Consider the following 44686-nt stretch of genomic DNA (forward strand, 5'->3'; position numbering starts at 1 on the left):
CCGCCGCGGTCAAAGAGGCCACCGGGCGCAAGGGGCGTGGGTTGTTCCGGCCCCTGCGTTTGGCGCTGACGGGGCAGGAACACGGGCCAGAGATGGCGCAGGTTCTGCCGTTGCTCCAGACCGTCAAAGCACGCGGTTGAGGCGGGCCGAGGGCATTCGGGGGCGCTGCCCCCGGACCCCCGCGGGTATTTGAAAAAGGATGAACTGGAGCGGTTAGAAGTTCTTCTTTGTGAAGGGGACTTCGTCGCGTGATTTCACCTGTAGCGACAAGCGGTCGATGTGGTGATCGACCACGGCCGTTTCTTCTGGCGTTAGGGTCTGGTGGCGCGGGTAAAGGGGGGCTGCGCGGTCGTTCAGGATAGGTGTGTCCCAGCCTTCGGTGGTGTCGAAGAAGCGCGCCGCGCCATCGGTGCCGAACTCGTGCAGGAAGCCTTGGACCACAACATCAAGATAGCTTAGCAGGATCACGTGATCGCCGTGGTCGATCGCGATTTCGAGCGGGATGGCGTAATGGGCGATATCGGGTGCGGGGACCAGATCATGGACCACGGCACCGCCTGAGGCGTGGCGTTCGTAGCTGTATTCACGCTGGTCCAGCGCCGCCCAATCCGCACCCGGCACGGCGGCGATGAGCCCGTCGATGCGGGTGCTTTGATCTTGCACCACAGAGAGGTAGACGATGTCGCGCCCTTCGGCGCGGACCCATTTGCGCCGCCAGCCATCGAGCCGGGCGGGCCGGGCATCGGGGTAGCTGTGGGTGTTGCGATTCACGAGGCTACCGTAGCCAAAAAAATAGGGGGTCATGCGCGAAAGGTCCTGTATTTGTCGCGCGCACCAAAACATGTGTCGTATCCGGCCACAAGCATGCTTGACGCAGAGGTATGCGGCGGCATACGAAAGGCCCAATCGTCACGGGAGAATCGGTTAACGCCGATGCCGAAGGAGCAACCGCCCCGGAAACTCTCAGGCCCCAGGACCGTGACGTGACCAAGACTCTGGAGAGATGCGCGGATGCGCACGCCGAAGGGATAACGATCTCAGGCGGAAGGACAGAGGGGGCATCATGCGCAGCGTTAGCGGCGCTAAGGTGCCGGCATGGTCAAAAGGTCATCCGGAAGGGACAGGAAAGGCGAACCGGATGAGCGATCTCAAGCAGACGGCATTGCATGATTTGCATGTGGAACTGGGGGCCAAGATGGTGCCCTTTGCGGGCTATTCAATGCCCGTGCAATACCCCCTTGGCGTGATGAAAGAACATCTGCACACCCGCGCCGCCGCTGGGTTGTTCGATGTGGGCCACATGGGGCAGGTCGTCCTGCGGGCCAAGTCTGGCAGCTATGATGATGCGGCCTTGGCGATGGAGAGCCTCGTGCCGGTTGATGTGTTGGGGCTTGCCGAGATGCGCCAGCGTTATGCGATGTTCACGGACGCCACGGGTGGTATCTTGGACGATCTGATGTTGGCCAATCTGGGTGATCATCTGTTCGTTGTTGTGAATGCCGGGTGCAAGGATGATGACATTGCTCTGATGAAAGAGGCGCTGTCGGACCGTTGTGACATCGAGGTCTTGGATGACCGTGCGTTGCTGGCCCTTCAAGGGCCGCAGGCCGAAGCGGCGCTGGCCCGCTTGCAGCCCTTGGTGGCGGATATGAAATTTATGGATGTTGCCAAGGATGTCGACATTGACGGGATCACCGTCACCCTGTCGCGCTCGGGCTATACGGGAGAGGACGGCTACGAGATTTCGGTCGCTAATGATGATGCCGTGGCCTTGGCGCGCAAGCTTTTGGCGCTGGAAGAGGTCGAGCCCATTGGTCTGGGCGCGCGTGACAGTCTGCGGTTAGAGGGCGGGTTGTGCCTTTATGGTCATGACATCGACACCACCACCACGCCGGTTGAGGCGGCGCTGAACTGGGCGATCCAGAAGGTACGGCGCAACGATGGCGAGCGTGCGGGCGGTTTCCCCGGTGCCGGTGTGATCTTGCAACAACTGGCCGATGGTGCGCCACGCAAACGGGTGGGGCTGCTGCCCGAGGGCCGGGCGCCGATGCGTGAAGGTGTGGCGATTTTCGATGCAGCCGAGGGCGGCAATGAGGTTGGCACAGTGACCTCTGGCGGCTTTGGGCCGACGGTTGGCGGCCCCGTTGCCATGGGCTATGTCACCGCCGAGCATGCGAAGGTCGACTCGCCGCTTTGGGGCGAGGTGCGCGGCAAGCGCTTGCCACTGACTGTCACGAAAATGCCGTTCGTCGCGGCGAACTTCAAACGCTGAATCTACACAGGGAAATCCGATATGAAATTTACCGAAGAACATGAATGGCTGCGCGTCGAGGGTGACGAAGTGGTCGTAGGCATCACCACACACGCCGCCGAGCAGTTGGGCGATGTGGTATTCGTGGAACTGCCCGAGGAAGGCACCGTCGTTAGCAAGGATGACGAGGTGGTCGTGATCGAATCCGTCAAGGCGGCGTCGGACATTCTGGCCCCCATTGACGGTGAAATCACCGAGGTGAACTCTGCGCTGACCGACAACCCCAGCATGGTGAATGATGATCCGCAGGGCGATGCGTGGTTCTTTAAGATGAAGTTCACCGATGCCAGCCAGATGGACGACTTCATGGACGAAGCAACCTATCAAAAATTTATCGGCTAAACGGCTTTGATGTCGGCAGGTCCGGCATCTTGAACTGATCTATTGCGTCGCCTTTGGGCGGCGCACCACAAACAGGGGGCGCCGCTGCCGCGCCGTGACGAGGAACCCGATATGAGCTTTAAGCCCACCGACTATTTGCCATATGACTTCGCCAACCGGCGTCACATTGGCCCGTCCCCTTCCGAAATGTCGCAGATGCTCGACACCGTGGGCGCCGAAAGCCTCGACGCGCTGATCGATGACACGCTGCCCAAGGCGATCCGTGCGAAACAGCCGCTTGATTTCGGCAAGGCGATGAGCGAGCGTGAGGTGCTTGAGCACATGCGCAAGGTTGCGGGCAAGAACAAGGTGCTCACCAGCCTGATCGGGCAGGGCTATCACGGCACCGTCACGCCTCCGGCGATCCAGCGCAACATTCTAGAGAACCCCGCGTGGTACACCGCCTACACGCCCTATCAGCCCGAGATTTCGCAGGGCCGCCTGGAAGCGTTGCTCAATTTCCAGACCATGGTGAGCGACCTTACCGGGTTGGAAATCGCCAATGCGTCGCTTCTGGATGAGGCCACGGCCTGCGCCGAGGCGATGACCATGGCGCTGCGCAGTTCGAAATCCAAGGCCAAGGGCTTCTTTATCGACAGCAATTGCCACCCGCAGAACATCGCAGTGATGAAGACCCGGGCCGAGCCTTTGGGCATTGAGGTCATCGTCGGTGAACCCGAAGAAATGGACGCGGAAAAAGTCTTTGGCGCGATCTTCCAGTATCCGGGCACCTACGGCCATGTGCGCGACTTCACCGATCACATGGCGGCCCTGCACGAGGCCAAGGCCGTGGGCATCGTTACCGCCGACCCATTGTCGCTGACCCTGCTGAAAGAGCCGGGCGCGATGGGGGCCGACATCGCCGTGGGCAGCACGCAGCGTTTCGGTGTGCCCGAGGGCTATGGCGGCCCGCATGCTGCTTATATGGCCTGCAAGGATTCCATGAAGCGCGCCATGCCGGGGCGGATTGTTGGGGTGTCCATCGACGCCCATGGCAACCGCGCTTACCGCTTGTCGCTGCAAACCCGCGAGCAACACATCCGCCGCGAGAAGGCGACCTCGAACGTCTGCACCGCGCAGGCGCTGCTGGCCGTCATGGCGTCGATGTATGCCGTGTTCCACGGGCCGGAAGGCTTGAAGGCCATCGCGCAGCGCATCCACCGCAAGACCGTGCGTCTGGCCAAGGGCCTGGAGGCCGCGGGCTTTGACGTGCAGCCCGAGAGCTATTTCGACACGGTCACCGTCGAGGTCGGCCCCTTGCAGGCCGCGGTGATGAAATCCGCCGTGGACGAAGGCATCAACCTGCGCCGTGTGGGCGCGACCAAGGTTGGCATCACGCTGGACGAGCGCACCCGTCCCGACACCATCGAAGCGGTCTGGCGCGCCTTTGGCATCCGTCAGGCGGATGATGATTTCACGCCTGAGTACCGTCTGCCCGACGCGATGGTCCGCACGAGCGACTACCTCACGCACCCAATCTTCCACATGAACCGGGCCGAGACTGAGATGATGCGCTACATGCGCCGCTTGGCCGACCGCGATCTGGCGCTGGACCGCGCGATGATCCCGCTGGGGTCTTGCACAATGAAGCTGAACTCAGCGGCTGAGATGATGCCGGTGACATGGCGTGAATTCTCGCTCATTCACCCCTTCGTGCCCGCCGATCAGGCGCTTGGCTATCAGGAAATGATCGACGATCTGTCGGACAAGCTGTGCGAGATCACCGGCTATGACGCGATTTCGATGCAGCCAAACTCGGGCGCGCAGGGCGAATATGCGGGGCTTTTGACCATCGCCGCCTATCACCGCGCCAAGGGCGAGGGGCATCGCAACATCTGCCTAATCCCGATGAGCGCCCATGGCACCAACCCGGCCTCCGCCCAGATGGTCGGCTGGAAGGTTGTGGTCATCAAGACCGCGCCCAATGGCGACATTGACCTCGACGATTTCCGCGCCAAGGCTGAGCAGCACAGTGAGAACCTTGCCGGTTGCATGATCACCTATCCTTCGACCCACGGCGTGTTCGAGGAAACCGTGCATGAGGTGACCAAGATCACCCATGACCACGGCGGTCAGGTCTATATCGACGGCGCGAATATGAACGCCATGGTGGGCCTGTCCCGCCCCGGCGATCTGGGCGGCGACGTAAGCCACCTCAACCTGCACAAGACTTTCTGCATCCCGCATGGCGGCGGCGGCCCCGGCATGGGTCCGATCGGTGTGAAATCGCATCTGATCGCGCATCTGCCGGGCCACCCGAACGAAGAGGGGGCCGCGGTCTCGGCGGCGCCTTACGGCTCGCCCTCGCTGTTGCCGATCTCTTGGTCCTACTGCCTGATGATGGGCGGTGACGGTCTGACGCAGGCGACCCGCGCCGCGATCCTTAACGCTAACTACATCGCCAAGCGTCTCGAAGGGGCCTATGACGTGCTCTATAAAGGGCCGAGCGGTCGGGTGGCGCATGAGTGCATCATCGACGTGCGCCCCTATGAGGAAACCGCGGGCATCACCAACGAAGACGTCGCCAAGCGTCTGGTTGACTGCGGCTTTCACGCGCCGACGATGTCTTGGCCGGTGGCGGGCACGCTGATGGTGGAACCGACGGAGTCCGAGACAAAGGCCGAGCTGGACCGTTTCTGCGACGCCATGCTGGCGATCCGCGAGGAAATCCGCGAGATCGAAGAGGGCCGGATGGACCGGGCCAACAACCCGCTGAAAAACGCACCGCATACGGTGGAGGATCTGGTGGTGGAATGGGGCGACCGGCCTTACAGCCGCGAACAGGGCTGCTTCCCTCCCGGTGCCTTCCGCGTCGACAAATACTGGCCGCCGGTCAACCGCGTCGACAACGTGCACGGCGACCGCAACCTGATCTGCACCTGCCCACCGCTGGAGGACTACGCCGAAGCGGCGGAGTGATCAGACCACCAAGACAGCCAAAGGGCGCGGGATCATTCCTGCGCCCTTAGCATATCCGCAGGCCGGGCGTTCAGCGCCTTTAGCGCAAAGCCCAAGCCCGCGAGAACCGTCGCCAGCACCCCGCCTGCGATGATCATCAGCGCATTAGGCCAGATCACGGTGAAATCGGTCTCCATCACGTAATGGCTCACTGCCCAGCCACCCGCGATGCCTGCCATCAGCGCGACGCCCCCGGCAAAGAGACCCAGCAGGGCTGCACGCAGCACAAAGCTGCTGGCGATGGTGCGTCGCGAAGCGCCCATGGTTTTCAGCAAGGCCGCCTCATAGCTGCGCGCCCCCGTGCCTGCGGCTGCCGCGCCGATCAGCACCATGAAGCCGGTTGCCAGCGTCGCCAGCGCCCCGAACGAAATCGCCGAGGCCAGCCCCGCCAGCACCGCCGCCACCCGGTCGATTGCATCGCGCACCCGGATCGCGGTGATGTTGGGGTAGGCTTCGGCCAGATCGCGCAGGATCGCGGTTTCGGCCTCTGGCGCGGCATAGACGGTTGAGATGAAACTATGCGGCGCGCCGGCCAGTGCAGCAGGGTTCATCGTCAACACAAAGCCGATCCCGGCGGTGGAGAAATCAACCTCGCGGAAGCTGGTGATCTCGCCGGTGATGGCGCGGCCCAGTACGTTGAGGGTCAGGCTGTCGCCAAGGCTCAACCCCAGTTCCTCGGCCTCCTCGGCGGCAAAGCTGATCTGCGGCGGGCCGGTGTAGTCTTCGGCCCACCAGTCGCCCGCCGTGATCCGCGTGTCTTCCCCCGGCTTTGCGGCATAGGTGATGCCCCGATCGCCGCGCACCACCCAGTGATCGCCCGCCACCTCTTGGGCCGGCTGGCCATTGATCTCGGTCACCACGCCGCGCAGCATCGGGGCGCTCTCAACCCGGCCGACTGCCGCATCGCTGGTGAGCCTTTCGGTGAAACCGTCGATCTGATCCTTCTGGATGTCGACAAAGAAATAAGACGGCGCCACATCCGGCAGATTGCCCGAAATCGCACGGCGCAGATTGCCGTCAATCTGGCCCACTGCGGCCAAGACCGACAGGCCCAGCCCAAGTGCCAGCACCACCGCCGTGGCCCCTTCGCCCGGCCCGCCAATCGCCGCCAGCGCCCACCGCAGGCGCGGATGCCCCCGCACGCGCTTGGCTGCGGCCCGCGCGATCACCCGCAACACGGCTGCCGCCAGCGCCAGCACCGCCAGCGTCGCCGCCAAGCCGCCAAGCGTCCAAAGCGTGAGCGACCACGAGCCGTTAAACCAGCCCGCCAGCGCCAAGAGCGCGGCCAAGAGCAGCGCCATCGCCACAAGGTAGGGCGCGCCGGGCAGAGGCGATTGGCGCTGCCAGTCATCGCGAAACAGGGTGGCGGCACGCACGTCAGCGCTTCGGGCCAGCGGCCAAAGGGTGAAGAGCGCGGCCGTGAGCAACCCGTATAGCGCGGCCTCGGCCAGCGGGGCGGGATAAACCGCAAAACGGGCGGGAAGGGGCAGTTGCGCTTCGATCAGCGGGGAAAGCAACAGTGGCAGCCCGGCACCGATCAACAGGCCAAGCGCCACGCCCATCACGGCCAGCAGCCCGACCTGAATGAAGTAGGTCTGAAAGATCGTCGCCCGGGTTGCACCCATGGCGCGGAAGGTGGCGATCACGGCGGTCTTGCGTTGCAGATAGGCCCGCACCGCTGCCGCCACGCCAACCCCGCCCACCGCGAGGCCCGACAGCCCCACCAGCACCAGAAAGGCGCTGAGCCGTTCGACGAAACGCGCCACGCCGGGCGCGCCGTTGCGGGCATCGGTCCAGCGCATCCCGGCGTCGGCAAACCGCGCCACGGCCTCGGCTTCCAAGGGGTCAAGCGCGGTGCCTTCGGGCAGATCGAGCCGATATTTGCTGTTAAAGAGCGTCCCCGGTGCGAGCAGGCCCGAGCCATCCAGCGCGGCGCGCCGCACCAGCGTGCGAGGACCGAGCGAGAAGCCACTGGCGGCGGAATCCGGTTCGCGTTCGATCAGGGCCGTCAGGCGAAATTCGGTTTCGCCGAAGGCAAAAACATCTCCCGGGGCAAGGCCGAGCCTGTCCGACAGGGCTCGTTCCATCACGGCGCCGGGCCGTCCTTCGAGACCGGTCTCAAGCGCCTGCTCCAGCGGCAGGGCAGGGTTTAATACCATCTCACCGATCAATGGATAGAGGTCGTCCACCGCTTTGACCTGCGTCAGTGCGCGTTCTGACGTGTCCCCCGCGCCGACCACGGCCATGGAGCGGAACTCAACGATTTCGGAGACACGTTCGGCCCGCTCGGCCATCCACGCTTGCTCATCAGGGCTGGCGGAGCGATAGGTGAAATCAAGTTCGGCATCGCCGCCCAAAAGTGCGGCACCCTCGGCTTCCAGCCCCGCCTCAATCGCAGCGCGGACCGAGCCGACGGCGGCCAAGGCGGCCACGCCAAGCGCGAGGCAGGCCAGCAATAGACGAAAACCGCGCAATCCGCCGCGCATTTCACGGCGGGCAAAACGGGCTGCGAGGGACAGGCTCATGCGAGACGCCCGTCGGCCAATTGCACCACCCGGTCACAACGCGCGGCCAGATCGTCGGCATGGGTCACCAGCACCAGCGTCGCGCCATGGCGGTCGCGCAGTTCAAACAGCAGGTCCATGATCGCTGCGCCATTGCGGCTGTCGAGGCTGCCTGTCGGCTCATCCGCCAGCAGGATCGCCGGGCGCGGCGCGGCGGCGCGGGCGAGGGCCACGCGCTGCTGCTCGCCGCCTGACATCTGCGCAGGGTATTGATCAATCCGGTGGCCAAGACCGACGGCCCCCAACTCGCTGCGCGCGCGGTCAAAGGCGTCCTCCGCCCCCGAAAGCTCAAGCGGGGTGGCGACATTCTCCAGCGCGGTCATGGTGGGAATGAGGTGGAAGGATTGAAAGACGATCCCCATGCGGCCTTGCCGAAACTGGGCCAACCCATCTTCACGCAGCGCGCTGAGATCATGGCCGAGGGCCATAACCTTGCCGCCCGTGGCACGCTCAAGCCCGCCCATGACCATCAGTAGCGAAGATTTTCCCGATCCCGACGCCCCGGTCAGCGCGATGCTTTCCCCTTGCTGGACCTGCAGCGAAATGCCACGCAGAATATCGACGGTTCCGGCATTGCCCTTGAGGCTTAACGTGACATCTTGAAGGTCATAGACTGGGTCGCTCATCGGGCCGCCTTTGTTCTGGGTATCAGTTGGATATGGAGGTCCGTGAAGGATGCGCAAGGTATTGATCTGCTGTGCCTTTATTTTAGGCAGCGCGGCACAGGCCGAAGAGGTGGTGATCGCCGCCCTTGGCGACAGTCTGACCCAAGGCTATGGCCTGCCCGCCGAAGAAGGGTTCGTGCCGCAATTGCAGGCATGGCTGGATGCCGAAGGCGTTGAGGCGAAAATTGTCAATGCGGGTGTTTCGGGCGATACGACCGCAGGCGGCCGGGCGCGGGTGGATTGGACCCTGACGCCCGAAGTCGACGCGATGATCGTGACACTCGGGGGTAATGACATGCTGCGCGGGCTGGACCCGGCGCAGGCGCGCGGCAACATCGATGACATTCTTGCGGCGGCAAAGCGCGCCGAGGTTGAGGTGCTGCTGGTCGGCATGTCGGCGCCGGGCAACTATGGCGCGGGATATAAGGCGGATTTCGAAGCGCTCTATCCCGACTTGGCCGAAGCTCATGGAACGCAGTTCTACCCGGATTTCTTTACCGGACTTCTGGCCGAAGAGAAGGGCGCGGCCAGCGCGCGGAGCGAGACGGTGCAGCGCTATTTCCAAGGGGATGGCATCCATCCCAATGCCGAAGGCGTGGCGCTGATCGTGGAGGATATCGGCCCGGCTGTGGCCGAGCTTGCGGCACAGGCCGCAGAGACCCGCTAACAAGAAACGGACGCCGCAGCGTCCGTTTCGATCATCGAAAAGTGGCCCTGTCAGGCCAGCGCGATATTGCTCGCGCTTTCGCGGCCATCACGGCCTGCTTCGACATCAAAGGTAACCTTTTGATTGTCGGCAAGCCCGGTCAGGCCTGCGCGCTCTACTGCGGAAATGTGGACAAAGATGTCTTTGCCGCCGCTGTCCGGCGCGATGAAGCCGTAGCCTTTTGTCGTGTTGAACCATTTGACGGTGCCAGTAGCCATGACCCGTGTCTCCCTCTGTCTGATCTGCCCGCAACATGCGGCAGCGCGGCTCGGTCGAATTCGTGATCGCTGGAGCCTTAGGGCAGCCGGGTCGAAAAGTCTTCGCGTCGCAGTTGTGATATTGGAATCTCTATTTTTAAAATCAAGGATTTTTACGGGGTGGCATGGGGCAAGCAAGGAAGCGCCCATGAAATATAACCTGCCTGTTACAAAACTGGCAGGTGTCACGGGTTTTTCGGTAAGTCGCGTTTTTCAAAAATTTACCAGTTGATAAAAAAATGATTCCATGTGAGCATTTTCAAAATACCAAGAAAACGACAGGGATTTTGATATGGCACATGATGTCTTTGAGCCGGGGATCGTTCCGGGGCGGCTGGCGCCGCAGAACTACAACGAGGGGTTTTCGGACCTGCATCCGCCTTTGGATGAACATGAGGCGCTGGTCGCGGCGGATCGGTGCTACTTTTGCCACGACGCGCCCTGCATGACGGCCTGTCCGACGGACATCGACATTCCGCTGTTCATCCGCCAGATCGCCACTGGCACGCCGGATGCGGCGGCCAAGACGATCCTGAGCCAGAATATCCTTGGCGGCATGTGCGCACGGGTCTGCCCGACCGAAACGCTTTGCGAGGAGGTCTGTGTGCGCGAGGTGGCCGAGGGCAAGCCGGTGTTGATCGGCCAGTTGCAGCGCTATGCGACAGACCATCTGCAACAACAGGGCAAACATCCGTTTGAGCGTGCGGCCCCTACGGGCAAGCGCGTTGTCGTCGTCGGCGCAGGCCCGGCGGGTCTGTCCTGCGCCCACCGTCTGGCGATGCTGGGCCATGATGTCGAAATCCTTGACGCACGGCCCAAGCCCGGCGGGCTTAACGAATATGGCATCGCTGCTTACAAAACGCCGAACGGCTTTGCGCAGGCCGAGGTGGATTGGCTGATGCAAATCGGTGGGATTTCCTTCCGCCATGAGGTCGCCGTGGGGCGGGATGTCACGCTTGAGGAATTGAAGACCGACTATGACGCGGTTTTCCTCGGCATGGGGCTGGTGGGCGTCAATGCGCTTGGGGCCGAAGGCGAGGATAAGGCCGGGGTCGCCAATGCGGTCGATTTCATCTCGGAACTGCGCCAGTCGGGCGACATGTCAGGCGTGCCGATTGGCCGCGACGTGGTGGTGATCGGCGGCGGCATGACGGCAGTCGATGCCGCGGTGCAGGCGAAACTGCTGGGCGCGTTGAACGTGACGCTGGTCTATCGCCGTGGTCGCGACCGGATGAATGCGAGTGTGTTCGAGCAAGACCTCGCGGCCTCCAAAGGGGTGCGGATCGTGACCCATGCAGTGCCGATCGCGGTCCATGGCAATGGCTCGGTGCGCGAGATCGAGTTTGAATATGTCGATGAGGCGATGAAGGGCACGGGCCAGACCCTGCGCCTGCAGGCGGATCAGGTGTTTAAGGCCATCGGTCAAACGCTGTTGGGCGAGGGGCTGCCCGAACTCGACGGGCGCAAGATCAAGGTCGACGGCACCGGGCGCACCAGTCTGGATGGCGTTTGGGCCGGGGGCGACTGCGCCAGCGGTGGTGATGACCTGACGGTGACCGCCGTGGCCGAGGGCCGCGATGCCGCGATGGACATTCACACCACATTGATGGGGGCGGCGGGCTGAGGCCGCGCCGAGAGGGAGACATAACATGGCTGATCTGAGAAGCGAATTCATCGGGATCAAATCCCCCAACCCGTTCTGGCTGGCCTCTGCCCCGCCGACGGACAAGGAATACAACGTGCGCCGCGCCTATGAGGCGGGCTGGGGCGGGGTGGTCTGGAAGACCCTCGGCATGGAAGGCCCGCCTGTGGTCAACGTTAACGGCCCGCGCTATGGCGCGATCTGGGGCGCGGATCGGCGGCTGTTGGGGCTGAACAACATTGAGTTGATCACCGACCGCCCGCTGGAGGTGAACTTGCGCGAGATGAAGGCGGTCAAGCGCGACTATCCCGACCGGGCGCTCATCGCCTCAATCATGGTGCCCTGTGAGGAGGAGGCGTGGAAGGCGATCCTGCCGCATGTGGAGGAAACCGGGGCGGACGGGATCGAACTAAACTTCGGCTGCCCGCATGGCATGGCCGAGCGCGGCATGGGCTCTGCCGTGGGGCAGGTGCCGGAATACATCGAAATGGTCACCCGCTGGTGCAAGATGTACACGCGGATGCCGGTGATCGTGAAGCTGACGCCGAACATCACCAATGTGCTCTACCCAGCCGAGGCCGCCAAGCGCGGCGGCGCGGATGCGGTGAGCCTGATCAACACGATCAACTCGATCACCTCGGTCGATCTGGACCTCTTTGCGCCCGAGCCGATGATTGACGGGAAAGGCACCCACGGCGGCTATTGCGGTCCGGCGGTGAAGCCGATCGCGCTCAACATGGTGGCTGAAATCGCCCGCAACCCCGAGACCCACGGCCTGCCGATCAGCGGCATTGGCGGGGTCACCACATGGCGCGACGCGGCGGAGTTTCTGGCCCTCGGCGCGGGCAACGTGCAGGTCTGCACGGCGGCGATGACCTATGGTTTCAAGGTTGTCCAAGAGATGATCTCGGGCCTGTCGGAGTATATGGACGAGAAGGGCATGACCTCGGTCGATGAGCTTGTGGGCCGCGCGGTGCCGAATGTCACCGACTGGAACCAGCTGAACCTGAACTACGTCGCCAAGGCGAAGATCGATCAGGACCTGTGCATCTCTTGCGGCCGCTGCTTTGCCGCCTGCGAGGATACCAGCCACCAAGCCATCGCCATGTCAGAGGACCGCACCTTTACCGTGATCGAAGAGGAATGCGTCGCCTGTAACCTTTGCGTCAATGTGTGTCCTGTCGAAGACTGTATCTCGATGGAGGAACTGGCGGCGGGCACCACCGACCTGCGCACCGGCAAGACGGTGACGCCGGACTACGCCAACTGGACCACGCACCCCAACAACCCCTCTGCCAAAGCGGTTGAACCGGCAGAGTAAGCCAAGGCCCGCCGCCCCGCGTTCAGGAGTTTCTGCGCGACGGGGCGGTGGTTTCGGCAGATGGCTGCGGGACCATCCGTGCCAGATCGCGCCGCGCCGCAATCACTGCCATGGCCGCATCTCGCGCTATCTGTTCGCGCGGGATCGGTCGCGTGATCGCCGCTTCATCAGACCCCTTTGCATTCAGTCCCTTCGCATTCCGCGCAGCCCCTGCGCCGTTAAAATCGCCTACATTCATCACTGCCCCTCTAACTACTAAGGAGCCCACACCCGTAGGCAGATTGCGGCGGAAATGTTAATGGAGGATTAAACGCGGTCCATCTCTGGCGGCTATGGTTAACCGTTTGCCGATGGCTCCGGCAGGTCCAAAAGCGCGCCAAACATCGCCTGAAGATGCGCCTGCGCGCGGGGGCGGGGATCGATCTCGGGGCCGAGCAAGATTTGCGCCTGCGCCTCGAAATCCGCGTAGTGCTGCGTCGTCGCCCAGATGGAAAAAATCAGATGTTGCGGGTCCAGCGGGGGCAGTTTGCCCGCCGTCACCCAGCCCGCGATCACGGCGCATTTTTCGTCGAACAGGGGTTTGAGATGGCTGTGCAACTCCGGCTCGATCCGGGGCGCACCTTGCAGGATTTCATTGGCGAAAAGACGGCTCTCGCGCGGCAATTCGCGTGACATGGTCAGCTTGCGTTCGACATAGTCCAAAATCTCGCGCCGGGGGTCGCCTTCGGGGTCCAGTTCCACCAGCGGGTCAAGCCATGTTTCCATAAGCTGCGACAGCAAAGTGACGTGAATGTCTTCTTTGCCATTGAAGTAATAGAGAATATTCGGTTTGCTCAGCCCAGCCTCGGCGGCGATCTGATCCAGCGTGGCACCCCGGTAGCCATGTTTGGAAAAGACTTCGAGCGCGGCATCCAGAATCACCCGGCGGTTGCGTCTTTGGATGCGGCTGGGTTTTTTGGCGGTGCTTTCGGGCAAGGCAATGATCCTTGGTGCTGCTAAAAAAGGCGTTTGCCGGGTCGGCGGTGGGTTGTTTCAAACCAGTTCTTGACAGAGCCTAACCTAATCGCAATCGTGGATTTACCAAATGGTAAAAAAACAACACGGCCCAAGCCGATGACAGAGGAGTGACCTATGCCCGCGCCCGGAGAGAACCTCAAGATTGATCCCGACCGTCTGTGGGATTCCTTGATGGAAATGGCCAAGATCGGCCCCGGCGTGGCGGGGGGCAACAACCGCCAGACACTGACGGACGAAGACGCCGAAGGCCGCGCCCTCTTCCAAAAGTGGTGCGAAGCGGCGGGCTGTACCATGGGTCTGGACCAGATGGGCAATATGTTCGCCCAGCGGGACGGCACCGACCCCGATGCGCTGCCGGTCTATGTGGGCAGCCACCTCGACACCCAGCCGACGGGCGGGAAATACGATGGCATCCTCGGCGTGCTCGGCGGGTTGGAGATCATCCGCACGATGAACGATTTGGGCATCAAGACCAAACACCCGATCGTCGTGACCAACTTTACCAACGAAGAAGGCACCCGCTACGCCCCCGCGATGCTGTCGTCGGGGGTTTTTGCTGGCATTCACACCCAGGATTGGGCTTACGAGCGCACCGATGCGGAAGGCAAAACCTTTGGTGATGAGTTGCAGCGGATCGGCTGGAAGGGCGACGAGGAAGTCGGCGCGCGAAAGATGCATGCTTTCTTTGAATTGCACATCGAACAGGGCCCGATTTTGGAATCCGAGGGCAAGGACATCGGCGTTGTCACCCATGGGCAGGGCCTTAGCTGGACGCAGGTGACGATCACCGGCAAGGACAGCCACACCGGCTCCACCCCCATGCCGATGCGCCGCGATGCGGGGCTCGGCATGGCGCGGGTGCTGGAAAAGGTGAACGAGATCGCGCTCAGCCATGCGCCCCATGCGGTCGGCGCGGCAGGCCATATCGAAGTCTACCCGAACTCGCGCAACGTGATCCCGGGCAAGACGGTCTTTACCGTCGATTTCCGGTCGCCCGAACTGTCGGTCATCGAGGATATGGAGGCCCGCCTGCGCGAAGAGGGTCAAAAGATCGCCGACGATATGGATGTGCAGATCGAGTTTGAAAAGGTCGGCGGCTTTGATCCCGTGGCCTTTGACGAGGGCTGCGTGACGGCTGTGCGCAACGCCGCAGAGCGGTTGGGCTACAGCCATATGAACCTGATTTCGGGCGCGGGGCATGACGCCTGCTGGATCAACCGCGTGGCGCCCACGGCGATGGTGATGTGCCCCTGTGTCGATGGTCTGAGCCATAACGAGGCCGAGGAGATCACCAAGGAGTGGGCCAAGGCGGGGGCGGATGTGCTGCTCCATGCGGTGCTGGAGACGGCGGAAATAGAGGGCTGAACACGCGGGCGGAGGTCTGGGGTGCTGCCCCGGCCCCCCGACGTGAATTGCCAGAAAAGATGGGGAGAAGACGATGAGCAAGGTAATCAAGGGTGGCATGGTCTGCACGGCGGATCGCACATGGAAAGCCGATGTCCTGATTGAGGGCGAGAAGATCAAGCAGATCGGCGAAGACCTTACGGGTGATGAATACATCGACGCGGAAGGCGCCTATGTGATCCCCGGCGGGATCGACCCGCATACGCATCTAGAGATGCCCTTCATGGGCACTACGGCGGCTGAGACCTTTGAGAGCGGCACATGGGCCGCGGCAGTGGGCGGCACCACGATGGTGGTGGATTTCTGCCTGCCGGGCGCCGATGGCAGCATCAAGAACGCGATCAACGAATGGCACCGCAAGTCGGCACCGCAGATTTGCAGCGATATCGGCTATCATATGGCGGTCACCGGCTGGGACGAAAACGTCTTTAACGAGATGAAAGACGCGGTCGACATGGGGGTGAATAGCTTCAAGCACTTCATGGCCTACAAGGGCGCGCTGATGATTGAGGACGATGAGATGTTCGCCTCTTTCAAGCGCTGCGCAGAACTGGGCGCGCTGCCGATGGTCCATGCCGAGAACGGCGATCTGGTGGCCGAGTTGCAGCAGAAGTATTTCGATCAGGGTATCACCGGGCCAGAAGGCCACGCCTATTCCCGCCCGCCTGAGCTGGAGGGCGAAGCGGCCAACCGCGCGATCACCATTGCCGATACCGCAGGCGTGCCGCTTTATATCGTGCATGTCTCCTGCGAGCAGACCCATGAGGCGATCCGCCGGGCGCGGCAGAAGGGGATGCGGGTTTACGGCGAGCCGTTGATCCAATTCCTGACGCTGGATGAGTCCGAATATTTCAACAAGGATTGGGACCATGCCGCGCGCCGTGTCATGTCGCCGCCCTTCCGCTCGAAAGACCACCAAGACAGCCTTTGGGCCGGGTTGCAGGCGGGCAGTTTGCAGGTGGTGGCGACGGACCACGCGGCGTTCAGCACCGAGCAGAAGCGTGCAGGCCGCGATGATTTCCGCATCATTCCCAACGGCTCAAACGGGCTGGAAGAGCGTCTGGCAGTGCTTTGGACCGAAGGGGTAGAGACGGGGCGGCTTACGCCCAATGAATTCGTCGCTGCGACCTCGACCAATATCGCCAAGATCCTCAATATCTATCCGCAGAAGGGCGCGATCGTTGAAGGGGCGGATGCCGATATCGTGGTCTGGGATCCGAAAATCACCAAGACGATCAGCCCCGCGAACCACCATTCCATCCTTGATTACAACGTCTTTGAGGGCTTCGAGGTCAAGGCCCAGAGCCGCTATACCCTCAGCCGCGGTGAGGTGATCTGGGCTTGGGGTCAAAACAGCCAGCCGCAACCCGGTCGTGGGCGTTTCGTGCCGCGCCCAGCCTTCCCGAGCGCCAATGTCGCGCTCAGCAAGTGGAAGGAGCTCAACAGCCCCAAGATGATCAAGCGCGATCCGCTGAACATTCCGGCGGGGATCTGAGCGATGTAAAGCCGCCACGACAATCAGGTAAAGTGCCGCGCTAAAAGCGGCCGACCAACAGGGAAGTAAAATACGTGAATGACAGCCAGAGCGTGATCAGCGCCAGCAATCTTGACCTGACCTTTCAAACCAATGACGGGCCGGTCCATGCGTTGAAAGACGTGAATCTTGAGATCCACAAAGGGGATTTCGTCAGCTTTATCGGCCCCTCGGGCTGCGGGAAGACGACCTTTCTGCGGGTGATGGCCGACCTTGAGCAGCCTACGGGCGGCACCGTGACAATCAACGGTGTCTCGCCCGAGGAGGCGCGCAAATCCCGGGCTTACGGCTACGTCTTTCAGGCGGCGGGGCTGTACCCGTGGCGCACCATTGGCGGCAACATCCGCCTGCCGCTTGAGATCATGGGCATCCCCCGCGCAGAGCAGGCCGAGCGGGTGCGGCGCGTGCTGGAACTGGTGGAACTCAGCGGGTTTGAAAAGAAATTCCCTTGGCAGCTTTCGGGCGGGATGCAGCAGCGCGCCTCCATCGCGCGGGCGCTGTCGTTCGACGCCGATATCTTGCTGATGGACGAACCCTTCGGCGCGTTGGATGAGATCGTTCGGGACCACCTGAATGAGCAACTGCTGAAGCTCTGGGCGCGGACGGAAAAGACCATCGCCTTCGTCACCCATTCGATCCCCGAGGCGGTGTATCTCTCGACCAAGATCGTTGTGATGAGCCCTCGCCCCGGCAGGATCGCCGATGTGATCGAAAGCCCGCTGCCGCGTGAACGGCCCTTGGAAATCCGCGAAAGTCCTGAGTTTCTTGAGATCGCGCATCGCGTCCGTGAGGGGCTGCGCGCCGGGCATGGGGACGATTGATGCGTAACATTATTCCCGTTCTCATGGTGGTGGGGCTGTTGATCGTCGTTTGGTATGGCGCCGCTGTCGCGCTCAACGCGCAGTGGGCGCGGGATGTGGCGGCGCGGGCGGACAAAACGCTGACATTCTCGGAATTGGTGGCCGATACGTGGTCGCAGGACAAGCCCAAGCTGCCCGCACCGCATCAGGTGGGCGCCGACCTGTGGGAAACCACGGTGATGAAGAAGGTCACGTCCAAACGCTCGCTGGTCTATCACACATGGGTCACCTTCAGCGCGACCTTCCTTGGTTTTGTCATGGGCACTGCGCTTGGCACGCTGTTGGCGGTGGGGATCGTGTTTAACCGCACGATGGACATGTCGGTGATGCCTTGGGTGATCGCCAGTCAGACCATTCCGATCTTGGCCATCGCGCCGATGATCATCGTGGTTTTGAATGCCGTGGGCCTCTCGGGCCTGCTGCCCAAGGCGATCATCAGCATGTATCTGTCGTTCTTCCCGGTGGTCGTGGGCATGGTCAAAGGGCTGCGCAGCCCGGATCAGATGCAGTTGGACCAGATGCGCACATGGCACGCGAGCGGTTGGCAGACCTTTTGGAAACTGCGACTGCCGTCGTCGATGCCGTATTTCTTTACCTCGCTGAAGGTGGGGGTCGCGGCCTCTCTGGTCGGGGCGATTGTGGGTGAGATGCCGACGGGGGCGGTCGCGGGTCTTGGGGCGCGGTTGCTGGCGGGCAGCTACTACGGTCAGACCGTTCAGATCTGGAGCGCGCTTTTGATGGCGGCGGCCCTTGCGGCGGCCATGGTCGGGCTCATCGGGCTGATCCAGCGGCTGACGCTCAAACGGATGGGGATGGCATGATGGGCTGGATTGTTTTCGCCATTCTCGCATGGATCGCTGGCTTGTCGCTGAACGTCTGGCTGGCGCGGCAGCGGCCCTCGCGGGGGGCGTCGCTGGCGGCACCACTGGTCTTCGGCATTACGCTCATCGCCGTTTGGGAAGGGGTGGTGCGTGGTTTCGACATCAACCAAGTGCTTCTGCCTGCCCCTTCGGTCATTGCGACGCGCATGGCGTCGTCGCTTGATATCCTCTGGGTCGACTTTGTGCAGACCGTCATCAAAGGCGCGCTGAGCGGCTACATCATCGGCTGCAGCGCGGCCTTCCTGACGGCGCTGGCGATTGACCGCTTTCCTTTTCTGCAACGCGGGTTGCTGCCCGTGGGCAATTTCGTCGCCGCGCTGCCGATCATCGGCATGGCGCCGATCATGGTGATGTGGTTCGGCTTTGGCTGGCAGTCCAAGGCGGCGATTGTGGTGGTCATGGTATTTTTCCCGATGCTGGTGAACACGGTGCAGGGCTTGCAAGCCAGCGACGCCATGCAGCGCGACTTGATGCGGACCTATGCCGCCGGTTATTGGCGCACGCTTTTGAAACTGCGGCTGCCTGCGGCGATGCCTTTTGTCTTCAACGGGTTAAAGATCGGCACCACCCTTGCCCTGATCGGCGCCATCGTTGCTGAATTCTTCGGCTCTCCGGTGCTGGGCATGGGCTTTCGCATCTCCACCTCGGTTGGGCAGCTTGCGCTTGATCTGGTCTGGGCCGAGATTGTTGTCGCGGCAATAGCCGGATCGGCGTTCTATGGTATCATGGCCCTTATCGAAGGACGGGTGACCTTTTGGCACCCCAGCCAGAGGAACTAAAGACGACCAACCAACAGGGAGATAAAAATGAAAACCATCACGAAGATCGCAGCCGGGGCCGCCTTGGGCCTCTGGGGGGGCGTGGCGCAGGCCGCCGACGACCTGACGCTGCAATTGAAATGGGTCACGCAGGCCCAGTTCGCAGGCTATTATGTGGCCAAGGACAAGGGCTTTTACGAGGAAGAGGGACTGGACGTCACGATCAAGCCCGGCGGGCCGGACATCGCGCCGGTGCAGGTGCTTCTGGGCGGTGGGGCCGACGTGATGGTCGACTGGCTGCCCTCGGCGCTGGCCGCGCGCGAAAAGGGCGCGCCGATTGTGAATATCGCCCAGCCTTTCGCGAAATCCGGCCTGATGCTGACCTGCCTCAAAGAGCATGGCATCGAAAGCCCCGAGGATTTCCCCGGCAATACACTCGGCACATGGTTCTTCGGCAATGAGATCCCGCTGATGAGCTGGATGGGCAAGCTGGGCTATGCCACCGATGGCTCCGAAGGCGGCGTGACGATCCAGAAGATCAACTTCAACGTCGACCCGCTGCTGCAAAAACAGGTCGAATGCGCCACCACCATGACCTACAACGAATATTGGCAGGTGATCGACGCGGGGCTGACGCCCGAGGATCTGGTGGTCTTCAAATATGAGGATGAGGGCATCTCGACGCTGGAAGACGGGCTATATACCACCGAAGAGAACCTCGAAGACCCCGAGATGGTCGACAAGCTGGCGCGTTTCGTGCGGGCCTCAATGAAAGGCTGGAAATACGCCGAGGAGAATGTCGAGGAAGCCGCCGACATCGTGTTGGAGAATGACCAGACCGGTGCCCAGACCGAGAAGCATCAGACCCGCATGATGGGCGAGATCGCCAAACTGACCGAGGGCAGCGATGGCCGCTTGGACGAAGCCGCGTTTGACCGCAGTGCGGAGATCACCATGGAAGGTGGCATGATCACCAAAACGCCCGAGGGGGCTTGGACCCATGACATTACGGATAAAGCGCTTCAGTAAGCTTTGGCGTCTACGATGAGGGGAGGGGCTGGCGCGCCGCGCTGGCCCTTTTTCGTTTGTGCGACGTTCCCAAGTGGTCTTACGGCCCGGAATCAAGCCGCAGGCGCCGGGCCATCGCCTGCCCGTCCCGACGGGTAGGCGATTTGGCGAGAGTTACTCTGCGCTTTCTGCCGCACATCAAATCTGCGCCATAAAGTGGCATTGTCTGCTGTTATGATCGCCTCCCCACGGGCAGACGATGGCCCTTGGAACCGGGGCCGATGGGGGCGGTAAAGGCCAGCGCAAGGCTCAGCCCTTATTCTCTTCTAGGGGGCTTAAAGAACCGTGACCTTCGTCCCAATCGGCACCCGCTGATAGAGATCGATCACATGTTCGTTTAGCATCCGTATGCAGCCGTTCGACACGGACCGCCCGATGGAGTTCGGCTGCGTGGTGCCGTGAATGCGGAAAAAGGTGTCCCGCCCGTTCTGGAACAGGTAGAGCGCCCGCGCGCCCAAGGGGTTGCCGGGGCCGCCGGGCTGGGCGTCGGTGTTGCCGATGAAACGTTTGTAGGTCTGCGGCTCGCGTTCGATCATCTCATTGGTCGGGCGCCATGTGGGCCATTCTTTTTTGACGTCGATGGTGGCGGTGCCGGTGAATTCCAATCCCGCTTTGCCGACGCCCACGCCATAGCGCATCGCTTGGCCCGGGGCGGTTACGAAATAGAGGTAATGACTGCGCGGCAGGATCAGCAATTGACCGGGCGCATATTGCGCTTTCATCGGCACCATCTGCGGAGCGGCACTGTAGGCGGCGGTGCGCGCCTGCGCCATCAGGGGAAGGGCGGCTGCGGCCACGGTGCTGGTCAGAAAACTACGGCGGCGCATGGCAGGCTCCATCAATCTACTGCTGTTTCGCCCTGCATTTTGCCACGGGGGCGCATTTTAGCAAGGCTGGACATAAAAAAACCGACCTGCCGGTATCAGCAGGTCGGACAAATTCTTGCATCAGGGCCGAGGCCCCCGGCCATTAGGCCAGCGCGAGGTTGGTCGCGGATTCACGGCCGTCACGGCCTGCTTCGATGTCGAAGGTCACTTTCTGGTTGTCGGCCAGGCCGGTCAGGCCAGCGCGCTCAACAGCGGAAATGTGCACGAAAACGTCTTTGCTGCCGCCATCGGGAGCAATGAAGCCGAAGCCTTTAGTTGTGTTGAACCATTTTACGGTGCCAGTGGCCATATCCGTAGTCTCCATATTTATGCCATCCGCGTTGGTGCGATGGCCCGGCGTGGTTGGTCTGGATCGATAGACTGAGCGCCGTATGAGGGAGACAGTGGGTCGAAAAAGATAACGTCTGCACCGTCTATATTGCATCAGGAGGGGATTCGTTCAAGGGCCAACGCATTTTGGGGCTACAACAGCTCTGGGCTGTCGCGGATTTCGGCAAATTATCGCCACGAAGTTTCGTGTTCCCCATATTTTGCGGGGAGCGGCCCCGAATGCGCTGTCCCGAGTTTGCCTAAAACTGGTCTCATTGCTGCCCGACATAGGTGGTTTTTTGTGAGAAAGCCCCAAGTGCGCCTGCCAGCGCCCCCCTCATGTGGAGTAATAAGACATGATGCGTATCCTTGCCGTAGACGATGACCCGGTCATCCTTGACCTGCTTACAGGTTGCCTGACCGAGAATGACAATTACGAGCTGACCTGTTGCGAAAGCTCTGAAGAGGCGCTTGAGATCATGCAAGAGTCGAACCAACCGTTCGATTCCTTCCTGCTTGATATCATGATGCCCGGCATCAACGGGATCAGCCTGTGTGAGATGATCCGCGATGTGCCTTTCTACCGCGCCGTGCCGATCATCATGATCACCGCCAGCAAGGAACCCGCGATGATGCAGCGGGCCTTTGATGCGGGGGCCACTGATTTCCTCTGCAAGCCTTTGGATGGTGTCGAGCTCAGCGCGCGGATCAATGCCGCCAGCATGCTAAATGCCTCGCTGCTGCGCGAACGTGAGGCGCAGCATACGCTGAGCGAGTTGACGCAGATGATGCAGATCCGCTTTGACGAGGATTTCGATCTTGATGTCTCGGCCTGTAGCAACGTCTCCGAGCTGGAAAATTACCTGCTGCGCCTGCCGAGCGGTTGTTTTTCGATGAGCCTCTTTTCGATCTCGGTCGAGGGCGCGCGCGGCATCTATCGCGCGGTCAAGGCTCCGGCCTTCCGTCGCCAGATGGAGCAGGTGGCCCGCGCCTCGGTGCATTCGCTGGAGGGCATGCGCTTTCATCTGGCCTATGCGGGCAGTGGGCGTTTCATCGGGGTGGTGATGAGCCGCGCCCGGTTGAACACCGCCTCCATGGCCGATCGCACGCGCGAGCATTTAGAAAAGAACTGGGACGGCAAAGGTATGAACGGCGGGCTGGCCCCGTCCTTGCAAGTTCATTCGGTCACCGAGCAGCGCCTTTGGTCGGGTCTTTCGGCCAGCAACAAGCTGCGTGAGTATCTGCAAAGCTGGGATCCGCTGCACGGTCTGGCGCGGCATGATGAGGACAACCTCTTTGCCCAGCTGGAAACGGCGATCGACGAAGAACGCTGAGGGCTCTGCTCGTCTTCTGGGTTGTGTAGCGCCCGTCCTGCCCGAGTGGTGGGGCGGGCGTTTCGCGTTCTGGCGATGCCCCGCGTGCCACAGGGCGGGACCGATTCTGCGCTGTGCAAAAGAAAAGGGCGCCGGAAATCCGACGCCCTTCAAATCGCTAATCTGCAATGCTTACCGCGCGAATTTCTTGTGCTTCAGGCGCTTCGGCTCAAGCGCATCAGCACCCAAACGGCGTTTCTTATCTTCTTCGTAGTCTTCGAAGTTGCCTTCGAACCATTCCACATGCGCTTCGCCTTCAAAGGCAAGGATGTGGGTACAGATACGGTCGAGGAAGAAACGGTCGTGCGAGATGACCACGGCGCAGCCCGCGAAATCGACCAGCGCGTCTTCGAGCGCACGCAGGGTTTCGACGTCCAGATCGTTGGTCGGTTCATCGAGCAGCAGAACGTTGCCGCCTTCTTTGAGCAGCCGCGCCATGTGCACGCGGTTGCGTTCACCGCCCGACAGCAGGCCGACTTTCTTCTGCTGGTCGCCACCCTTGAAGTTGAACGACGAGCAATAGGCGCGTGAGTTCACTTCGGCATCGCCGAGTTTAATCACCTCGGCTCCGCCGGTGATTGCCTGCCAGACGGTGTCGTCATGGTTCAGGTCGTCGCGGGACTGATCGACATAGGATAGCTCGACCGTGTCGCCGTACTCAATGGAGCCTGCATCGGGCGTTTCATGGCCGGTGAGCATCTTGAATAGCGTGGATTTACCCGCGCCGTTGGGGCCGATCACACCAACGATACCACCCGGCGGCAGCGAGAAATCGAGCCCGTCGATCAACTGCTTGTCACCCATGTGTTTCTTCAGACCCTCGACCTCGATCACCTTGTTGCCAAGGCGCGGGCCGTTGGGGATGACGATCTGGGCGCGGCTGAGTTTCTCGCGCTCGGAGGTTTCTGCCATCTCGTTATAGGCTGCGATCCGCGCTTTGGATTTGGCCTGACGTGCTTTGGCACCTTGGCGCATCCACTCAAGTTCGCGCTCAAGCGTCTTTTGCTTGGATTTGTCTTCGCGGGCCTCTTGGCTCAGGCGCTTGGCCTTTTGCTCCAGCCAGTCGGAGTAGTTGCCTTCATATGGGATGCCGCGGCCACGGTCCAATTCGAGGATCCAGCTGGTGATGTCATCAAGGAAGTAACGGTCATGGGTGACGGTCAGGATGGTGCCCTTGTACTCGATCAGGTGCTGTTGCAGCCAGGCGATGGTCTCGGCGTCGAGGTGGTTGGTCGGCTCGTCCAAGAGCAGCATGTCGGGCGCTTCGAGCAGCAGTTTGCAGAGTGCCACGCGGCGCGCTTCACCGCCCGAGAGGTTTTCCGGCATCGCGTCATCGGGCGGGCAGCGCAGCGCTTCCATCGATACGTCGATCTGGCTGTCGAGATCCCACAGGTTCTGGGCGTCGATGCCGTCCTGCAGCTTGGCCATTTCTTCAGCGGTCTCGTCGCTGTAGTTCATCGCCAGTTCGTTGTAGCGGTCCAGAATGGCCTTCTTCTCGGCCACGCCTTCCATGACGTTCTCGCGCACGGTCTTGGTCGGGTCGAGCTTGGGCTCCTGCGGCAGGTAGCCGACCTTGGCGCCCTCGGCGGCCCAGGCTTCGCCCGAGAAATCCTTGTCGAGCCCGGCCATGATCTTGAGCAGGGTGGATTTACCCGCGCCGTTGACGCCAACGACACCGATCTTCACGCCGGGCAAGAAGTTCAGGTGGATGTTTTCGAATGTCTTCTTGCCCCCGGGGTAGGTCTTGGAGACGCCGGACATGTGATAGACGTATTGATAGGCAGCCATTTGGAGAATCCTCGAAACGCGATTTGGGGTTTGCAGTGCAATATCGCCCGGGCAGGGCAAGATCAAACACTCTATCCATCGCAGGGCCGTAGCCCGCTGATGGCTTGCGCGATGTGCCGCACGCCGTTTGGTCAAAACGGGCGAGACGGGCTATTGGATGGTTTTACAACGGTTTGGCAGCCGGTCCATGCAGTCGAAAAGTGAAATCTGGTCGACTTTTCTGCGGTTTTCGCGCTAGGATTTATTCAATCTACGATTGGGCGGCGATTTCCGGCCATCGTGGAGTAGGCAGGCTGCAGGCAGTGCTTTCCCTTCGGGGTGCATCAACTGGCAGTCATAATAACAGGGAAATACTCATGACAAAATCCACCATCGTTGTGGGTCTGGACGGGTCGGAGGCCGGCGCGCGTGCCTTGGCGTTTGCCCAGTCGCAGGCCAAACAGATCGGGGATTGTTCGATCACGGTTTGCTTTGTGATCGAATGGTCGCCTTTCACCTTTCAGACCAAGGAAGAGAACGAGCAGCGCCATATGCGGCGCGAGCAGGAGTTGCAGCGCGCCCATGATGTGGTGCTTGACCCGGCGGTGGCCGAGGCCAAAGCCGCCGGTGTCGAGGTCGAGGGCATCGTGCGGCACGGTGATGTGGCCGATATCCTTGAAGCTGTCGCCAAGAAACGCGGTGCGATCCAGATCGTTGTGGGGCGGGTCGGTGAACGGGGCCTCAAGCGGCTTTTTGGTGGGGTGACGGGCCGGTTGGTCGCAGGCTCCAGCGTGCCGGTCACGATCATTCCCTGAAAGGACAAGCCATGAACAAGTTATTTACCTATGTGATGGCGGTATTCGCGTCATTGCTGCCGAGCTTTGCCGCCGCGCAAGAGGCTGTCGGCGTCGATCAACGTATCAACCAGATTTTCGCAGATTACACCGGCTGGTATGTCTCCTTCATCTTTGCCCCGCTGCCCGGCACGGATTTCTCATGGATCGCGCTGTGGCTGGTCGTGGGCGCGGTGGTCTTTACCGTCTATTTCGGGGCCATCCAGATCAAAGGCTTCTGGCATTCGATCCAACTGGTGCGGGGCGATTACTCTGATCCGGATGACGCGGGCGAGGTCAGCCACTTTCAGGCGCTTGCAACCGCGCTGTCGGGCACCGTGGGTCTGGGCAACATCGCGGGCGTGGCCGTGGCGGTCAGCATCGGCGGGCCGGGTGCGACATTCTGGATGGTGGTTGCGGGCCTTTTCGGCATGGCGACCAAGTTCACCGAATGTACGCTGGGCGTGAAATACCGCAATGAATTCCCTGACGGCCATGTTTCAGGCGGGCCGATGTATTACATCGTCAAAGGCTTTTCCGAGCGCGGCCTGCCGCTGGGCGGGTTCATGGCGGTGCTGTTCTCGATCTTTACCATTCTGGGCGCGCTCGGCGGGGGCAATATGTTCCAGGCCAACCAAGCCCATGCGCAGCTTGCGGGCGTGCTGGGGGATTATCCGGGCTGGATCACCGGTGTGATCCTTGCCGGTGTGACCTTTGCCGTGATCGCAGGTGGTCTGAAGTCCATTGCGCGGGTGACCGAGAAGATCGTGCCCTTCATGGGTGTCTTCTACGTGCTGGTGTCGATCCTGATCCTGATCATCAACTGGGATATGATCGGCTGGGCCTTTGGCCAGATCTTCATGGGTGCCTTTACTGGTCTCGGCGTAGTCGGCGGCTTTACCGGCGCGCTGATCCAAGGCTTCCGCCGTGCGGCGTTCTCAAACGAAGCGGGCATCGGCTCGGCTGCCATCGCCCACTCGGCGGTGCGTACGAAAGAGCCGGTGACCGAGGGCTACGTCGCGCTGTTGGAGCCCTTCATTGACACGGTGGTGATCTGCACCATGACCGCTTTGGTCATCGTGATCAGCGGCGTGTTGAACCAAGACCCGGAAACCGGGCTCTACATCTGGAACGCCGAAGCGGGCCGGATCGCGACCGAAGGTGAAGTCAGCGGCGTGGCCCTGACCTCGGCGGCCTATGCGCGGGCGTTCTCGTGGTTTCCGATCCTGTTGATGATCGCGGTGGTGCTCTTTGCCTTCTCGACCATGATCAGCTGGTCCTATTACGGCCTCAAGGCTTGGACCTATCTCTTCGGCGAGGGGGCGGTGAAAGAGTTGATCTTTAAGATCATCTTCTGCGTCTTCATCGTGATCGGCGCGGCGGCGAGCCTTGGGCCGGTGATCGACTTCTCCGATGCCATGCTCTTCTCGATGGCGATCGTGAACATCATCGCGCTTTACTTCCTGATGCCGATCGTGAAGCGCGAGCTGAACAGCTATGTCGCGCGGCTGCGCTCGGGCGAGATCGTGAAGCACAAGTAAGCGCCTTGCATTGACAAAGGGCGGCAATGCCCCTCCTTTGGCCCCTGATTTCGGATCGGGGGCCATTTTCTTGCGCAATACCATGCCATTCGCGACTAAGGGGCAGGTCATCGGCCTGTTGGGCGGGTCGTTTGACCCGGCACATGAAGGGCATGCGCATATCACCCGCGAGGCGCTAAAGCGGTTCGGGCTGGATCGCGTCTGGTGGCTGCTCAGCCCCGGCAATCCGCTGAAAGAACACGGACCAGCGCCGATGGCGCAGCGCAAGGCGCGGGCCGATGCGGTGATGGGCCACCCGAGGGTTGAGATTACGGACATCGAAGCGCAGCTTGGCACCCGTTACACCGCGCAGACGCTTGAGGCCCTACGGCGGCGCTATCCCGGTGTGCGGTTCGTCTGGCTGATGGGGGCCGATAACCTTGCGCAGTTTCATCTGTGGCAAGACTGGCGGCAGATCATGGAGACAGTGCCGGTCGGTGTGCTTGCACGACCCGGCCAACGTATTTCGGCCCGAATGAGCCGGGCGGCGGCGCTGTATGCGCCCTACCGGATCGCGGGGCGGAACAGTCAGCTTCTGGCTCATGCCTCCGCGCCTGCGTGGTGTTTCGTGAATGTGCCGATGGTTGATGTCTCATCCACTGCGCTGCGCGCTGCCGGGGGCTGGCGCTCAGCGTAGCCGTGCCGAGGTGATGCCAGCGGTGATGATCACCGCAAGCCCCGCCCATGTCAGCGCATCGGGCAGGGTGCTGAACAGGAACAGACCCAGCAGCACCGCTGCGATCAGTTGGAAGTAGACCAAGGGTGCCAGTCGTGTGGCGGGCGCACGGCGATAGGCGTAGAGCAGCAGCAGATTGCCCAGCATGGAGAACAGCGCGCTGGCCGTTGCCAGACCGGCCACGGGCAGGGTGGCTTGGGGCAGGTTCATCAGGCCCAAGGGTAGCAGCATCACCGCGCTCATCGCCAATTGGGTAAAGGTCAGCGCAAGGGGTGGTGCCAGATCAGAAAGCCAGCGCGACATGGTGAGAAAGACGCCGTAGAACAGCCCCGCCGCCACGGCGAACAGCAGCCCCGGCCCGCCCGTGCCACCCCCCATGCCGGGGCGTACGACCAGCAGCACACCGCAAAAGCCCAGCAGGATCAGCGCGCTGCGCAGCAGGCTGATGCGTTCGCGCAGGAAAATCGCGGCCAATAGGTAGCTAACCATCGGTCCGATAAAGAAGGCGGCAAAGACATTGGCAATCGCCTCGGTCTGGAGCGCGGTTTGAATGCAGGTGATGCCCAAGGCCAGCGTTGCCGCCCGCAGCCAGAGCCGCCAGTCGCGCATCAGGCCCCAAGTGCCGCGCGGCAGGAACGGCAGCACCATCAGCGCGCCGATGGCGAAGCGCGACCATGCCACGAAAACCGGTGCCACGCCCATCCCCGAGGTCAAAATCTTGCCCGCGCTGTCCCCTGCGGGGATCAGTGACATGGCGATAAACATGATAGGGATAGCGCGTTGCATGACGTCGGGGTAGCAGGTCGGCGGTTTTGTGCAACCGCGAAAGGCCCCCCGTTGTCAGACAGGTTGTGGCCGAACGCCGCATGGGGTTTATATCAAGCCCATGAGCCAGAGTTTTACACGACGCATTTTCCTTGGAACGGCTGCCGCTGCGATAGTGGCGGCCTCTGCTTGGGCCGAGTCCCCGACCACTTCGTTGCGCCCCATGGGGCGTGATGACGACCTGTATAAACAGGCCATTCCTAACGTTTCCGAGATCATCGCAGACAGCGGCATCAGCGGCACGGTAGCCTTTGCCGTGGTCGATGTCGAAAGCGGCATCTGGCTGGAGGCGTCTAACGCCACCGATGGCATTCCGCCCGCCAGCAGCATCAAGGCGATCACCGCGCTTTATGCGCTGGATCTACTGGGCCCCGATCACGTTTTCGAGACGCGGTTGCTGGCGACCGGCGGTGTGGTCAATGGCGAGGTGCAGGGCGATCTGATCCTCGTTGGCGGGGGGGACCCGACGCTCGATAGCGACGATCTGGGCCAGATGGCCGAAGAGTTGAAAGAGGCGGGCATCATCGGCGTAAAGGGCAAGTTCAAGGTCTATGAGGGGGCATTTCCCGCAACCTTTGCGATTGACCCCGAACAGCCCGATCATGTGGGCTATAACCCCGGCGTTTCGGGCATCGCGCTGAATTACAACCGGGTTCACTTCGAATGGAAACGCAGTGGCGGTGGTTATGACGTGACGATGGAGGGCCGCGCAGGGCGTTATGCGCCGGCGGTGCGCGCCGCGACGATGGAAGTCGTGGATCGAAGTGGGCCGGTCTACACCTATGAGAACAAACCCGATCGCGATGTTTGGACCGTGGCAAAGAGCGCTTTGGGCTCGGGCGGCGCGCGTTGGCTGCCGATCCGGCGGCCCGGCGTCTATGCGGGTGATATTTTCGCGACGATTGCCCGCAGCCACGGCATCAAGTTAGGCGATGCGGAACTGGCCGAAGCGCTGCCTGAAGGGGAGACCCTCGTGACCCATCGCAGCGCCGAGTTGCGGCCGATCCTGAAGGACATGCTGGAATACTCCACCAACCTCACGGCAGAGATGGTTGGTCTGGCCGCCAGCGCCAAACGGCTGGGAACGGTGCCAAGCCTGCGTGCCTCTGCCGCCGAGATGAACAAATGGGCGATTGAGGAACTGGGCATGGAAAACCCGGCGATGATCGACCATTCGGGTCTTGGCGACGACAGCAAGATGACTGTGCATGACATGGCCGGAGGGTTGGCGCGTATTCATGGTACGGGGCTGCGGCCTATCCTGAAACCAGTCTATCTGCGCGATGACCGGGGCCGTCCAGAGCGGAACAATCCGATCAAGATCGACGCAAAGACAGGGACGCTGAACTTTGTTTCGGCGCTGGCTGGTTTTTTGACCACGCCCGAAGATCGGGTTCTGGCCTTTGCGATCCTGACCGCGAACACCGATGAACGCGCCAAGATCAGCCGGGCGGAACGGGAGCGTCCGCCGGGGGCGCGGACTTGGAACGGGCGGGCCAAACGTGTGCAGCGCGGACTGCTGGAGCGGTGGGGGCTGCTGTATAACGTGGCCGTGAAACCTGAGCCGGAAGCCGCAGCCGAGCCTGAAACGCAGACGGCCCCCGAGCCTGAGGGCGAGGCAGAGCCGGAAGCCGTACTGGAAGAGTCCTAACCCGCGCTTAGGTCAGATGCCGCGCCCGCGCGCCGCGCTCAATCGCGGCGGCGTGGAGCCGGTCGATGTTGAGTTCATAGCGGATTTCTTCGAGGAGACGCAGTTCGGCTTCGTCGAGCGTGCCGTCGGCGGCGGCCACGTCGCAGGCGAGAGCATAGCCGGTCTCATTCAAGCGTTCGGGCAGCGCTTCGCGGATCAGGCCAAAGAGGGCATCCAACCCGTCTTCTTGTTCAAACAGATCAAAGACCGTCTTGCTGATCGTCGCGACGCGGTCGTTGTCGTAGCCCGAGAACACCGGCAGCAGGTTCAGCGCGGATTCGATTTTCACCAGTTCGGCGGTGCGAATGTCTTCGTCCGAGGCCGAGACCGCGATCATCAGCGCGACAAGGCTATCTTGGGCGCTGAGCGAGAGGGAAGATGTGTCGGGCATCGGGAGATCCTTTGGACAGGTATGTTGCAGCGCAGAATATTGACCCTCAGGGTGCGAAGCAATAGGAACGGGCGACCCCGTGCGCATTGGGCGCAGGGGCGCCAAAAGATGGATGATCTAACATGTCCGAGACCCGAGACGCGGCACTCAGCAGCAAAGCATGGCCCTTTGAAGAAGCGCGCCGGGTGCTCAAACGTTACGCCAAGAAACCGCCAGAGAAGGGCTATGTGCTGTTCGAGACGGGCTATGGCCCCTCGGGCTTGCCGCATATCGGGACCTTTGGCGAGGTGCTGCGCACCACGATGATCAAGCGCGCCTTTGAAGAGATCAGCGATATTCCGACCAAGCTGGTGTGCTTTTCGGACGATCTGGATGGCATGCGCAAAGTGCCGGGCAACGTGCCGCAGCAGGACATGCTGAAAGAGCATATGCACAAACCGCTGACCGTGGTGCCGGACCCGTTTGGCACGCATGAAAGCTTTGGCCACCACAACAACGCCATGCTGCGCCGGTTCCTCGATACCTTTGGGTTCGAGTATGAGTTCTATTCCGCGCGCGAGTTCTATCGTTCTGGTCAATTCGATGAGGTGCTGCTGCGCGCCTGCGAGAAATACGATGAGATCATGGCGGTGATGCTGAAGTCGCTGCGCGAGGAGCGTCGCCAGACCTATTCGATCTTTCTGCCGATCCACCCCGAAACGGGCCGCGTGCTTTATGTGCCGATGAAAGAGGTCAACGCCAAGGACGGCACGATCACCTTCGACGACGAGGACGGCACCGAGATGACCCTGCCAGTGACAGGCGGCAATGTGAAGCTGCAATGGAAGCCCGATTTCGGCGCGCGTTGGGCGGCTTTGGATGTCGACTTTGAGATGTACGGCAAAGAACACGCGACCAATACCGCGATCTATGACCGGATCTGCGAGATCCTCGGCGGCAAGAAGCCCGAGCATTTCAGCTATGAGCTGTTCCTTGATGAGAACGGTCAGAAGATCTCCAAATCCTCTGGCAACGGCATTTCGATCGATCAGTGGCTGACCTATGCCAGCACTGAGAGCCTGTCGTATTTCATGTTCCAAAAGCCCAAAACGGCCAAGCGCATGTATTTCGACGTGATCCCCAAGGCGGTGGACGAATACCACCAGCAGCTGCGGGCCTATGAAACACAAGACACCAAGGCGCGGCTCAACAACCCGGTTTGGCATATCCACGGCGGCGATGTGCCCCAGTCGGATATGGTGGTGCCCTTCTCGATGCTGCTGAACCTTGCGAGCGTGTCGAGCGCCGAGGACAAGTCGCAGCTTTGGGGCTTTATCCAGCGCTATGCGCCTGAGGCCACGCCGGAAAACAACCCCGGAATGGATCAGGCGGCGGGCCATGCAGTGCGCTATTTCAATGACTTCGTCAAACCGACCAAAGTGTTCCGCGCGCCGAGCGATCTGGAGCGCGAAGCGCTGGAAGACCTGCGCGAGCGGCTGAAGGTTTGGGACGGTGGTCTGGATGCCGAAGCGCTGCAGAGCATGGTTTTTGCCGTCGGCAAAGAGCGTTTCGACCCGCTGCGCGACTGGTTCACGGCGCTTTACGAAGTGCTGCTGGGGGCCAGCCAAGGGCCACGTTTTGGTGGGTTTATCGCGCTTTACGGCGTGGATGAGACCGTTGCACTGATCGACGCCGCACTAGAAGGCAAGCTGACCAACACGTGAAACTTTTGCCTCTGCCCTTGCGTGACTTAGATCACTCAGTATGGGCCAAGGGGGAAAGGCGATGCGTAAAGGGATGTTCACATTTTTCGGAGGGCTGGTGCTGTCGGCCCTCCTGAGCTTTGGCGCCATGGCGCAGCAGGCCGAGATCGAAGAGACGATCAACAGCCAATTCGACGCCTTTCGCGCGGATGACTTTGCCGCTGCCCTCGAATTCGCCACGCCGAATTTGCAGCGCTTTTTCCAGACCCCCGAGAACTTTCGCAGTATGGTCAGCAATGGCTATCCAATGGTGCAGAACCCTGCCGAGGTGCGGTTTTTGGACCGTCGCGCGGATGGGTCGCGCTTTTATCAGGTGGTGCAGGTTGTCGACCCCAAGGGGTTCACCCATTTGCTGGGCTATCTGATGGAGCAGACGGACGCGGGCTGGCGCATCGGAGGGGTGCAGATCCTCGACGCGCCGGGAGCCAACGTCTGAGCGCTGTTGCGCGATGCCCGCTCGGCGGGCCAAGCGGCGATTAACATATCGTTGATACTTCCCTGACCTCGCGGTTCGGCCAGTCCGAGCCAGAGCAGTTGAGCGGCGCGCCCCGGTGGGAGGTGCGGACCGGGGAAAGGAAAAGCGATGAACAAGGCGATTACCGACGGCGTGGTGCTGATGCCGACACCCTTTGCGGCGGGTCTGGATGTCTGGTCAAGCGGCGATGGCACGCCGGGGTCGGATACCTATGAGAACGCGGCCAATGCGGCCTTTGTCCCGGCAGATCAGGATTTCGGCGGGGCGCTGGAATTGCTGAAGACCCAAAGTACCCAGCAATTGCGCTACATGGGGCAAACCACGCTGCTGCCGGGGTGCTATCTGCGGGTGACGGCGCGGGTGAAGGCGATCAGTGGCAATCTGCCAACGGTGCGGATCGCGGGATACCCGGCGCAATCGGGCGGGGGCCGGGTGAGCGGCGTGACGGAAGCTGGCCCGGCGGAGACGCTGACGACCTATGGCGAGGTGGTCGAGGTGAGCGCGATTATCGGCAGCGGCGACCGGGGCGGCGTCGACATGGTTTGGGGCACCGGGGCCGTCTACGGCCATTTTGGGCTGGACCTGACCGGGCCGACCGGTGGCGTGGTTCGGATCGACGATATCGAGATCGAGGATGTCACCTCGGTCTTTCTGCGGGACATGTTGGCGCAGGTCGATGTGCGCGACTTTGGTGCGGTGGGCAATGGGGTGAGTGACGATACCGCGGCCTTTGAGGCCGCCAATGCCGCCGCCGACGGGCGCACGGTCTTGGTGCCTGCGGGGAATTATCTGCTGAACGGGGATATCACCTTTGACACGCCGGTCAAATTTGAGGGCCATGTCACCATGCCGGTGGGGGCCGTTCTGCTGCTGCGCCGCAACTTTGACCTGCCCAGCTATATCGAAGCCTTCGAAAACGAAGAAACCGCTTTTCTCAAGGCGTTTCAGGCGCTTCTAAACAACGCGGATCACGACTCTCTCGACATGGGCGGGCGCAAAGTGAATGTGACCGGACCGCTGGATATGCAGGCGGCGGTGCCGGACAAGACCAGCTATGCGACCCGCCGGGTGATCCGAAATGGCCAGCTTGAGGCGGCGTCGAGCAGCAATTGGGGCACGGTGGTGGTGACCTCGCAGGCGCGCTATGCCGCCTCCGACAGCCGCAAGTTGACCAATGTAACCAATATCGCCAATGTGCCCGTGGGCGCGCTGGTCGAAGGCACCGGGGTGGGACGCGAGATCTATGTGCGCTCCAAAAACGTCGCCACGCAGGAGATTACGCTCAACGCGCCGCTTTACGATGCGGAAGGAACGCAGAATTTCACCTTCCGCAAGTTCCAGTACATGGTGGATTTCAGCGGCTTCGCCTCGCTGTCGAAGTTCGTGATGGCCGACATCGAATTCCAGTGCAACAACCGCTGTAGCGCGATCAACCTTGCGCCCGCGGGGCTGATCTTTCACCTGCGCGACTGTTTCGTCAGCCGCCCCAAGGACCGCGGCGTCACGTCGATCGGCGGGGGCTGTCAGGGCATGTTGATCGACCGCTGCCAGTTCCTGTCGGCGGAGGATGCGCTGACGGTGCCGAACCGGACCTCTATCGCGCTCAACACCAACGCCAACGACGTGAAGCTGCGCGACTGCCGCGCCACCAAGTTCCGCCATTTCGCGCTGCTGGCGGGGGGCAACAGCATCGTGACGGGCAATCACTTCTTTCAAGGGGATGAGGTCGACAATGGTGTGCGCTCGGCGGGGCTCATCCTTGCCTCGGCGCATACCAGCGCGGTGGTGACGGGCAATTACGTCGACAACTGCTTTATCGAATGGACGAATGAGCAGGACCCGACCCCCGCCTTCACTTCGGGCTATTCGTTCAGTGCGCTCAGCATCAGCGACAATATCTTTCTGTCGGGCGAGGTGGCGCCTTGGTTCAGCTATATCGTGGTGAAACCGCATGGCGCGGGGCATTTCCTGAGCGGGGTGGCGATCACCGGCAACCGTTTCCGCAGCCTGAACGGCAGCATCGACCGGGCGGAGCGGGTGGATACGACCTTTGCCGACCTTGATCTGTCGCGCTGCAAGAACGTGGTGATGAAAGGCAATTCTTTCCACGCGGTGACCACGCAGGTGGAGAATATGGCCGAGATTGAGTTCACGCAGTCCACGCCGTCAGAGACTTGGGTGATCGATACTGCGGGCCATCTGCCTTTCGAGGGGCAGGCGCTGAACAGCGATGCGGTGGTGGCTCATGGTGCGATCCGCAACAGCAACAACGTGGCGCAGTTTGATATGCCTTACGTGACACATGCCGAAGGGCCGGACCGGGATCAGCTTCATGTGGTTTGGCCGACGCCTGTGAAGGGGAAGGTCTCTGTGATGGTGCGGATGGACAACCGCTGATCCCGCCGGCTTGCTGAACCACTAAAGCGCCCTGCCGGAGATCGGCGGGGCCTTTTTTGTCAGAACTCCCGCCAGAGGCTGAGGGTGAGGGCGGTATTTTCGGGCGCGTCGATTGGAATTTCACTGCCCAATTGCAGGCGGTACTTGCTGAAGCTAGGCGACAGGACGATGGACGGCGCGAATTTTGCGTAGGTTTCGCCCCCGGTGTAGGTCAGAAAGACCTGCGCCATTCCGGTGGTCACCGGTGTGAAGTCCAGCCCGGCGGTGCTGTCGATCTTGATGACCTCTTGTGAAAACCCAAACTCCCACCTTGCCGAAGTATCGACGGTCAGCCAGCCGTTTCGCGCGCCCAAGGTAAAGCCGCGGCCCCAAGACAGCCCCGCCCGGAGGTGGGGAGAGATCAGATCCCCCGACCAGCTTGCTCCGGCGCCGATGTCATAGGCCCAACGCCCCATTTCGGTCGGCTCTCCCAAGGGAAAGCGGAGGAAAACGGTGGCATGGCCGCTTTGCTGGCCAAAGCGGCTTTGCGCGGTGTTTAGGTCGAAGCCGAGGGTCAGGGTCTCGCGCAGCCCATATTCGATATAGGTGCTTTGGCTAAGGTCGTAGTAATAGGTCGCCGAGAAGGAGCTTGAGATAAAAGTCGTGCCCTCTTCGCGCAGCCATGGTCCGGCTGGGGCGGCGGCGGGGCTTAGCTGGCAGGCCAGCAGGGTGAGGCAAAAGGCAGATCGCACCGCAGGCTCCTGCGGCGATCTTGGTTAATAGCGGTTAACAAATCGTTGCCTCGGACGGTCGAACGTAAAAACCCGGCGCCATGGGCACCGGGTTTCGGGGTCGTCTATGTCGGGGCTGTTACACGTGGGCTTTGTTGCCACGTGGGCCTGCGATCAGCCAGACGATGAAGCCGAGTACAGGCAGGATGATGATGCCCAACACCCAGGCGATTTTGGCAGCGCCCGAGGCGTTTGAGGTGATGACCTGATAGATGGCGTAGATGTCGGCGATGAGGACGATGAGCCCTAAAAGTCCATATTCCATTGTATGATCCCTCTCGAATGCGTGTGTTTCTATTGCGTGATCAACCCAAACGAGGGCCAAATAGTTCCCGAACCGCGCCGCGCGGACGTGAGCCGATCTTTGCCAGCCCGCCCGCATGACGGGAACCGGCGCCGCCCGCCTTGGGTTTTGTTGCTACAGCAATCATGAAAGGAACAGGCCATGACTGACACGACAGCACCCGCATCGCTGGTTTCTTCGGACAATGTGAACGGCACCGCCGTTTTTAGCGCGGATGGGACCGAAATCGGCCATATCGACCACCTGATGATCGACAAGAAATCCGGCAAGGTTGCCTATGCCGTGATGGGTTTCGGTGGTTTTCTTGGCATCGGAGAAGAGCATTACCCCGTGCCTTGGAACGCGCTGGACTATGATCCGGCCCGCGATGGTTTCAGGACAAACATCGACGAGGCCACGGTCAAAGGCGCGCCGGAGCGGACCGAACAGTGGCACAGCGACCGCACATGGCAAGAGCGCACGTTTGACCACTACGGCGTGCCCTACTACTGGCTTTGATCAGTATTCCCGACCGACAAGGGGGAGGCGGCATCGCCTCCCTTTTTTGGTAGGGGCGATATTCAGCGCAGCCCATTGTTTTCGCGGCGCGCATCGGGTCTCATGCCGGGACGGTCGGTTTGGCCGTGACTGGAAAGGGAATTCTCGATGCGCCGATTGATCGCTTTTAGCCTGCTGCTTACCCTCGCGGGATGCGGCGTGCCATTCGTACCATTCATCTGATGTAGGAGATCTTTTTGATGGAAGCCTTTCTTGATACGCTTGGCGCGGTGGCGCTGATCGCACTTGTGGTCGTCGGGCTTGCTGCTGGGGCGATTGCTGGCGCCGTGGCAGGCCGGAACCGAATTCTGTACCTCATTCTGGGGGTTGTGGGCGCCGTTGCGCTGCCCTTTATCCTTGCCGCGCTTGGCGTCACGGTGGTGGCGGCGGGGGGCTTGCTTTTGCTGCTGATCGTGGCGGCGATTGGCGCGGCACTGGTACTGGCCTTGGTGGCGGCACTTCGACGGTAGCTTGGCCGCTCTGACATGCTGTTCGTGCGTAAGGGCCACCCCAAGAGGCGGCCCTTTTGCGTTACCGTTTGCGGCGCTTGACGTTGCCGCCGCGCATCCCGCCGCGGCCAGAGGTGCTGCGCCCCGAGGCTTGTTGGGCCGCATCGACGGCGCGGTCCACCGCCTGCTGCCGGGCCATCGGGTCATCGGCCACGGCCAAATCCACCGCCTCCAGCCGTTTGACCTCATCGCGCAGCCTTGCGGCCTCTTCGAACTCAAGGTTCTCGGCCGCTTTGCGCATTTCGGTGCGCAGCCCGTCGAGCACGGCTTGAAGATTGCCGCCCGCCAACGGGTTGTCGACTTTGGCGGTGACGCGGTTCATGTCCACATCACCTTTGTAGAGCCCGGCAAGGATATCTTCGACGTTCTTTTTCACCGTCGCGGGGGTGATGCCGTGCTCTTCGTTATAGGCCATCTGCTTAACGCGGCGGCGCTCGGTCTCGCCCATGGCGCGCTCCATCGAGCCGGTGATGCGGTCGGCATACATGATGACCCGGCCTTCGGCGTTCCGCGCGGCGCGGCCAATGGTCTGAATCAGCGAAGTCTCGGAGCGCAGGAAACCCTCCTTGTCGGCATCCAGAATGGCCACCAACCCGCATTCAGGAATGTCCAAACCCTCACGCAGAAGGTTGATCCCGATCAGCACATCAAAGGCGCCCAAGCGCAGATCGCGCAGGATTTCGATCCGCTCGATCGTGTCGATATCGCTGTGCATATAGCGCACGCGGATGCCCTGTTCGTGCATGTATTCGGTGAGGTCTTCGGCCATGCGCTTGGTCAGCACGGTGCAAAGCGTGCGGTAGCCATCGGCAGCGACTTTGCGGACCTCATCCAGCAGATCATCGACCTGCATCTCGACGGGCCGTATCTCGACTTGGGGGTCCAGCAGGCCGGTGGGGCGGATTACCTGTTCAGTAAACACACCGCCGGTCTGCTCAATCTCCCACGCCGCCGGGGTGGCCGAGACAAAGACCGACTGCGGGCGCATGGCGTCCCATTCCTCGAACTTAAGGGGTCGGTTGTCCATACAGGACGGCAGGCGGAAACCGTGCTCGGCCAGCGTGAATTTGCGCCGATAGTCGCCCTTGTACATGCCGCCGATCTGCGGGACCGAGACGTGGCTCTCATCGGCAAAGACGATGGCGTTGTCGGGGATGAATTCGAAGAGGGTAGGGGGCGGCTCACCCGGTGCACGGCCCGTCAGATAGCGCGAATAGTTCTCGATCCCGTTGCAGACGCCGGTGGCCTCCAGCATCTCAATGTCAAAATTGGTGCGCTGTTCCAGCCGCTGTGCTTCCAGCAGTTTGCCATCGGCGACCAGTTGGTCGAGCCGAGTGCGCAACTCTTTCTTGATGCCGATGATGGCTTGGGACATCGTCGGTTTCGGCGTCACATAGTGGCTGTTGGCGTAGACGCGGATCTGGTCGAACGTGTCAGTCTTCTCACCCGTCAGCGGGTCGAACTCGGTGATGCTTTCCAACTCCTCGCCAAAGAAGCTGAGGCGCCATGCGCGGTCATCAAGGTGAGCGGGGAAGATTTCAAGGCTATCGCCGCGCACACGGAAAGAGCCGCGCTGGAATGCCGCGTCGTTGCGCTTGTACTGCTGGGCGACCAGATCGGCGATCACCTTGCGCTGGTCGTACATGCCGCCCGCTTTCAAGTCTTGCGTCATCGCGCCGTAGGTCTCGACGCTACCGATGCCGTAGATGCAGGAAACCGAGGCCACGATGATCACGTCGTCACGCTCCAACAGCGCGCGGGTGGCGGAGTGGCGCATCCGGTCGATCTGTTCGTTGATCTGGCTTTCCTTCTCGATGAAGGTATCGGACCGCGCGACATAGGCTTCGGGCTGGTAGTAGTCGTAGTAAGAGACGAAATATTCCACCGCGTTGTCGGGGAAGAAGCCTTTGAATTCGCCGTAAAGCTGCGCCGCCAGCGTCTTGTTCGGCGCAAGGATGATGGCCGGGCGTTGCGTTTCCTCGATCACCTTGGCCATGGTGAAAGTCTTGCCCGTGCCGGTCGCGCCCAGAAGCACCTGATCGCGTTCGCCCGAGTTCACCCCTTCGGTCAATTCCTTGATTGCGGTGGGCTGGTCGCCCGCCGGAGCGAACTCGGTCACCAGCTTGAACTTATGGCCGCCCTCCAGCTTGGGGCGGCTGCGCACGTCTGGCGCGGGGGTTGCCAGCATCGGCATCCCCTCGGATTTGTCGGAATGGGCATAGGGCATCGCGGGTATCCTTCGTCAAGCTTCCCATAGGTGCCCTCTTTCACGCAGGGTTCAAGGGGCAGGGGGCCGCGAAGGGCGCTTTTGCCGCTACTTCATCAATCGTTTACGATTCTGTCGCACCTTGCGGGCAAGGGGCGCGAGCGAGGCGTTCATGACCTGATCGGGGCTTTTGCCCAGCATCATCGCCTGCGTTCCGGCGCTGAAGGCTTTGACCATGGCGGGGCCTTTCTCGGCGACCATGCGGTTATTTTCACCGGGGCGCGCGGGCAGCGCACCGGCCATGGCCAAAAGGCGCAGGGACATCACGATCTGGGTTTCGACCGCTAAGGCGGCAAACTGGCTTTGTAACGCAAAGAGGGTAAAGGGGGTCATATCGTGCTCTCCAATGAGGTAATCATGATGTAGTCTCTGCACCGCAGCATGGTAGGGTTTATTTGCACGGTCGTGCATTCCCTTGCCCCTTGGCGCGGAATATTAGATAAAGCCCGAGGTTCCTGAAGCGAGAGTCCCGAAATGCGCGCACGTATCTACCAACCCGCCCGTACAGCGATGTCCTCCGGCACGGCCAAGACCCGTGTTTGGTTGCTTGAGTTTTCGCCCGCGGAAGCGCGCAGCGTTGACCCGCTGATGGGCTGGACCTCGTCCGATGATACGCAGAGCCAAGTGCGCTTGCAGTTCGACACCCGCGAAGCCGCCGAAGAATACGCCCGCGATCACGGCATCGACGCGCAGGTGCAACTGCCCAACAAGCGCAAGCCCAACATCCGCGCTGGTGGCTATGGCGAGAATTTCGCGACCGGGCGGCGCGGGGCGTGGACCCACTGAGGGGTGTAAGACATACCTAAGATTTTCCCATGGGAGGCTAAGTTTTTCCCGTGCTCCACATATGGTATGGCGGCGTCTGGCGGCGTCGATATCTAGCGGGTCGCATTCTGCGATTGGTCAGGTTCTTAGGCGCTAAAATTCAGTGATGACCTATGCCAAGCCATTGGCCGACTGATGTAGGGGCGAAAACAGATGTCATATAAGCGTTAAGATTTTTTAAGTCTCGTTTTGCCAACTTGTTCCCAATATGCTGTTTGGGGCTAAAGAATCTGCCTAGGTTTTGGGAGTCGCATCGCCGACGCGAACGGCCCTAACCGGACATTTAGACCCGGCTTCGATGCCGCACTGCGACTTCCCGAGACCGGCCATTCAAACATCGTGCAGCACTCTCGTTTGGTGAAAGTCAGCTGTGCGGACAAAGCCGACCTTAGATTGAGGCTCACTGGGCCCGCTTGAATGCAGCCGTCGCAACACCCATTGCAATCAGCGCACTACCACCAAGTCGGGAGAACCAAGCCAACACCGATGGTCGTGCAATCTTGGCCCGCAACTTGTCCGCCAACAGCGCATAGGCAAGCGCATTGATTGCAGCGAGTCCGACAAAGGTGATAACAAGAATGGCAAACTGCGGCAGGAGCGGGTTGTCCAGGACGACGAATTGCGGCACGAACGCAATAAAGAACACTATGGATTTTGGATTGAGCGCGGTCACAGCCGCAGCATGGCCAAAAACGCTCGATGCGCTGGTTTCCGTCACCTTTTCCAGATCGCCAAGCGAAGCTGTCGATGCGCTTCGAAAAAGCTTGATGCCCAAATACACAAGATAAACGGCGCCTACCCATTTAAGGACAGTAAAGAGCGTGGCGGAAGCCAGAACCAAGGCGCCCAGACCGGCGAGTGACGCGGACATTGCGATGAAATCGCCGAGGGCTACACCGCCGACTGTCGCAAGAGCGACCCTTTTACCTTGGCTGATCGCATAGCTGAGAACGAGCAACACCGTCGGTCCCGGAATGAGCAAGAGTGCAATCGAGGCTGCGACGAAGGCCGACCAAATCTGAAAATCCATGAAAAGTGCCTTTCTGACTTTTTCATAAGCCCGCCATAGAAGTCCCAGACTGTAAAGGGGCGGAGTTTAAGCTGAATTTTGCAACGCAGCACGGATCAGTTTGGGCTCAAAGAAGACGGTAGCTGCAACAGGCCCTTAGGTCCGCAGTGCGGAACTTGCTGCCCTTCGCCGCGAAAGTTGAATAGTCTGCTTTCTGCCGAAGCCTAATATCAAGTTTCAATTGCGCAAGTGGCGACATTTAGCGTCGCAGCAGCACGTCATTCTCTTATTATTGATTACATACCAACCGTATGGTATGTCCTGCATATGCCGAGACCAACCAAGCAATCCCCCGAGCGCGGCGATGCGCGCACACGCCTGCTGGAAGCCGCGCGCGACGTGATCCGCCGCAAGGGGTTCGCCGCAACTTCAGTCGATGATCTCTGCCAGTCGGCCGGTGTCACGAAGGGTGCGTTCTTCCATCACTTCAAGACGAAGGACGCGCTTGGCGTGGCGGCAGCAAAATTCTGGGCCGAGACAACCAGCGCACTCTTTGCCAGTGCGCCTTACCATGAGCCAGACGATCCGCTGGACCGGGTTCTGGCCTATCTCGATTTCCGCAAGGGGATCATCGGCGGCGAGACGTTTGAATACACCTGCCTCGTCGGCACCATGACGCAGGAGGTGCATGATAGCGCGCCCGCAATCCGGGATGCCTGCGCCGCCAGCATCTTCGGCCATGCCGCCACGCTGGAGGCCGACATCACAGCGGCGCGTAAGCACCGTAATATCGACGCTGACTGGACTGCCGAGAGCCTTGCCCGCCACACGCAGGCGGTCCTTCAGGGTGGGTTCATCCTTGCAAAGGCCACCGGAGACCCGGACCTCGCCCGTGAAAGCGTTGACCATCTCATCCGCTATGTGCGCGGCCTGTTCGGGGTGGGACCAAATACATCTGAAACCAGTTACAGGGAGAAATCAACATGACCAACCAGCAAATCACCGTGGAAACGACAGTTGCCGCCTCCGTGGAAGAGGTGTGGAGCGCCTACACCACCCCGGACGACATCATGGGGTGGAATTTCGCAGGCGATGATTGGTGCTGCCCGCGGGCCGAAGTGGATCTGCGCCCCGGCGGCAAGCAGATCGCCCGTATGGAGGCAAAGGACGGAAGCATGGGTTTCGATTTCGAAGGCACCTATGAGGAGATCGAGCCGCACAAGTCACTCATGCTGGTTCTTGACGACGGCCGTAAGTCCCGCACGACATTTACCGGAAGCAGCGGAAAGACCCATGTCGTGACCACCTTCGACGCCGAGGCGCAAAACCCGATTGAGATGCAACGCGACGGGTGGCAGGCGATCTTAAACAATTTCGCTACCTACGTCGAAAGCAAGCGTGGCTGAATATGGATGGGGCCACCCGGCTTAAATGCTTAGCCCCAAACCACAAAAACAGTGGAGGAATTTTGGATGGAACATGCCTCGAAAGTGCGGACCTGCTTCTGGTTTGAGAAAGGCGGACATGATGCCGCGCAGGAATATGTAACGTTCTTGCCAGACAGCAGGATTGAGGCCGTGCGCGAAAACGGCCAACCAGACGACCCGATGATCGTTGAGTTCACGCTGGCAGGTGCGCCCATGATGATCTTGACCGCTGGGCCACATCACAAGCTGACACCCGCCGCATCGATCTCTGTGCTGACCGAGGATCAGAATGAGACGGACCGGCTCTGGGCCAAGCTGACCGCAAAAGGCGGTGAGGCAGGGCGGTGTGGCTGGATCGTGGACCGCTTCGGCGTGTCTTGGCAGATCGTGCCAAAGAGAATGCCGGACCTGCTGGCCAGCGAAGATCCGGGCGTGGTGAGCCGCGTGAGCGAGGCGATGATGCAGATGGAGAAGATTGACATTGCCGCCCTCGAAGCGGCTGCCGAGAAGGAACCAACGCATGGGTGAGGCAACACAGATCGGATGTGCCTGTGGCCAGACCCACCTTAAAGTCGAGGGGAGGCCCATCGCGAGCGTCGAATGCTGCTGCAACTCCTGCCGCGAGGCGGCGGGGAGGATGCAGGGTCTTGAGGGCGCACCTCGGACGTTGACCGATCACGGCACGACGCCCTTCGTCATGTATCGCAAGGATCGCGTGCGTCTTCTTGCGGGGGCCACCAACCTGGCCAGGTTCCGCCTGTCGCCCGAGGCCCCCAGCATGCGGGTGATCGCCACCTGCTGCAACACGCCCGTCTATCTGGAGTTCAAAGGCGGACATTGGCTGAGCCTCTACAGTGGACTCTGGCCGTCCGGCACAAAGCCTGAGCCCACGATGCGCACCATGGCCTCCGATCTCCCGGAGGGTGCCACGCTGCCAGACGACATTCCTAACGCAAAGAAGCAGAGCCTCGGCTTCTTCGTCAAGCTTTTCGGGGCTTGGGTCGCCATGGGTTTCCGCAACCCCAAGACGCCAAACACGGGAGAGATCAATGTCTGACGCCGACGAGAAAATCGAGATTGAGAGTATCACGTCACCGCATCACGTCCGACGAGTGGACAAGGTGAAGTTCACAGCCATGTGCGATGCGTTGCTTCCGGTGCTGCCGACCGAGGCCCCTGGTATGTCCGTCGCCGAGGCCAAGGCCGCGCTATTGCCGAACCTGTCACAGGAATTGTTTCCGGGCGGTGAGAAGGCCGGTTGGTGGCTGAAGGCAGTGCAACTCGACCTCGAAGCCAAAGGTGTGATCGAGCGCAACGGCAAGGGACCGGTTCGGCTCTTCAGGACAGGGAAATCGACATAACACGATTGGCCGATGAACCTGGTCGTTTGAGATGGCGGCGGCACCATAGCTGACATTTAAGCTACGCGCAGCATTCGTAAGTTAGGGCTCGAAGCCGACTTTCGCCGCAGATCGATTGTAAAGTTGGCCGTCGGCGAAACGCCGAAGACGTGGCGGGACCGGTGGATTGGAGGAACCGCTATGCCTACCGCCAACCTACCAGCAATCCGTGCCTGCCGTCCCGCTTGGAACAAGGGGCGCATCGTCGGCCAGAAACGACCGCTGCAACCGAAGCATGTCTGGGCGATCCGGGTCCGATTGAAGCATGTCTGGGCGATCCGGGTCCGATTGAAGCATGTCTGGGCGATCCGGGTCCGATTGGAGATCGCCCATCGGACCCGAGAACTGGCGCTCTTCAATCTCGCCA

Annotated in this window: 44 protein-coding genes, 1 pseudogene and 1 riboswitch (1 of these 46 only partly in view); of the genes and pseudogenes, 30 read left to right on the forward strand and 15 right to left on the reverse strand. The window is 61.2% G+C overall.

Annotated features, from left to right (window positions below; translation table 11 throughout):
- Window positions 1-140: the 3' portion of a glutamate--tRNA ligase gene (gltX, locus tag O4H31_RS17175; protein WP_269347769.1), read on the forward strand. Its footprint begins 1198 nt before the window's first position; 140 of the gene's 1338 nt are visible here — the last part of the coding sequence; the start codon falls outside the window, past its left edge; the stop codon is at window positions 138-140.
- A gap of 73 nt (window positions 141-213) precedes the next feature.
- On the opposite strand, the gene O4H31_RS17180 is transcribed toward gltX, so the two are convergent.
- Window positions 214-804 (reverse strand): gamma-glutamylcyclotransferase family protein, encoded by a 591-nt coding sequence (locus tag O4H31_RS17180; protein ID WP_269347770.1) that lies wholly within the window; start codon window positions 802-804, stop codon window positions 214-216.
- A 98-nt stretch (window positions 805-902) separates the two neighbouring features.
- Window positions 903-989, forward strand: a riboswitch (glycine riboswitch).
- Window positions 990-1138: 149 nt separating this feature from the next.
- Here O4H31_RS17180 and gcvT point away from each other — a divergent pair.
- The 3 genes from gcvT to gcvP all read left to right on the forward strand — a co-directional run bounded on the left by gcvT (window position 1139) and on the right by gcvP (window position 5611).
- The gene (gene gcvT / locus O4H31_RS17185; RefSeq protein ID WP_269347772.1) at window positions 1139-2272 is read left to right on the forward strand and encodes a glycine cleavage system aminomethyltransferase GcvT; all 1134 of its coding nucleotides are present in this window, start codon (window positions 1139-1141) and stop codon (window positions 2270-2272) included.
- Between the two features lie 21 nt (window positions 2273-2293).
- Complete coding sequence (gcvH, locus tag O4H31_RS17190) at window positions 2294-2653, forward strand: glycine cleavage system protein GcvH (protein ID WP_269347773.1); 360 nt, start codon at window positions 2294-2296, stop codon at window positions 2651-2653.
- A 111-nt stretch (window positions 2654-2764) separates the two neighbouring features.
- Entirely contained in the window at window positions 2765-5611 is a 2847-nt protein-coding gene (gene gcvP, locus O4H31_RS17195) for an aminomethyl-transferring glycine dehydrogenase (RefSeq protein ID WP_269347775.1), read from the forward strand.
- Between the two features lie 32 nt (window positions 5612-5643).
- Here the strand turns inward: gcvP and O4H31_RS17200 are convergent, their stop codons facing one another.
- Together O4H31_RS17200 and O4H31_RS17205 are read right to left on the reverse strand one after the other, a co-directional pair.
- Window positions 5644-8175, reverse strand: a complete 2532-nt coding sequence (locus tag O4H31_RS17200) for an ABC transporter permease (protein WP_269347776.1) — start codon at window positions 8173-8175, stop codon at window positions 5644-5646.
- Entirely contained in the window at window positions 8172-8840 is a 669-nt protein-coding gene (locus O4H31_RS17205) for an ABC transporter ATP-binding protein (RefSeq protein WP_269347778.1), read from the reverse strand. The genes O4H31_RS17200 and O4H31_RS17205 overlap by 4 nt, the downstream gene beginning before the upstream one ends.
- A 49-nt stretch (window positions 8841-8889) precedes the next feature.
- Here O4H31_RS17205 and O4H31_RS17210 point away from each other — a divergent pair, with 49 nt between their 5' ends.
- Window positions 8890-9546: an arylesterase gene (locus O4H31_RS17210; RefSeq protein WP_269347781.1), complete on the forward strand. Its 657-nt coding sequence runs from the start codon at window positions 8890-8892 to the stop codon at window positions 9544-9546.
- 50 nt (window positions 9547-9596) lie between these two features.
- Here O4H31_RS17210 and O4H31_RS17215 read toward each other — a convergent pair whose 3' ends face one another.
- Window positions 9597-9803 carry a cold-shock protein gene (locus O4H31_RS17215; protein WP_067623368.1) on the reverse strand — a complete coding sequence of 69 codons (207 nt, stop codon included), beginning with the start codon at window positions 9801-9803 and terminating at the stop codon, window positions 9597-9599.
- Window positions 9804-10134: 331 nt separating this feature from the next.
- Here O4H31_RS17215 and O4H31_RS17220 point away from each other — a divergent pair, with 331 nt between their 5' ends.
- The gene (locus tag O4H31_RS17220) at window positions 10135-11466 is read left to right on the forward strand and encodes an NAD(P)-dependent oxidoreductase (RefSeq protein WP_269347784.1); all 1332 of its coding nucleotides are present in this window, start codon (window positions 10135-10137) and stop codon (window positions 11464-11466) included.
- Window positions 11467-11491: 25 nt separating this feature from the next.
- Entirely contained in the window at window positions 11492-12805 is a 1314-nt protein-coding gene (gene preA, locus O4H31_RS17225) for an NAD-dependent dihydropyrimidine dehydrogenase subunit PreA (RefSeq protein ID WP_269347787.1), read from the forward strand.
- 336 nt (window positions 12806-13141) lie between these two features.
- On the opposite strand, the gene O4H31_RS17230 is transcribed toward preA, so the two are convergent.
- On the reverse strand, window positions 13142-13780 hold the full coding sequence (locus O4H31_RS17230) for a TetR family transcriptional regulator C-terminal domain-containing protein (RefSeq protein WP_269347789.1): 639 nt from the start codon (window positions 13778-13780) through the stop codon (window positions 13142-13144).
- A 156-nt stretch (window positions 13781-13936) separates the two neighbouring features.
- Here O4H31_RS17230 and O4H31_RS17235 point away from each other — a divergent pair, with 156 nt between their 5' ends.
- The 6 genes from O4H31_RS17235 to O4H31_RS17260 all read left to right on the forward strand — a co-directional run bounded on the left by O4H31_RS17235 (window position 13937) and on the right by O4H31_RS17260 (window position 20288).
- Window positions 13937-15187, forward strand: a complete 1251-nt coding sequence (locus O4H31_RS17235) for a Zn-dependent hydrolase (RefSeq protein WP_269347792.1) — start codon at window positions 13937-13939, stop codon at window positions 15185-15187.
- A 73-nt stretch (window positions 15188-15260) separates the two neighbouring features.
- Window positions 15261-16721 (forward strand): dihydropyrimidinase, encoded by a 1461-nt coding sequence (gene hydA / locus O4H31_RS17240; RefSeq protein ID WP_269347794.1) that lies wholly within the window; start codon window positions 15261-15263, stop codon window positions 16719-16721.
- 74 nt (window positions 16722-16795) lie between these two features.
- A complete protein-coding gene (locus O4H31_RS17245; RefSeq protein WP_269347796.1) occupies window positions 16796-17581 on the forward strand; it encodes an ABC transporter ATP-binding protein in 786 nt (261 codons plus the stop codon).
- Window positions 17581-18441, forward strand: a complete 861-nt coding sequence (locus O4H31_RS17250) for an ABC transporter permease (protein ID WP_269347798.1) — start codon at window positions 17581-17583, stop codon at window positions 18439-18441. The genes O4H31_RS17245 and O4H31_RS17250 overlap by 1 nt, the downstream gene beginning before the upstream one ends.
- The gene (locus O4H31_RS17255; protein WP_269347849.1) at window positions 18441-19280 is read left to right on the forward strand and encodes an ABC transporter permease; all 840 of its coding nucleotides are present in this window, start codon (window positions 18441-18443) and stop codon (window positions 19278-19280) included. The genes O4H31_RS17250 and O4H31_RS17255 overlap by 1 nt, the downstream gene beginning before the upstream one ends.
- A 27-nt stretch (window positions 19281-19307) precedes the next feature.
- Entirely contained in the window at window positions 19308-20288 is a 981-nt protein-coding gene (locus O4H31_RS17260; RefSeq protein ID WP_269347800.1) for an ABC transporter substrate-binding protein, read from the forward strand.
- 314 nt (window positions 20289-20602) lie between these two features.
- Here the strand turns inward: O4H31_RS17260 and O4H31_RS17265 are convergent, their stop codons facing one another.
- Both O4H31_RS17265 and O4H31_RS17270 read right to left on the reverse strand, forming a co-directional pair.
- The gene (locus O4H31_RS17265; RefSeq protein ID WP_067623420.1) at window positions 20603-21154 is read right to left on the reverse strand and encodes a L,D-transpeptidase; all 552 of its coding nucleotides are present in this window, start codon (window positions 21152-21154) and stop codon (window positions 20603-20605) included.
- A gap of 142 nt (window positions 21155-21296) precedes the next feature.
- Complete coding sequence (locus O4H31_RS17270; protein WP_067265226.1) at window positions 21297-21503, reverse strand: cold-shock protein; 207 nt, start codon at window positions 21501-21503, stop codon at window positions 21297-21299.
- A 376-nt stretch (window positions 21504-21879) separates the two neighbouring features.
- Between O4H31_RS17270 and O4H31_RS17275 the strand changes: the two genes are divergently transcribed.
- A complete protein-coding gene (locus O4H31_RS17275; RefSeq protein WP_236627510.1) occupies window positions 21880-22857 on the forward strand; it encodes a response regulator in 978 nt (325 codons plus the stop codon).
- A 171-nt stretch (window positions 22858-23028) separates the two neighbouring features.
- Here O4H31_RS17275 and ettA read toward each other — a convergent pair whose 3' ends face one another.
- Window positions 23029-24684 (reverse strand): energy-dependent translational throttle protein EttA, encoded by a 1656-nt coding sequence (gene ettA / locus O4H31_RS17280; protein WP_269347804.1) that lies wholly within the window; start codon window positions 24682-24684, stop codon window positions 23029-23031.
- A gap of 356 nt (window positions 24685-25040) precedes the next feature.
- On the opposite strand from ettA, the gene O4H31_RS17285 reads away from it, so the two are divergent.
- From O4H31_RS17285 to O4H31_RS17295, 3 genes are all read left to right on the forward strand, one after another.
- Window positions 25041-25478, forward strand: coding sequence for a universal stress protein (locus O4H31_RS17285; protein WP_269347806.1), 438 nt, complete (start codon window positions 25041-25043; stop codon window positions 25476-25478).
- A gap of 11 nt (window positions 25479-25489) precedes the next feature.
- Window positions 25490-27037, forward strand: a complete 1548-nt coding sequence (locus tag O4H31_RS17290) for an alanine/glycine:cation symporter family protein (protein WP_269347808.1) — start codon at window positions 25490-25492, stop codon at window positions 27035-27037.
- Between the two features lie 82 nt (window positions 27038-27119).
- The gene (locus O4H31_RS17295) at window positions 27120-27713 is read left to right on the forward strand and encodes a nicotinate-nucleotide adenylyltransferase (RefSeq protein ID WP_269347810.1); all 594 of its coding nucleotides are present in this window, start codon (window positions 27120-27122) and stop codon (window positions 27711-27713) included.
- On the opposite strand, the gene O4H31_RS17300 is transcribed toward O4H31_RS17295, so the two are convergent.
- Complete coding sequence (locus O4H31_RS17300; RefSeq protein WP_269347813.1) at window positions 27705-28538, reverse strand: DMT family transporter; 834 nt, start codon at window positions 28536-28538, stop codon at window positions 27705-27707. The genes O4H31_RS17295 and O4H31_RS17300 overlap by 9 nt on opposite strands.
- Before the next feature lie 100 nt (window positions 28539-28638).
- Between O4H31_RS17300 and dacB the strand changes: the two genes are divergently transcribed.
- Complete coding sequence (gene dacB / locus O4H31_RS17305) at window positions 28639-30228, forward strand: D-alanyl-D-alanine carboxypeptidase/D-alanyl-D-alanine-endopeptidase (protein WP_269347815.1); 1590 nt, start codon at window positions 28639-28641, stop codon at window positions 30226-30228.
- 7 nt (window positions 30229-30235) lie between these two features.
- Here dacB and O4H31_RS17310 read toward each other — a convergent pair whose 3' ends face one another.
- On the reverse strand, window positions 30236-30658 hold the full coding sequence (locus O4H31_RS17310; protein WP_259947520.1) for a tellurite resistance TerB family protein: 423 nt from the start codon (window positions 30656-30658) through the stop codon (window positions 30236-30238).
- A 122-nt stretch (window positions 30659-30780) separates the two neighbouring features.
- On the opposite strand from O4H31_RS17310, the gene O4H31_RS17315 reads away from it, so the two are divergent.
- The 3 genes from O4H31_RS17315 (at window position 30781) to O4H31_RS17325 (ending at window position 35272) form a co-directional block, all read left to right on the forward strand.
- Window positions 30781-32361 (forward strand): lysine--tRNA ligase, encoded by a 1581-nt coding sequence (locus tag O4H31_RS17315; protein WP_259947521.1) that lies wholly within the window; start codon window positions 30781-30783, stop codon window positions 32359-32361.
- 61 nt (window positions 32362-32422) lie between these two features.
- Complete coding sequence (locus tag O4H31_RS17320) at window positions 32423-32836, forward strand: DUF4864 domain-containing protein (protein ID WP_120350177.1); 414 nt, start codon at window positions 32423-32425, stop codon at window positions 32834-32836.
- A gap of 147 nt (window positions 32837-32983) precedes the next feature.
- On the forward strand, window positions 32984-35272 hold the full coding sequence (locus O4H31_RS17325) for a glycosyl hydrolase family 28-related protein (RefSeq protein ID WP_269347821.1): 2289 nt from the start codon (window positions 32984-32986) through the stop codon (window positions 35270-35272).
- Between the two features lie 59 nt (window positions 35273-35331).
- On the opposite strand, the gene O4H31_RS17330 is transcribed toward O4H31_RS17325, so the two are convergent.
- Together O4H31_RS17330 and O4H31_RS17335 are read right to left on the reverse strand one after the other, a co-directional pair.
- Entirely contained in the window at window positions 35332-36003 is a 672-nt protein-coding gene (locus O4H31_RS17330) for a hypothetical protein (RefSeq protein WP_269347822.1), read from the reverse strand.
- A gap of 118 nt (window positions 36004-36121) precedes the next feature.
- On the reverse strand, window positions 36122-36307 hold the full coding sequence (locus O4H31_RS17335; RefSeq protein ID WP_067622028.1) for a PLDc N-terminal domain-containing protein: 186 nt from the start codon (window positions 36305-36307) through the stop codon (window positions 36122-36124).
- A gap of 180 nt (window positions 36308-36487) precedes the next feature.
- Here O4H31_RS17335 and O4H31_RS17340 point away from each other — a divergent pair, with 180 nt between their 5' ends.
- Both O4H31_RS17340 and O4H31_RS17345 read left to right on the forward strand, forming a co-directional pair.
- Complete coding sequence (locus tag O4H31_RS17340) at window positions 36488-36844, forward strand: PRC-barrel domain-containing protein (RefSeq protein WP_269347825.1); 357 nt, start codon at window positions 36488-36490, stop codon at window positions 36842-36844.
- A gap of 239 nt (window positions 36845-37083) precedes the next feature.
- Entirely contained in the window at window positions 37084-37353 is a 270-nt protein-coding gene (locus O4H31_RS17345) for a GlsB/YeaQ/YmgE family stress response membrane protein (protein ID WP_269347827.1), read from the forward strand.
- Between the two features lie 61 nt (window positions 37354-37414).
- On the opposite strand, the gene uvrB is transcribed toward O4H31_RS17345, so the two are convergent.
- Together uvrB and O4H31_RS17355 are read right to left on the reverse strand one after the other, a co-directional pair.
- Entirely contained in the window at window positions 37415-39619 is a 2205-nt protein-coding gene (gene uvrB / locus O4H31_RS17350; RefSeq protein ID WP_269347829.1) for an excinuclease ABC subunit UvrB, read from the reverse strand.
- Between the two features lie 87 nt (window positions 39620-39706).
- Entirely contained in the window at window positions 39707-40069 is a 363-nt protein-coding gene (locus tag O4H31_RS17355) for an antifreeze protein (protein WP_269347831.1), read from the reverse strand.
- 63 nt (window positions 40070-40132) lie between these two features.
- Between O4H31_RS17355 and O4H31_RS17360 the strand changes: the two genes are divergently transcribed.
- Window positions 40133-40444 (forward strand): ETC complex I subunit, encoded by a 312-nt coding sequence (locus O4H31_RS17360; protein ID WP_067622040.1) that lies wholly within the window; start codon window positions 40133-40135, stop codon window positions 40442-40444.
- A gap of 439 nt (window positions 40445-40883) precedes the next feature.
- On the opposite strand, the gene O4H31_RS17365 is transcribed toward O4H31_RS17360, so the two are convergent.
- Window positions 40884-41513: a LysE family translocator gene (locus O4H31_RS17365; RefSeq protein ID WP_269347835.1), complete on the reverse strand. Its 630-nt coding sequence runs from the start codon at window positions 41511-41513 to the stop codon at window positions 40884-40886.
- A 306-nt stretch (window positions 41514-41819) separates the two neighbouring features.
- On the opposite strand from O4H31_RS17365, the gene O4H31_RS17370 reads away from it, so the two are divergent.
- The 6 genes and pseudogenes from O4H31_RS17370 to O4H31_RS17395 all read left to right on the forward strand — a co-directional run.
- Entirely contained in the window at window positions 41820-42479 is a 660-nt protein-coding gene (locus tag O4H31_RS17370; protein ID WP_269347837.1) for a TetR/AcrR family transcriptional regulator, read from the forward strand.
- Entirely contained in the window at window positions 42476-42898 is a 423-nt protein-coding gene (locus O4H31_RS17375) for an SRPBCC family protein (RefSeq protein ID WP_269347839.1), read from the forward strand. The genes O4H31_RS17370 and O4H31_RS17375 overlap by 4 nt, the downstream gene beginning before the upstream one ends.
- A 66-nt stretch (window positions 42899-42964) precedes the next feature.
- On the forward strand, window positions 42965-43447 hold the full coding sequence (locus O4H31_RS17380) for a VOC family protein (protein WP_269347842.1): 483 nt from the start codon (window positions 42965-42967) through the stop codon (window positions 43445-43447).
- Entirely contained in the window at window positions 43440-43976 is a 537-nt protein-coding gene (locus O4H31_RS17385; protein ID WP_269347844.1) for a GFA family protein, read from the forward strand. The genes O4H31_RS17380 and O4H31_RS17385 overlap by 8 nt, the downstream gene beginning before the upstream one ends.
- Window positions 43969-44280, forward strand: coding sequence for a DUF6958 family protein (locus O4H31_RS17390; protein ID WP_269347846.1), 312 nt, complete (start codon window positions 43969-43971; stop codon window positions 44278-44280). Before O4H31_RS17385 ends, O4H31_RS17390 begins: the two co-directional genes overlap by 8 nt.
- A 180-nt stretch (window positions 44281-44460) precedes the next feature.
- Window positions 44461-44686 (forward strand): annotated as a pseudogene (locus O4H31_RS17395) (hypothetical protein); the annotation flags it as partial.

The sequence above is a fragment of the Sulfitobacter dubius genome, assembly GCF_027214245.1.
GTDB classification, from domain to species: domain Bacteria; phylum Pseudomonadota; class Alphaproteobacteria; order Rhodobacterales; family Rhodobacteraceae; genus Sulfitobacter; species Sulfitobacter dubius_A.

Bases quoted from the DNA above. Each gene is read 5' to 3' on its own strand.
- O4H31_RS17180 (WP_269347770.1), bottom strand. From the start codon at position 804: ATGACCCCCTATTTTTTTGGCTACGGTAGCCTCGTGAATCGCAACACC.
- gcvT (WP_269347772.1), top strand. From the start codon at position 1,139: ATGAGCGATCTCAAGCAGACGGCATTGCATGATTTGCATGTGGAACTG.
- gcvH (WP_269347773.1), top strand. From the start codon at position 2,294: ATGAAATTTACCGAAGAACATGAATGGCTGCGCGTCGAGGGTGACGAA.
- gcvP (WP_269347775.1), top strand. From the start codon at position 2,765: ATGAGCTTTAAGCCCACCGACTATTTGCCATATGACTTCGCCAACCGG.
- O4H31_RS17200 (WP_269347776.1), bottom strand. From the start codon at position 8,175: ATGAGCCTGTCCCTCGCAGCCCGTTTTGCCCGCCGTGAAATGCGCGGC.
- O4H31_RS17205 (WP_269347778.1), bottom strand. From the start codon at position 8,840: ATGAGCGACCCAGTCTATGACCTTCAAGATGTCACGTTAAGCCTCAAG.
- O4H31_RS17210 (WP_269347781.1), top strand. From the start codon at position 8,890: ATGCGCAAGGTATTGATCTGCTGTGCCTTTATTTTAGGCAGCGCGGCA.
- O4H31_RS17215 (WP_067623368.1), bottom strand. From the start codon at position 9,803: ATGGCTACTGGCACCGTCAAATGGTTCAACACGACAAAAGGCTACGGC.
- O4H31_RS17220 (WP_269347784.1), top strand. From the start codon at position 10,135: ATGGCACATGATGTCTTTGAGCCGGGGATCGTTCCGGGGCGGCTGGCG.
- preA (WP_269347787.1), top strand. From the start codon at position 11,492: ATGGCTGATCTGAGAAGCGAATTCATCGGGATCAAATCCCCCAACCCG.
- O4H31_RS17235 (WP_269347792.1), top strand. From the start codon at position 13,937: ATGCCCGCGCCCGGAGAGAACCTCAAGATTGATCCCGACCGTCTGTGG.
- hydA (WP_269347794.1), top strand. From the start codon at position 15,261: ATGAGCAAGGTAATCAAGGGTGGCATGGTCTGCACGGCGGATCGCACA.
- O4H31_RS17250 (WP_269347798.1), top strand. From the start codon at position 17,581: ATGCGTAACATTATTCCCGTTCTCATGGTGGTGGGGCTGTTGATCGTC.
- O4H31_RS17255 (WP_269347849.1), top strand. From the start codon at position 18,441: ATGGGCTGGATTGTTTTCGCCATTCTCGCATGGATCGCTGGCTTGTCG.
- O4H31_RS17260 (WP_269347800.1), top strand. From the start codon at position 19,308: ATGAAAACCATCACGAAGATCGCAGCCGGGGCCGCCTTGGGCCTCTGG.
- O4H31_RS17265 (WP_067623420.1), bottom strand. From the start codon at position 21,154: ATGCGCCGCCGTAGTTTTCTGACCAGCACCGTGGCCGCAGCCGCCCTT.
- O4H31_RS17270 (WP_067265226.1), bottom strand. From the start codon at position 21,503: ATGGCCACTGGCACCGTAAAATGGTTCAACACAACTAAAGGCTTCGGC.
- O4H31_RS17275 (WP_236627510.1), top strand. From the start codon at position 21,880: ATGATGCGTATCCTTGCCGTAGACGATGACCCGGTCATCCTTGACCTG.
- ettA (WP_269347804.1), bottom strand. From the start codon at position 24,684: ATGGCTGCCTATCAATACGTCTATCACATGTCCGGCGTCTCCAAGACC.
- O4H31_RS17285 (WP_269347806.1), top strand. From the start codon at position 25,041: ATGACAAAATCCACCATCGTTGTGGGTCTGGACGGGTCGGAGGCCGGC.
- O4H31_RS17290 (WP_269347808.1), top strand. From the start codon at position 25,490: ATGAACAAGTTATTTACCTATGTGATGGCGGTATTCGCGTCATTGCTG.
- O4H31_RS17295 (WP_269347810.1), top strand. From the start codon at position 27,120: ATGCCATTCGCGACTAAGGGGCAGGTCATCGGCCTGTTGGGCGGGTCG.
- O4H31_RS17300 (WP_269347813.1), bottom strand. From the start codon at position 28,538: ATGCAACGCGCTATCCCTATCATGTTTATCGCCATGTCACTGATCCCC.
- dacB (WP_269347815.1), top strand. From the start codon at position 28,639: ATGAGCCAGAGTTTTACACGACGCATTTTCCTTGGAACGGCTGCCGCT.
- O4H31_RS17310 (WP_259947520.1), bottom strand. From the start codon at position 30,658: ATGCCCGACACATCTTCCCTCTCGCTCAGCGCCCAAGATAGCCTTGTC.
- O4H31_RS17315 (WP_259947521.1), top strand. From the start codon at position 30,781: ATGTCCGAGACCCGAGACGCGGCACTCAGCAGCAAAGCATGGCCCTTT.
- O4H31_RS17320 (WP_120350177.1), top strand. From the start codon at position 32,423: ATGCGTAAAGGGATGTTCACATTTTTCGGAGGGCTGGTGCTGTCGGCC.
- O4H31_RS17325 (WP_269347821.1), top strand. From the start codon at position 32,984: ATGAACAAGGCGATTACCGACGGCGTGGTGCTGATGCCGACACCCTTT.
- O4H31_RS17335 (WP_067622028.1), bottom strand. From the start codon at position 36,307: ATGGAATATGGACTTTTAGGGCTCATCGTCCTCATCGCCGACATCTAC.
- O4H31_RS17340 (WP_269347825.1), top strand. From the start codon at position 36,488: ATGACTGACACGACAGCACCCGCATCGCTGGTTTCTTCGGACAATGTG.
- O4H31_RS17345 (WP_269347827.1), top strand. From the start codon at position 37,084: ATGGAAGCCTTTCTTGATACGCTTGGCGCGGTGGCGCTGATCGCACTT.
- uvrB (WP_269347829.1), bottom strand. From the start codon at position 39,619: ATGCCCTATGCCCATTCCGACAAATCCGAGGGGATGCCGATGCTGGCA.
- O4H31_RS17355 (WP_269347831.1), bottom strand. From the start codon at position 40,069: ATGCACGACCGTGCAAATAAACCCTACCATGCTGCGGTGCAGAGACTA.
- O4H31_RS17360 (WP_067622040.1), top strand. From the start codon at position 40,133: ATGCGCGCACGTATCTACCAACCCGCCCGTACAGCGATGTCCTCCGGC.
- O4H31_RS17365 (WP_269347835.1), bottom strand. From the start codon at position 41,513: ATGGATTTTCAGATTTGGTCGGCCTTCGTCGCAGCCTCGATTGCACTC.
- O4H31_RS17370 (WP_269347837.1), top strand. From the start codon at position 41,820: ATGCCGAGACCAACCAAGCAATCCCCCGAGCGCGGCGATGCGCGCACA.
- O4H31_RS17375 (WP_269347839.1), top strand. From the start codon at position 42,476: ATGACCAACCAGCAAATCACCGTGGAAACGACAGTTGCCGCCTCCGTG.
- O4H31_RS17380 (WP_269347842.1), top strand. From the start codon at position 42,965: ATGGAACATGCCTCGAAAGTGCGGACCTGCTTCTGGTTTGAGAAAGGC.
- O4H31_RS17385 (WP_269347844.1), top strand. From the start codon at position 43,440: ATGGGTGAGGCAACACAGATCGGATGTGCCTGTGGCCAGACCCACCTT.
- O4H31_RS17390 (WP_269347846.1), top strand. From the start codon at position 43,969: ATGTCTGACGCCGACGAGAAAATCGAGATTGAGAGTATCACGTCACCG.